The organism is Negativicoccus succinicivorans, assembly GCF_018373335.1.
Taxonomy (GTDB): Bacteria; Bacillota; Negativicutes; order Veillonellales; family Negativicoccaceae; genus Negativicoccus; species Negativicoccus succinicivorans_A.
This window is the reverse complement of record NZ_JAHAHH010000002.1, coordinates 1-54,677: the sequence shown is the minus strand read 5'-3', so window position 1 is coordinate 54,677 and position 54,677 is coordinate 1. Positions and strand designations below refer to the sequence as shown.

Annotated in this window: 53 protein-coding genes, 1 tRNA gene and 2 pseudogenes; 3 read left to right on the top strand and 53 right to left on the bottom strand. The window is 46.5% G+C overall.

Annotated features, from left to right (window positions below):
• Positions 1-165, bottom strand: a pseudogene (locus KH813_RS00570) (cobyric acid synthase CobQ); the annotation flags it as partial.
• 9 nt (positions 166-174) lie between these two features.
• Positions 175-750, bottom strand: a complete 576-nt coding sequence (gene cobU / locus KH813_RS00565; RefSeq protein ID WP_303991883.1) for a bifunctional adenosylcobinamide kinase/adenosylcobinamide-phosphate guanylyltransferase — start codon at positions 748-750, stop codon at positions 175-177.
• A 74-nt stretch (positions 751-824) separates the two neighbouring features.
• On the opposite strand from cobU, the gene KH813_RS00560 reads away from it, so the two are divergent.
• Positions 825-1,202 carry a hypothetical protein gene (locus tag KH813_RS00560; RefSeq protein ID WP_303991882.1) on the top strand — a complete coding sequence of 126 codons (378 nt, stop codon included), beginning with the start codon at positions 825-827 and terminating at the stop codon, positions 1,200-1,202.
• A gap of 33 nt (positions 1,203-1,235) precedes the next feature.
• Here the strand turns inward: KH813_RS00560 and KH813_RS00555 are convergent, their stop codons facing one another.
• From KH813_RS00555 to mnmA, 26 genes are all read right to left on the bottom strand, one after another.
• On the bottom strand, positions 1,236-1,748 hold the full coding sequence (locus tag KH813_RS00555) for a cob(I)yrinic acid a,c-diamide adenosyltransferase (protein ID WP_303991894.1): 513 nt from the start codon (positions 1,746-1,748) through the stop codon (positions 1,236-1,238).
• Between the two features lie 7 nt (positions 1,749-1,755).
• Complete coding sequence (ndk, locus tag KH813_RS00550) at positions 1,756-2,160, bottom strand: nucleoside-diphosphate kinase (protein WP_303991881.1); 405 nt, start codon at positions 2,158-2,160, stop codon at positions 1,756-1,758.
• Positions 2,161-2,271: 111 nt separating this feature from the next.
• Positions 2,272-2,348, bottom strand: a tRNA-Pro gene (locus KH813_RS00545).
• 18 nt (positions 2,349-2,366) lie between these two features.
• Positions 2,367-3,290 (bottom strand): homoserine kinase, encoded by a 924-nt coding sequence (thrB, locus tag KH813_RS00540; protein ID WP_303991879.1) that lies wholly within the window; start codon positions 3,288-3,290, stop codon positions 2,367-2,369.
• Complete coding sequence (locus KH813_RS00535; protein ID WP_303991878.1) at positions 3,277-4,587, bottom strand: homoserine dehydrogenase; 1,311 nt, start codon at positions 4,585-4,587, stop codon at positions 3,277-3,279. The genes thrB and KH813_RS00535 overlap by 14 nt, the downstream gene beginning before the upstream one ends.
• Positions 4,588-4,597: 10 nt before the next feature.
• A complete protein-coding gene (locus KH813_RS00530) occupies positions 4,598-5,047 on the bottom strand; it encodes an ACT domain-containing protein (protein ID WP_303991876.1) in 450 nt (149 codons plus the stop codon).
• Positions 5,048-5,051: 4 nt separating this feature from the next.
• Positions 5,052-6,074 carry a lysylphosphatidylglycerol synthase transmembrane domain-containing protein gene (locus tag KH813_RS00525; RefSeq protein ID WP_303991875.1) on the bottom strand — a complete coding sequence of 341 codons (1,023 nt, stop codon included), beginning with the start codon at positions 6,072-6,074 and terminating at the stop codon, positions 5,052-5,054.
• Positions 6,071-6,922 (bottom strand): ChbG/HpnK family deacetylase, encoded by an 852-nt coding sequence (locus KH813_RS00520; RefSeq protein WP_303991873.1) that lies wholly within the window; start codon positions 6,920-6,922, stop codon positions 6,071-6,073. Before KH813_RS00520 ends, KH813_RS00525 begins: the two co-directional genes overlap by 4 nt.
• 9 nt (positions 6,923-6,931) lie before the next feature.
• The gene (locus KH813_RS00515; RefSeq protein WP_303991872.1) at positions 6,932-7,870 is read right to left on the bottom strand and encodes a ribonuclease HIII; all 939 of its coding nucleotides are present in this window, start codon (positions 7,868-7,870) and stop codon (positions 6,932-6,934) included.
• The gene (larC, locus tag KH813_RS00510; protein WP_303991871.1) at positions 7,860-8,294 is read right to left on the bottom strand and encodes a nickel insertion protein; all 435 of its coding nucleotides are present in this window, start codon (positions 8,292-8,294) and stop codon (positions 7,860-7,862) included. Before larC ends, KH813_RS00515 begins: the two co-directional genes overlap by 11 nt.
• Entirely contained in the window at positions 8,291-9,049 is a 759-nt protein-coding gene (gene larB, locus KH813_RS00505; RefSeq protein ID WP_303991870.1) for a nickel pincer cofactor biosynthesis protein LarB, read from the bottom strand. The genes larC and larB overlap by 4 nt, the downstream gene beginning before the upstream one ends.
• Positions 9,006-9,833, bottom strand: coding sequence for an RNA methyltransferase (locus KH813_RS00500; protein ID WP_303991867.1), 828 nt, complete (start codon positions 9,831-9,833; stop codon positions 9,006-9,008). Before KH813_RS00500 ends, larB begins: the two co-directional genes overlap by 44 nt.
• A complete protein-coding gene (locus KH813_RS00495; protein WP_303991865.1) occupies positions 9,830-11,566 on the bottom strand; it encodes an ABC transporter ATP-binding protein in 1,737 nt (578 codons plus the stop codon). Before KH813_RS00495 ends, KH813_RS00500 begins: the two co-directional genes overlap by 4 nt.
• 3 nt (positions 11,567-11,569) lie before the next feature.
• On the bottom strand, positions 11,570-13,300 hold the full coding sequence (locus tag KH813_RS00490) for an ABC transporter ATP-binding protein (protein ID WP_303991862.1): 1,731 nt from the start codon (positions 13,298-13,300) through the stop codon (positions 11,570-11,572).
• Positions 13,301-13,389: 89 nt separating this feature from the next.
• The gene (locus tag KH813_RS00485) at positions 13,390-15,288 is read right to left on the bottom strand and encodes a glutamine synthetase (RefSeq protein WP_303991892.1); all 1,899 of its coding nucleotides are present in this window, start codon (positions 15,286-15,288) and stop codon (positions 13,390-13,392) included.
• A gap of 72 nt (positions 15,289-15,360) precedes the next feature.
• On the bottom strand, positions 15,361-15,816 hold the full coding sequence (locus tag KH813_RS00480; RefSeq protein WP_303991859.1) for a GatB/YqeY domain-containing protein: 456 nt from the start codon (positions 15,814-15,816) through the stop codon (positions 15,361-15,363).
• Between the two features lie 17 nt (positions 15,817-15,833).
• Positions 15,834-16,010 carry a 30S ribosomal protein S21 gene (gene rpsU / locus KH813_RS00475; RefSeq protein WP_024048955.1) on the bottom strand — a complete coding sequence of 59 codons (177 nt, stop codon included), beginning with the start codon at positions 16,008-16,010 and terminating at the stop codon, positions 15,834-15,836.
• Between the two features lie 76 nt (positions 16,011-16,086).
• On the bottom strand, positions 16,087-16,440 hold the full coding sequence (locus tag KH813_RS00470; protein ID WP_303991856.1) for a histidine triad nucleotide-binding protein: 354 nt from the start codon (positions 16,438-16,440) through the stop codon (positions 16,087-16,089).
• Positions 16,441-16,442: 2 nt separating this feature from the next.
• Positions 16,443-17,753 carry a tRNA (N(6)-L-threonylcarbamoyladenosine(37)-C(2))-methylthiotransferase MtaB gene (gene mtaB, locus KH813_RS00465; protein ID WP_303991853.1) on the bottom strand — a complete coding sequence of 437 codons (1,311 nt, stop codon included), beginning with the start codon at positions 17,751-17,753 and terminating at the stop codon, positions 16,443-16,445.
• Positions 17,754-17,853: 100 nt separating this feature from the next.
• On the bottom strand, positions 17,854-19,008 hold the full coding sequence (dnaJ, locus tag KH813_RS00460; RefSeq protein ID WP_303991850.1) for a molecular chaperone DnaJ: 1,155 nt from the start codon (positions 19,006-19,008) through the stop codon (positions 17,854-17,856).
• Positions 19,009-19,026: 18 nt separating this feature from the next.
• Positions 19,027-20,877: a molecular chaperone DnaK gene (gene dnaK, locus KH813_RS00455; protein WP_303991847.1), complete on the bottom strand. Its 1,851-nt coding sequence runs from the start codon at positions 20,875-20,877 to the stop codon at positions 19,027-19,029.
• A gap of 14 nt (positions 20,878-20,891) precedes the next feature.
• Positions 20,892-21,449 carry a nucleotide exchange factor GrpE gene (gene grpE, locus KH813_RS00450; RefSeq protein WP_303991843.1) on the bottom strand — a complete coding sequence of 186 codons (558 nt, stop codon included), beginning with the start codon at positions 21,447-21,449 and terminating at the stop codon, positions 20,892-20,894.
• Positions 21,450-22,487, bottom strand: coding sequence for a heat-inducible transcriptional repressor HrcA (gene hrcA, locus KH813_RS00445; protein ID WP_303991841.1), 1,038 nt, complete (start codon positions 22,485-22,487; stop codon positions 21,450-21,452). It lies immediately after the preceding gene.
• Between the two features lie 98 nt (positions 22,488-22,585).
• Complete coding sequence (hemW, locus tag KH813_RS00440; protein WP_303991838.1) at positions 22,586-23,725, bottom strand: radical SAM family heme chaperone HemW; 1,140 nt, start codon at positions 23,723-23,725, stop codon at positions 22,586-22,588.
• Position 23,726: 1 nt separating this feature from the next.
• Positions 23,727-25,523: a translation elongation factor 4 gene (gene lepA / locus KH813_RS00435; protein WP_303991836.1), complete on the bottom strand. Its 1,797-nt coding sequence runs from the start codon at positions 25,521-25,523 to the stop codon at positions 23,727-23,729.
• Positions 25,513-26,607 (bottom strand): tRNA 2-thiouridine(34) synthase MnmA, encoded by a 1,095-nt coding sequence (gene mnmA / locus KH813_RS00430; RefSeq protein WP_303991833.1) that lies wholly within the window; start codon positions 26,605-26,607, stop codon positions 25,513-25,515. The genes lepA and mnmA overlap by 11 nt, the downstream gene beginning before the upstream one ends.
• A 144-nt stretch (positions 26,608-26,751) precedes the next feature.
• Here mnmA and lgt point away from each other — a divergent pair, with 144 nt between their 5' ends.
• Positions 26,752-27,567, top strand: coding sequence for a prolipoprotein diacylglyceryl transferase (gene lgt, locus KH813_RS00425; RefSeq protein WP_303991830.1), 816 nt, complete (start codon positions 26,752-26,754; stop codon positions 27,565-27,567).
• 25 nt (positions 27,568-27,592) lie between these two features.
• Here lgt and trmFO read toward each other — a convergent pair whose 3' ends face one another.
• The 16 genes from trmFO to KH813_RS00345 all read right to left on the bottom strand — a co-directional run bounded on the left by trmFO (position 27,593) and on the right by KH813_RS00345 (position 44,109).
• Entirely contained in the window at positions 27,593-28,918 is a 1,326-nt protein-coding gene (trmFO, locus tag KH813_RS00420; protein ID WP_303991827.1) for a methylenetetrahydrofolate--tRNA-(uracil(54)-C(5))-methyltransferase (FADH(2)-oxidizing) TrmFO, read from the bottom strand.
• Positions 28,896-31,067: a type I DNA topoisomerase gene (topA, locus tag KH813_RS00415; RefSeq protein ID WP_303991824.1), complete on the bottom strand. Its 2,172-nt coding sequence runs from the start codon at positions 31,065-31,067 to the stop codon at positions 28,896-28,898. The genes trmFO and topA overlap by 23 nt, the downstream gene beginning before the upstream one ends.
• Before the next feature lie 9 nt (positions 31,068-31,076).
• Positions 31,077-32,174, bottom strand: coding sequence for a DNA-processing protein DprA (gene dprA, locus KH813_RS00410; protein WP_303991822.1), 1,098 nt, complete (start codon positions 32,172-32,174; stop codon positions 31,077-31,079).
• Positions 32,175-32,234: 60 nt separating this feature from the next.
• Positions 32,235-33,755: a YifB family Mg chelatase-like AAA ATPase gene (locus tag KH813_RS00405; protein WP_303991819.1), complete on the bottom strand. Its 1,521-nt coding sequence runs from the start codon at positions 33,753-33,755 to the stop codon at positions 32,235-32,237.
• 10 nt (positions 33,756-33,765) lie between these two features.
• On the bottom strand, positions 33,766-34,119 hold the full coding sequence (locus tag KH813_RS00400; RefSeq protein WP_303991816.1) for a YraN family protein: 354 nt from the start codon (positions 34,117-34,119) through the stop codon (positions 33,766-33,768).
• A 33-nt stretch (positions 34,120-34,152) separates the two neighbouring features.
• The gene (locus tag KH813_RS00395; RefSeq protein ID WP_303991813.1) at positions 34,153-34,932 is read right to left on the bottom strand and encodes a ribonuclease HII; all 780 of its coding nucleotides are present in this window, start codon (positions 34,930-34,932) and stop codon (positions 34,153-34,155) included.
• The gene (ylqF, locus tag KH813_RS00390; protein ID WP_303991810.1) at positions 34,925-35,791 is read right to left on the bottom strand and encodes a ribosome biogenesis GTPase YlqF; all 867 of its coding nucleotides are present in this window, start codon (positions 35,789-35,791) and stop codon (positions 34,925-34,927) included. Before ylqF ends, KH813_RS00395 begins: the two co-directional genes overlap by 8 nt.
• A 107-nt stretch (positions 35,792-35,898) precedes the next feature.
• The gene (rplS, locus tag KH813_RS00385) at positions 35,899-36,240 is read right to left on the bottom strand and encodes a 50S ribosomal protein L19 (protein WP_303988286.1); all 342 of its coding nucleotides are present in this window, start codon (positions 36,238-36,240) and stop codon (positions 35,899-35,901) included.
• 101 nt (positions 36,241-36,341) lie between these two features.
• Positions 36,342-38,387 (bottom strand): glycine--tRNA ligase subunit beta, encoded by a 2,046-nt coding sequence (gene glyS, locus KH813_RS00380; RefSeq protein ID WP_303991808.1) that lies wholly within the window; start codon positions 38,385-38,387, stop codon positions 36,342-36,344.
• Positions 38,380-39,264 carry a glycine--tRNA ligase subunit alpha gene (gene glyQ / locus KH813_RS00375; protein WP_303991889.1) on the bottom strand — a complete coding sequence of 295 codons (885 nt, stop codon included), beginning with the start codon at positions 39,262-39,264 and terminating at the stop codon, positions 38,380-38,382. The genes glyS and glyQ overlap by 8 nt, the downstream gene beginning before the upstream one ends.
• Positions 39,265-39,511: 247 nt before the next feature.
• Complete coding sequence (locus tag KH813_RS00370; protein WP_369694421.1) at positions 39,512-40,195, bottom strand: DNA repair protein RecO; 684 nt, start codon at positions 40,193-40,195, stop codon at positions 39,512-39,514.
• Complete coding sequence (locus KH813_RS00365) at positions 40,176-41,462, bottom strand: hemolysin family protein (protein ID WP_303991805.1); 1,287 nt, start codon at positions 41,460-41,462, stop codon at positions 40,176-40,178. Before KH813_RS00365 ends, KH813_RS00370 begins: the two co-directional genes overlap by 20 nt.
• Before the next feature lie 52 nt (positions 41,463-41,514).
• On the bottom strand, positions 41,515-42,405 hold the full coding sequence (gene era, locus KH813_RS00360) for a GTPase Era (protein WP_303991802.1): 891 nt from the start codon (positions 42,403-42,405) through the stop codon (positions 41,515-41,517).
• Positions 42,402-42,791, bottom strand: a complete 390-nt coding sequence (locus tag KH813_RS00355; RefSeq protein ID WP_303991799.1) for a cytidine deaminase — start codon at positions 42,789-42,791, stop codon at positions 42,402-42,404. Before KH813_RS00355 ends, era begins: the two co-directional genes overlap by 4 nt.
• Positions 42,781-43,257 carry an rRNA maturation RNase YbeY gene (ybeY, locus tag KH813_RS00350; protein ID WP_303991796.1) on the bottom strand — a complete coding sequence of 159 codons (477 nt, stop codon included), beginning with the start codon at positions 43,255-43,257 and terminating at the stop codon, positions 42,781-42,783. The genes KH813_RS00355 and ybeY overlap by 11 nt, the downstream gene beginning before the upstream one ends.
• On the bottom strand, positions 43,258-44,109 hold the full coding sequence (locus tag KH813_RS00345; RefSeq protein WP_303991794.1) for a PhoH family protein: 852 nt from the start codon (positions 44,107-44,109) through the stop codon (positions 43,258-43,260).
• 251 nt (positions 44,110-44,360) lie between these two features.
• Here KH813_RS00345 and nadE point away from each other — a divergent pair, with 251 nt between their 5' ends.
• Positions 44,361-45,953 carry an NAD(+) synthase gene (gene nadE / locus KH813_RS00340; protein ID WP_303991791.1) on the top strand — a complete coding sequence of 531 codons (1,593 nt, stop codon included), beginning with the start codon at positions 44,361-44,363 and terminating at the stop codon, positions 45,951-45,953.
• A 22-nt stretch (positions 45,954-45,975) separates the two neighbouring features.
• On the opposite strand, the gene sufU is transcribed toward nadE, so the two are convergent.
• The 9 genes and pseudogenes from sufU to KH813_RS00295 all read right to left on the bottom strand — a co-directional run.
• Positions 45,976-46,410: a Fe-S cluster assembly sulfur transfer protein SufU gene (sufU, locus tag KH813_RS00335; protein WP_303991788.1), complete on the bottom strand. Its 435-nt coding sequence runs from the start codon at positions 46,408-46,410 to the stop codon at positions 45,976-45,978.
• A gap of 12 nt (positions 46,411-46,422) precedes the next feature.
• The gene (locus KH813_RS00330) at positions 46,423-47,649 is read right to left on the bottom strand and encodes a cysteine desulfurase (protein ID WP_303991785.1); all 1,227 of its coding nucleotides are present in this window, start codon (positions 47,647-47,649) and stop codon (positions 46,423-46,425) included.
• Entirely contained in the window at positions 47,646-48,722 is a 1,077-nt protein-coding gene (locus KH813_RS00325; protein WP_303991782.1) for a SufD family Fe-S cluster assembly protein, read from the bottom strand. The genes KH813_RS00330 and KH813_RS00325 overlap by 4 nt, the downstream gene beginning before the upstream one ends.
• Before the next feature lie 8 nt (positions 48,723-48,730).
• A complete protein-coding gene (gene sufB / locus KH813_RS00320; RefSeq protein ID WP_303991779.1) occupies positions 48,731-50,146 on the bottom strand; it encodes a Fe-S cluster assembly protein SufB in 1,416 nt (471 codons plus the stop codon).
• Positions 50,147-50,150: 4 nt separating this feature from the next.
• Complete coding sequence (sufC, locus tag KH813_RS00315; protein WP_303991777.1) at positions 50,151-50,891, bottom strand: Fe-S cluster assembly ATPase SufC; 741 nt, start codon at positions 50,889-50,891, stop codon at positions 50,151-50,153.
• Between the two features lie 131 nt (positions 50,892-51,022).
• Positions 51,023-52,276: a diaminopimelate decarboxylase gene (lysA, locus tag KH813_RS00310; protein ID WP_303991775.1), complete on the bottom strand. Its 1,254-nt coding sequence runs from the start codon at positions 52,274-52,276 to the stop codon at positions 51,023-51,025.
• Positions 52,273-53,508, bottom strand: a complete 1,236-nt coding sequence (locus KH813_RS00305) for an aspartate kinase (protein WP_303991773.1) — start codon at positions 53,506-53,508, stop codon at positions 52,273-52,275. The genes lysA and KH813_RS00305 overlap by 4 nt, the downstream gene beginning before the upstream one ends.
• Before the next feature lie 136 nt (positions 53,509-53,644).
• Positions 53,645-54,184 carry a cob(I)yrinic acid a,c-diamide adenosyltransferase gene (gene cobO, locus KH813_RS00300; protein ID WP_303991771.1) on the bottom strand — a complete coding sequence of 180 codons (540 nt, stop codon included), beginning with the start codon at positions 54,182-54,184 and terminating at the stop codon, positions 53,645-53,647.
• Positions 54,177-54,677 (bottom strand): annotated as a pseudogene (locus KH813_RS00295) (cobyrinate a,c-diamide synthase); the annotation flags it as partial. The pseudogene KH813_RS00295 and the gene cobO, both read right to left, overlap by 8 nt.

Sequence of the window (54,677 nt, the reverse complement as noted above, 5' to 3'; positions counted from 1 at the left end):
GATCTCATCACCGGCTTTCGTGACGTAAGAATTTAAGGCCATATTCTGTGCTTTAAATGGTGTCACACGATATCCGTCCTGCAACAAAATACGGCACAACGCTGTCGTTAAAATGCTTTTGCCCACATGCGAACTGGTACCTTGAAACATAATTGTTTTTGCCATGCGTCCTCCTTATTTGATCCGTTTCGGAATCCCGCAAAGCACAAATTCAACCCGTTGTGCTTGCGCAGCCAAGCGCTGATTGGCCAAACCGACTAAATCGCGATAGATTCGACTTAACGGATTATCCGGCACGATTCCCAGGCCTAATTCATCGGAAACAAAAATAAAGTCCTTGTCACTGGAAACAATCGTGTCGATAAGTTTTTGAATCTCCATTTCAACTGCTTCCGTAACGATCTGTAGGCGTTCTTTTGAGATGCTGTTTCCCGGAATCAGCTCCTCTTCCGTTAAACGGTCCATTAATAAATTATTTACATACATTGTAACACAGTCAAACAGATAGACCTCGCAAACTTCTATGATCTCTTTCAAAGATTTCGACTCAGGCGGATCATACATAAACGTTTGCCACGCATCGGGTCGACGTTCCTGGTGCCAACGTACCCGCAACGCCATTTCTTCATCCCAAACGCGGGCGGTTGCTATGTAGCCCTTGCTCACCGCCGAATGTTGCTCTAAAATCATTTCGGCATAAGCACTTTTACCGCTACGGGCACCGCCTAATATCATCGTAATGGATCCCACTCCTCTTCCTCCTTAATGGCGATCTTAAGTAAAATCAGCTATAATAATAGAAATAAATCAATGAGGTGAAATAAATGGCAGACAACAAGACTTACCGCGTAGATTTAATGCGCACGCTATGGCAACATACGTATCGCGCTACTATTTTTGATGCGAGCGATGCGTATGCCGCAACTATCCGAATCATTCTGGGCATCCCTTTGGATCGTGCAGAAGTTCCCGAAAACGCTCCGGAAGTCAAAGATTATATCACAGTATTGGTAGAAGATACTGTGATAAAACCGCAAGATATTATAGCGTTTGAAGAACAAATTACGCGTCTCATTATGGAAAAATCGGCAAGTGAAGAGTTTCAACCGACACACTGCCTGTTCTTCTATCCGAGTCCGGCCGAAACTTTACTTAAAGAACAGGAAGAACAGGAAAACGGTAAACCGGCAAATGACAAATAAAATAAAAAACAACTCCCTGTGGGAGTTGTTTTTTTATTTCAATTCTGACTCTGCACGTCCTAAAATATAGCATACATCGGAAAGACGATTTAAATAGCGAATATCGACTTCGTTAACCTCTTCGCCTTCTTCTGCATGCAATTTCCAGTAAGAGCGCTCCGCACGACGCACTACTGTTCTGGCAACATTTAGAAATGCTTCAGCCGCGGTTTCACCGGGAACTAAAAATTTAGTAAGCGGCTCCAGACGTGCATCGTACTTATCAATCATTTGTTCTAATTCTTCGACCCGTTCATCAGTAATGTCCGGATCTTTACCAAGGCTGGCCGTATCTGCCATCAGTATCCACAGATCTTTTTGCAGTGCGTAAATATCATCTTTGACTTCTTGTAGGTGGGCCGCTGCGCGAGCCATGCCTAAAACAGCCTGTGCTTCATCGATAATCCCGTACGTTTCGACACGAGTGCTGTATTTGGGAAGGCGTTGTCCTGTATATAACGCCGTCGTCCCTTTATCACCCGTTTTTGTGTATACCTTAGACATAATAGCCTCCTTACAGTTCCGGGAACCAGAGTGCGATTTCCTGTGCTGCCGTTTCCGGAGCGTCCGATGCATGCACAATGTTTTCATCAATCGATGTCGCAAAATCGCCACGAATCGAGCCCGGTACCGCTTCAATCGGATTCGTTGCACCATTGATTTGACGAACGGCTGCAATGGCATTTTCACCGCTGATTACCATTGCCAGCAACGGCCCCGACGTAATGAATTGAATCAAACCGTCAAAAAACGGTTTGCCCTCGTGTACAGCGTAATGCTTCTTCGCTAATTCCGACGAGATCTGTTCCATGCGAATGGCATCGATCGAAAGCCCTTTGCGTTCAAAACGCGAGATAACTTCGCCGCAGATTTTTTTCTGAACTCCGTCCGGCTTAACTAATACTAATGTTTTTTCCATTTACATCGCTCTCCTTTTGTTAAAAATAAAAGCCAAAGAGACCTTAGCCCGTCCTCTTTGGCTGATGTATCCTTGACACGGTACCTCTGACAAGGAGGGGACCAGTTAAGGTGGTCGGAACGACATGATTTGAACATGCGACCTCTACCACCCCAAGGTAGCGCTCTACCAAACTGAGCTACGTCCCGACATCTCATTATAGAATATTAATTTTGCGTCTCTTTGTCAAGGGGAATCAGCGCTACACCGTCGGCACAAACCGTGACAATATGCACTTGCGCCGCTTCCTCTTCACCAAATTTCATTTTCATGGCTTTCCCCACAGCAGTGGCATGATTCTCATCACTAACTGCCAATAAGGTGCTGCCTGAGCCGCTGATAGTCGATGCGTATGCGCCTGCCTGCAAAGCGGCTTTCAGTACTTCTTTGCCATGCGGAATGAGCGTCAGGCGGTACGGCACGTGCAAACGATCGGCAAATGCCGTTTGTAAAAGTTGAGGGCGTCGGTTCACTAATGCACCGATCAACGCGGCCGCTCCGGAAATGGTTTGAATCGCATCTTGCAACGAAACCGTCTGTGGCATAATCGCCCGCGCCTTTTGCGTCGATACTTCCGAGCGGGGCGATACGACTACAAAACGCCAGTCGGACGGCACAGAGAATTGGGAAATCTGCCAATCATCATCAATATGATGTGCTGAACAAAAGCCGCCCAAGAGACAAGGCGTAACATTATCAGGATGGCCTTCCAATGCCACCACCAGAGGCAAAAGTTCTTCTTTCGAACGCTGCAGGCCGGTAATTTGATTGGCTAAAAACACTCCGCCTACTACCGCCGCCGAAGAACTCCCCAAGCCTCTTGCCATGGGAATACGATGTTCCATAACCAGATGTCCGTGGGGTAAATCAACTCCGTAATGGGTAGCGAAAAACTTCATGCTCTTATAGAAAAGGTTCTGCTCGTTAAATACGAGCGTATCCGCTCCTTCCCCATGTATTTCACCGGTAAGAGCCCCCCTGCCAGGAATAAAGGTGACTTCATTATATAAGTCCAACGCCATTCCGAAGACATCGAAACCACACCCGAGATTTGCCGTCGTCGCCGGTACACGAATCTTAACGGTCGCCATTGCCGCTTTCCTCAAGCACTCGTAAAACATTGGCGATTTCACGTACGCAGTTCAAATTTTGCAACCTTGCCCTCACGTTTTGAACCGCCGTATCTCCTGCCGGGTAAACAACCATTACAATTTCCGCCGTCTCTTCCAAATTTCCTCGTTGCCACATTGTTTTTATGCTCACGCCGTCTTGTGCAAAGCATTGTGAAATCTCCGACAGAACGCCGGGTGCATTGTCAACAATAAGACGAAAATAGTACGACGACCGCAAAAAGTTGGGATCCATAAAATGTGCCGGATTATTCTCTTTCAGCCACGCATTTTTCCCAGTTGTATGATGGTGCAAGTGATCCGCAATTTCCAGCACATCGCCCAATACGGCACTGGCCGTCGGGTATGAACCGGCGCCTTTACCGTAAAACATGATATCATCAACCGCATTACCTACAATGTAGACAGCATTATACGCACCACGTACCGCGGCCAGCGGATGATCTTGTGGTACAAATGCAGGATATACCGCTGCCGCAACTCCCTCTGATTGTTGTCGGGCTACAGCCAATAATTTGATGACATAACCGAATTCTTTGGCAAACTGAATATCTTTACTGTCAATTGCTTCAATTCCCTCAACAGAAACGTCGTCGCTGGTCACATTGGCTCGGAAACCGATGGAGCTTAAAATAGCAATTTTGCGGGCGGCATCAAAACCGCCGACATCTGCAGTCGGATCCGCTTCAGCAAATCCCAGCTTTTGCGCATTCTCTAATGCATCCTGATACGACATGTTTTTTTCGGTCATTTCCGTAAGGATATAATTCGTAGTTCCGTTAATGATTCCGACAATTTCTGCAATTTGATTTGCCTTCAGCGATTTTTGCAAGGGTAATAAAATCGGAATACCGCCGCCGACACTGGCTTCGCACATAAAATCGGCAGCATTTTCAACGGCCGCAGAGACAATTTCAGGACCGTGCATCGAAACCAGATCTTTATTGGCGCTAACTACGCTTTTACCCCGCCGAAGAGCTTCCAAAATAAATTCTTTGGCCGGATGAATGCCGCCCATAACTTCAACCATAATCGAAATATCCGGATCATCCAAAATGTCATTGATATCATCCGTAATAGTCAGATCAGAGGGGATATTCAAATGACCGTATCCATCAACGTCTTTGACAAGAACGCGTTTAATTCGAATCGGGCTACCCAAATCTTCTTCGATAATCGCACGATTTTTTTCTAAGGTGTTTAAAACGCCGGATCCAACCGTCCCCAGTCCCAACAGACCAATATATATTGATTCCATCGCTGCCTCCTTATTCATGTCCAATTAAAGTTATTTCCTTAACGCCCTTAATCCGGCCGATGCGTTTGATAATATCCTCGACGCTTATCTTCATATGTCGAGTTTCAAATGACATCGTTACATTGGCGATATCCTGCAATGGAATTCCTTGATTAATGGTGATAATGCTTCCGTTTTCCCGTGCGATCAATTGTAATACGCGAGACAAGACTCCAGCCTCATGCGAAATCATGATGGAAACGCTAAACACCTTTCCTTGAATCGCCTCATAAAACGGTTCCACGCGATCTTTATACTTATAGTACGCACTGCGACTTAAATCCGCCATTTGCACAGCTTGATGAATCGTTTTCGCTTCGCCGTTGCTGAGAAGGTTTTTTACTTGAATCGTTTTTTTGATTGCTTCGGGCAATATACGTTCATCGACCAAATAAAACTGGGTATCTTTTGAGTTATCCACTGCGTTACTCCTCCAACCGCTGGGGTAAGTGTCCCGGATCTTGAGTCTTCCCCAATAAATATTTTTTCCCGAACAGAGTTAACATAAAATACATGCCTAAAAAGAATGGGATATACTCCGCTATAAAACGCCACATGACGGCAAGTAAACCTACCGTACCCCGAGGCACATATCCTTTAAACAAAAGTACAAAAAATCCTTCCGCAATACCGGTACCTCCCGGTGTCGGCGCAAAGTAAAGCATAAAATTCAAGACGATCATGCGCCCCAACAAGAATAAGTTGCTGACTGCGGTGTTACTATTCCAAAGCAAAGCCGGTAAGATTCCGTAAATACAACACAAGCTAAGTCCAGAGTAAAGAAAGACAAGGAACGTATCCCATGGACTATCTTTCATAATCTGTAAAGTAACGGTTAAATCATCCAGAAAACGCAAAAGTTTCCGAATACGTTGCTTGGAAAAACCGCAAGTGTGCAGCATAACAAATGTCCATTTTTTGCCAGAAGATCCGGAAAATAACCAAAACCCAAACAAACAAGCCAATAAAAAAGCTATCGCAATATAAAATAAAGTGCTGTTTCCTATATACGGAATATCCAAATGATCAAAGAAAAAGACAAACGGTAACGCAAACACCAAAAACAAAATCGAAAAAATGGTGCGAATGATAACGATCATACTGCTTTTAGCCACCGGTACGCCGATACTTCGCAAAATCAGTACTTGTGCAATGGCACCACCGGCAGCGCCGGGGGTCAGCAATCCCATAAAGTAGTTACCGAAAATCACCTGCATAATGCCGATCAGACGCACTTTATAACCGTTCATTGCCACAAGACGTTGCAAACGCAGACCGTCGAAATACATACCGACACTCCAAATTCCAAGCGCCAGTAAAATATTGGAAAAGGAAAAATACGTAAGTGCGTGCCAGGTAGTAAAGTCGATAGTAAAGTACACCGTGCAAAAGGTCACAATTGCAATCAGTGCAAACAATAAAATACCGTTACGGACGGTATGATTCATGCGCCGATCACTCCAAAATTGATTCTGTGAATGCCTTCATGCATCAATAATTCATAAACATCTGGCGAAGTTAACGCCTGGTACTCTTTTTCCCAATTATATTCCCAGCCATATTGAGCCCCCAACCGAATGTTGCTGCTCCCCGGATGGCACATCAGTTCGTGGAAGCCGCCTTGCAATTGCGGTAAAAGTTGTAACAATTTTCGTTCCGTCAAATGACCGCCGTCCATCATCCCCCAAAAATGATCCGTCGTCACCATCCCGGTAGCACGGATTTTACGTCGTGCCCGATTTGCTAACACGGTAAGACCCGTTTTTCCAAACAAACGACGCCAATCCGCAAGATGTTTACCGTAGCGAATATTTTCGGCCGGAATGCGCATCGCACGAATATGATATTTCTCACATAAGGTCAACACAATCGGTAAAACACGCGGCCAAACATGTAAGTGTTGATGTCCGTCAACATGCGTAATCGTTAAGCCTGTCTCGGAAATCTTAGCAAATTGGGCCGAAAGTTCCCTGTATACGTCGCTATAATCAATCTCGCCAGCCAAATCACGGCGAACAAATTCACCGTAATCAGGCAACAATTTGCCGTTTTTATCAAGCAAACTTTTTACTTCCGCCGGATCCGCCACCGGGTCTATCCCACCGACTAACGCAGTATGAATGCCCACTCCGAGTCGCGGTAATGTTTCTGCTACGGCGATTGCGTCTTCAAAAGCGGCGCCACCCGCCAATAGGGTAGTACTGGTAATAATTCCGTTTTGAAAACCGCGCGCTATCGCTTCATTTACAGACGGATGTAAACCAAAATCATCCGCGTTCACAATTAAAAATTTCATATTGGCTCCTTATCGATAACGATCAAACGTTGAGAAGTGCCATTTGCCGATCATTTGTAAGTCTTTTTGTGCATGTTTTTGTGCAAAACTTGCCAAGAACTGGCGCACCATAAACGATGCTCCTTTGGGAAGTTGCGTATGATACTTTTCTCCTAACGATGCCAGCGTATTTACAAATGCAGCACGGGCTAAGATAGATGCCATTGCCACGGCCGGATATCGTTCGCCACGCGGTGTCTGTAAAAGAGGCACGGTAATTTGCGCCGTCGCCCATTTTTTTTGCATTAGTTCTTCGCGAGCGAAACGATCCAAAATAATTTGCTCGGCAGGAAAACGCTGTAACAGTTTTTCGACATTAGAAAAATGCAAATCGGTCAAAAGATCATTCAAATTTTTGCCGTTTTTTTGATAAGCGGCATATTTTTCATTATATAATTGCGGAACAAGTATTGTGATTTCAGCTTGATCCTCATATTGATCCAGAAAACGTTGCGCTAATTTCGTAATTTGGAGATCGGTCAGTTCTTTACTGTCACGAACGCCCCATGATACTACTTCTCGAGCCTGATCCTTGGTAAGATACACGGCTGCGACAACAAGCGGTCCCAGTACATCCCCCTTACCGGATTCATCACAACCGATCACATGCGTGTCAATTACTTTTCTATCTTCCGTTGACGCTTTGGTTTTCTTCGCTTCCGCGCCAGACGAATTAAGATTGGTTGCCAGGGCTTCCAGTTCTTCTTTCCATTCAGGATCCTTGGTTTGGATCACCAGTCGGAAGCCTTTCTTACCGTGATAAGTGTTTAAAATTGCCGTCTTTTCAGCGCGCACAACTTTCCACTGGATACCGTACGGGATCGTTTTTGTATTAGTTATTATTATATCATATTGCTTCAGACGCTGAGCCAATTTCTGACGCAGAGCATCCGGCGACTCATTTGGCAAGCCTATCTTCCCCTTTCATTTTCGCTTCCGCTTGCACTTGTCGTAATGGTATGTTTTGCGCTCGTGCAATACGGGCACAATCTTCATACTCCGGCTTACATTTATACTCGTTTCCCACGCGAGCGTACTTCACGCGCACCGATTCACCGTACAAGAAAATCTCTGTTTCTTGCATCGGTAAAACCGTTCGCTCACACGTAAATTCGCGTACTCCCCAACTGGTTGTTTCCTGCAAGATGAAGTCAACCAGCGCTTGCGATTGTTTTTCATCACAAAGCACACACAAGGTAACTGCCGGACGACTTTTTTTCATAACAATCGGGATATACCAAACGTCCAACGCACCTGCCGCCAAAAGTCGTTCCTGCACATAGGCAAGCGTTTCCGGCGTCATGTCATCCAGATTAGTCTCCAATTGTTTCATAACGGATCCTTTTCTCGGCAAATTGCTGCAGCCACTCGGGCAGCACCATAACCGTTATCAATATTCACCACTGCGACTTTATCTGCACAGCTGGTAAGCATCCCGAAAAGAGCCGTCATGCCGTTTTGCGCAACGCCATATCCTGCCGAAGTCGGCACGCCAATCACCGGAGCCGAAATTAGTCCGCTTATCACCGTAGGGAGCGCGCCCTCCATACCGGCAATCGCAATGCACACTTGCGCATCCTTCAGTTCTTTACAAACTGCCAGCAAGCGATGTATGCCCGCCACACCGCGGTCGTAATATGCTTTCGCGGGAATGCCTAAAAACTCAAGTGTTGCCACCGCTTCACGAGCTACACTTTCATCAGCGGCACCGGCGGTTACTACCGCCACAAAAGAACGTATAGTTTGATGGGAGCAGTGGCCGTACGCAAATACACGTCCAATCTCGTCCCATTTGGCTTGCGGTGCGAGTGTATGTAAATATTCGCCCATTTCCTTACTCAATCGAGTCAAAAGCAAGGGCTTGCTTTGATTTATTGCATATGAAAGTAACTCTGTAAGCTGTTCTTGCGTTTTTCCGCTGGCCAATACCACCTCGGGAAAGCCCTGTCGCTGAACGCGATTGTCATCCCAGCAAAGGCGATTAATATCCGTAAAACCATAATACTCCCGAATATTTTTTTCCAATTCAGTCAGATCAAGGGCATTATTTTTCCATGCTTTTAGCCAATTTCCGAGAGGTTCCGTCATAGCCTGTCCCTTTCCTCACCAAGCGATGATGAAATAAAATAATCGCTGCCGCCATGGCTACATTAAGTGATTCTACAGTAGGCGATATCGGAATGTGGAAACGCGCATCGGCCTGCTGTAAAATTTCTTCAGGAATGCCTTTACCTTCGTTACCGAAAAGCCAAAAAACATTACGCTGTGAAGGCATCGTTTCATACGATACACTTTCACCAAGTGTGGTAGCCCAAAGCGGCATCTGCCGTTTGCGGGCCGCATCATATAAATCTTTCGGAACAATCTGCTGCACCACAGGAATTTGTAAAATAGTCCCCATGGAACTGCGCACGACTTTATCGTTAAATAAATCGACAGTGCCTTTCGTTGTCCAAACGGCAGCACACTCCGCCGCTGCCGCAAGGCGGACTATTGTCCCCGCATTTCCGGGATCCTGCACACCGCACAATACTGCAATGGGACCTGATTTTGTGTCTGTTTCCTTCGGTAAGCTTGCTATTTTTACAACTGCTGCAATTTCCTGACTGGATTCCGTTTGCGCGAGTACTTTGAACATCTTCGAAGACACTATAAAAAGAGGCGTCTTTTCCGCTATGGTAAGCCCACTCATCTGCAGACCCGTCTCGGTAGCCCAGATCTCATATTGCAAATCGGCCGATTGCAATATGACCTCCACAGCACGTGCACCTTCCACCAGAAAAGCGCCGTACTGCTCACGATATTTACGTTGTGATAGCGCACATACCCGTTTCCAATGCGGATTTTGTAAGCTGGAAATTTCTTTTTTCACGATTCCAACAACTCCCGAAAGTATCCTGATGTATTGGCCAATTCCTGATAGGTGCCGGTCTGAATAATCCGACCTTCCCGAAATACATAAATACGGTCCGCATTCCGAATCGTCGACAAGCGGTGTGCAATCAAAAGAATCGTACGTTCACCGCGAATACCGGCTAGGGATTTTTGAATTCTTTCTTCCGTAGCGCTATCCATATTCGCAGTTGCTTCATCCAAAACCAGCACCGGATACCGTCGCGCCATCACACGAGCTAACGATAACAACTGTCGCTCTCCCGCCGAAAAAAAGCTCCCCAGATATCCCGCCTGGGTATAAATACCTTGCGGTAATTGTTGAATTTCGTCCCAAAGATTTACTTTTTGCAAAGCATGAATAATCCGTTCCGGTGTTAACGTCGGGTTATGTAAACTGATATTGTCCGCCACCGTGCCTTTAAACAAATGCTGATTTTGAAAAACGTAACCCAAGAGTGTACGTGTGGAGGTGATTGAATAATCTTCAATCGGTTTGCCGTTTAAAAGAATACGTCCCCGTTGCGGAATATACATACGCAATGCAAGCGACATCACTGTCGTTTTACCTGCCCCTGAAGTGCCGGCAATACCCACCAACTCTCCATTATCGACATAGAAGGAAACATCTTTCAGCACCCATTTTTCCTCGTCACCATAATGGAACCAGACATTCTCAAACTCCAAAGACCTGAACGGCTCTTCAAAATCCGGGCGATCGTCAATTTCCGTCACGCTCGTTTGCTCCCAAAGTTCGCCCACGCGATCGACGCCTGCCAAAGCAGACTGCAAGGTATTGTAGCGTTCTGCCATACCGCGAACCGGAGCAAAAAACTTCTCAATATACTGAATGAAAACAAACACGAGTGCCGCATCCGTAATATCGACGGCAAAATTGGTATAACCTAAAATCAGCACTACACAAATAAAATAAGTAAAATCGACAAACGGTCGAAAGACGGAAAATGTACGGACCTCCTGAATTCCTGCCGTGACATAGGCCTGATTAATCGTATCATACTCTTTAATGACTGCTTTTTCCGCATTGTATGATTTGACAATCATGACACCGCTCATCGCTTCCTGAATAAAACTGTTGGAAACTGAAATACAGGAACGCACTTTGCGATACGCGCGACGGCTGTATTGGCGGAAAATATATACCGCAATTCCCAGTAAAATCATTACTGTCAAAGATGCCAAGGCGAGGCGCATATGCATTTGCAGCAAAATTACAATGATGCCGACCATCATTAAAAAGTCACCGCAAAAAGGAATTAAAACCTCAATAAAAAGAGCGCGAATCGCATCTGTGTCATTCGTTACCTTGGTGACTAAATTACCGGTTTTGTAGCGTTTCAGCGAACTTTCCGACTGCACTAAAATGCGTTCGAAAACGTTTTGACGAATACGATAAATAATATTTTGCCCCACATATTGCAAAGAAAAATTCAACGCATATAAAAGTCCGACGCTTAGAAATACTGTTGTCAAATACAACCAACCGACCCTGTATAAAGCATTAAGATCTTTCACGGGAAATATATCGCTAATCGCGTATTTTAATAAGTACGGACGCAACAGATCGAGTCCCACTGTCACCGCTACCAGTATTCCGGTCAATACCCACCAACCATAATACGGTTTTGCATAATTAAACAAGAGCCGGAGTTGCTTCAAATCTCGGCGATTTTTTCGTTGTTTATTCGCCATCGCTTATGCCTCCTGCTGATGATATAAAACGTAATACTCGCCGTGCCGATTCCACAGTTCCTCATGAGTGCCCTGTTCAACGATGTGTCCATCTTTAAAAACGAAGATAATATCAGCATCACGCAAGGCATCAATGCGCTGGGAAATAAAAAGGATCGTATATTTTCGACGCAGTTTTAAAATACTTTCCTCAATCATCGCAGCCGTTTGAAAATCGAGTGCCGAAAAAACATCATCCAAAAGCAACAAGGGGGCCCGTTTATATAAAGCACGAGCAATTCCGATACGCTGTCGTTGTCCTCCGGAGAGATCCGTACCTGCCTCCTGCAATTTGCTGCTTGGCCCCTGTAAACGATCCTGCAAAGAAAGTGAAATCGCCGTATCATCCATTAACTGTTGGACATAATCCATATCCTGCTCCTGCGCGGGTGCGGGAAAAGTGATATTGTCAGCCACTGTTTTTGAAAAAAGAATTTGCTCCTGCGGAACAAACCCGCTCAGCGCGCGCAAGTCTTCTAAACAGTACGAACGCACATCTTTGTCATTAATAAACAACGTACCTGCCGGCGGATTGTACAAGCGAAGCAACAATTTGAAAAATGTAGTCTTGCCGCTGCCCGGTGCGCCAACGAGCCCAACAAATGCCCCTTCGGGAATAGTTAGATTCACATCGCAAAGCGCCGGTATGTCCGCTTCGGGATAGGTAAAGGTAAGATGTTCTGCGCGAACCTTTGCTTGTGCAGGCACACTGTCTCGATGGCCCGTGCAGTCATCCGTTGCCTGTTCTTCCGGCCATTCAAAATACTCGCGCAAACGATCATATGAGCCCAAAGCCCGATTCATAACTGCAATCAAGCCACCGACTCCCATCGTGGCCATAATCAACATACCGATATACCCGTTAATAGCTACAAAATCACCGACGGAAATTTCATCGTTGATAACCAGTCTGCCACAAATAAAAAGTGAAACTGCATAGCAAATCATCGGTAAAATACGCATCATCGGTATAAATATCGCTTGCACGCGGGCAAGTGATAAGTTGCCCTGCATATTTTCTTCATTTAATGTTGCAAAATATCGTGCCACGGATGCTTCTTCGACAAGACTTTTAATGATAGGCAAGCCGAGAAACAGTTCTTGCGTATATTCGGTCAGATTACTGAATAGGTCCTGCACATGACGAAACCGTTTACGTACCACACGTCCGAGCAAAACTGCAGCCAGCAAAATCAACGGCATCGGCAATAAAACACGCGCCGCCAACTCTAATGTAATTTGACTTGCCATCATCCAAAGCGCCAAACCGTTTAGAAAGATCGCATCAACCAAAAGCAGCATCCCTAAACCGAATGCAATTCGGATCGACGTTACGTCATTGATAAGTAAAGCCATGATTTTGCCGGGACCATGTTTTTCGTAAAATTGCACCGGTAATCGGATGGATTTTTTGACAATTGCATCTCGCATCAAATATTCACTTTTGCGCATTTGACCGAGAATACAAAGGCGGTAGCCAAATTTGCACACTAAAATTGCCAGCCCCAACAGCAAAATATTGCCCACATAGCTGGCAAGATGTGTCTTCCCTAAACTGATATCATCTATCGCGGCCCCCAGTAATTTGGGCACCCATAATTGCAATGCATCTACTGCAATTAAAAGTAGAATACCCAAAAAGTAGACCGGAAAATGCGGCCATAAAAACCGTTTGAAAAATTGTCGATAATTCATTATTCACTCCTTACGTACAGTTATTGTAACATATTCCTTATGCATCTATTAAAAAGAAGCCGAGACGCTGTCTCGGCTTCTTTTTAATGCTAAAAAATATTTTCTTTATAAGTATGGTAAAGATCATCCAGCTCCTGCAACTTTTTATCCATTTCAATCTGCATTGCAGAGGCCTGATCATAATCGCCCTCCACCAGCAACGAGCGAATTTGTGTAAAAATACTCTTTTTTCCAATATCGTCTTTCGCAAGTTCATTACGACGGGAAACAATTTCTTCCCAACGCTTACGATCTAACTCGTTATCCGCCGGTAATTCTCTATATGAGCACAAACGGTGCATTGCTTCATTAATAATTCGATTGTGCAATTCCAGTTTCCAACGGTTGACGACCCCTGTCAAAAACGATTCCATCAGTCGCTTCGAGAACGCATCTCCTGCCGCTAAAGCCTCCTGCTTACCAGGATTCTCGCGCAACATTTTGATATTTTCCCAAACGGTTGCCGGCGGACGCGAGAAATGATGCTGACGTTCCTCTTCGGTGAACATTTCAAAGACATCTTCTTCACTGCGATACGCCCGATCTTTTTCCAAATAATCGGCGTTATCTCCCGGGGCTTTCGACAATTCTGCCAACAACTCCTCCGTTGTTTTACCGCTCGTCACCGCATATTTAATGCCGTCCAGTGCGGCAAGGTAGCACAGGGCAATGCAAGTATATGTATTCGTGTACGGATTCGGTGCACGCAACTCAAAGCGAGTAGCCAGCGGATTTTTAAGATCACGAATCAAACCAATCAAAATAGTACGATTTCGCGACGGAATCGCCGGTGCCTGACCAAGGGATGTAACAATACAAACCGGCGCTTCAAATCCCGGCTGTAACCGATTTAACGCATCCGTTGTGGAGCTGATAAACGGATTCATTGCTTCGTAGTTTTTCAAAATTCCCATGATCGCACCGTAACCGAGTACGCTAACAAAGTCTTCATTCATATCTTTCGGCGCAAACAGGTTGACCACCTTACCCGATTTCATTTTCGCAGACAGACCGATATGCGTATGTTTACCGCTACCGGCGACACCGTGAATCGGTTTCGCTTTAAAAGTGACTTCCAAACCGTGTTTACGAAATGTTTCGCGAATAATAATACGCGCTTCCAATTCGTTATCCGCAGTCTGCAGCGGACTGGACGAGAATTTCCAGTCAATTTCCAATTGCTCTAGAATGTTTATAAGACGCCCGTTGTCATCAATGCGCGGTTTTACACCACCCACTTCTTTATGACCCATTTCAGGCTGTAAGCCTAATTTTTTCAACAGCTCAATGGATTCTTCCATCGCGGTGCGAACCGCTCCGTGGGTTCGTTGCCAGTATTGTTCTTTCATTCGTTGCGAAACCGATAATGCACGGCTGTCGATCGGCTGACTCGGCGTTTTGACCCAAAATTCGAGTTCGGTCGCCGTTGTAAACAAAAGCTCGTCAATCTCTTTAACATTAATATGTTCCATCCCCGGAACCGCATGCGTCGAAAGTAAATTCAAAATTTCTTCTTCAACATACGCAATACTTCGTTTCAAAATCGAACGGGCATCCACCATTTCTTCATTATGAATTAAAAAGGCCGGGATTCGGAGTGTCCCGATCGGCTTTCCCGTTTGCGGATCCAGATGATCGTAATTGTAATCGACCACCCAATTTACATCCGGGTCGGCGATCATATCGATTCGAGCATTATTCAGTGTAGCAATCGTGGGGAGAACCACCGATGAGCCATCGGTTTGTACTGCATCGCCGGAGAAAAAGTCATTATAATTTTTAAAAAACAATTCAATTGGAATACGTTCATCGGTATCGTTGCCGGCCATATCAATCCCGACAATGGAAACGTATTGAATCTCGGGATACTGTGCTAATAGCGACAATACGCCTTCTTTACCGTATTTACCTGCGGGAATGACATAAAGCAGTTCTTCATCGCGTAACATGTTCATTTGCTTCCTCCTCAATAAAAAGACCTCAACACGATATCGAGTTGAGGTCCCCATTGACCGAATATTCTATTTATTGCCGGCCAACCATTCACGTACAGCCTGGTTGACGACTTTGCCCTCTGCCCGACCTTTCAGTCGAGGCATAACTGCTTTCATCAAAGCTCCCATATTACGTTCTTCAGGCGCTAATCGAGAAGCAGTTTCGGCAACAATATTACTCACTTCTTCTACACTGACAGGCTGCGGCAAATAGCGACTCAATACTTCAATCTCTGCTTTAGTTTGCGTGATCAGATCACGGCGATCCGACTTTTCAAACTCCGCCAAAGAGTCTTTCCGGAGTTTCATTTCTTTCGCTAAAATACCGATGACATCTTCTTCTGCTAAAGGCTCAGAGCTGTCAATCTCAGCATTTTTAATTGCGGCGCGTGCCATGCGAATGACCGAAAGTGCAAGCTTGCCATCTTCTTTGGCCTTCATGGCCTCTTTCATGTCATGCTGCAGAGTTTCTTGAATGGTCATCAGCTTTCACCTTCTCATTATTTAAATTTACGTTTTCTGGCCGCTTCCGATTTCTTTTTACGACGAACACTCGGTTTTTCATAATGTTCGCGTTTTCTCACTTCAGAAAGAACCCCGGCTTTTTGGCAGGAACGTTTAAATCTGCGAAGAGCACTATCGAAAGACTCGCCCTTTTTTACTCTGATTTCAGACATTGATATCCCTCCCTCCAAATAGTCTTATGGGGTGCAATTGCACTAATTAAAATTATAAGCCCCGACGCTGCATTTGTCAATCTGCAAACGGAGGCCAACCTAACGCTTTGCCACCGATTATATGCGCATGAAAATGGGGTACCGTCTGACCACCGTCAGCACCTGTATTGATGACGACGCGATAGCCGTTTTCGGTAAGGCCGAGTTGGCTTGCCACCGTTTGTACGGTACTGAAAAAATGTGCGAATTGGCCTTCTGCTTCGGCATCCGTAATTTGATTGATGCTTTGAACATGTTGTTTAGGTACCACCAAAACATGTACCGGCGCCGTTGGCGCAAGGTCATTGAAAGCCACAAAATCATCATTTTCAAAAACTTTCGAACTGGGAATCGTACCGTTTGCAATTTGACAAAAAATACAGTCTTTCATGGTTACCCCTCCTCGATTCTTTCTCCGATCAACACAGCTCCGTCGTCAGAGACGACTCGTGTCGAACAAATCATACCTGCTTTCAGCCCCTCGCCTTTGATTTTTAGCTGGCAATAATGAGGTGTAAATCCTTTCCATTCACCATCTTCCGTTTGTTGTTCCAATAAAACATTCGTAGTTTTCCCGATAAAAGAGCGCCGGTAATCGGTAGCCGTTTGCTCTGCCACTTTTTCTGCGGCATGCACTCGCTCCTTTTTGACTGATTCAGGAACTTGATCCGGAAATGTCGCTGCTGCAGTGCCGTTGCGCTTGGAATAAGGAAAGACATGTACGCCTGCAAAACGCAATTTTTTCAATGTTGCAATCGTTTCCGTAAAAAGTTCTTCCGTTTCGCCGGGAAAGCCTACGATCAAGTCAGTAGTAACTGCCAAATCAGGAATTCTTGCACGTAATGATGAAATAAGATCTACATATTCTTGCAAATGATAATGCCGGCGCATTTTCCGCAAAATTTCTTCCGATCCCGATTGTAAAGGCAAGTGCAGGTGTGGACATACGCGTTCATTCGTAGCAATCAGATTCACTAATTCTTCAGAAATCTCGACCGATTCAATGGAGCCGAACCGAATTCTTGAAATATGTGTGCGCTCGAGCAGCATCTTGACAACGTCAGCCAAGTCCACTTGTCGTCCCAGATCCACACCGTAATTTCCCAAATGAATACCGGTTAAAACGACTTCTTTAAATCCTTGCTCATCTAATTTTCGAGCTTCATGATAAATATCTTCTACTCGTCTGGACTTCAATTTACCGCGAGTATAAGGAATAATGCAAAAGGCGCAATAATTGTTGCAACCTTCTTGAATTTTTAAGTATGAACGGGCACGATTGGAAGCCGGATGCGCCCAATGCAATTCTTCGAATTGACTCGTTTCAAAAATATCATGCACCGCATTATGCGCTTGTGAGGAAGATCCGTACGCCTCAATCAAATCGACCACATTGGCTCGATCCTGCGTACCGATAATCAGATTAACCCCGTCAATTTGTTGAATTGTCTTCGGATCCAGTTGTGCATAGCAACCTGTCACAATAATTTTTGTCTGCGGATTCAAGCGTTTGGCACGACGAATCATTTGACGCGATTTGCGTTCACCGATATGCGTTACCGAACAGGTATTAATGACACAAATATCCGCTTTGTCTTTCGCAGATACCTCTTCATATCCGCGCGCCAAAAAAAGGCTGCGCATCGCATCGGTATCATACTGATTTACTTTACACCCCAGGGTTAAAAATGAAACTGTCTTCAAATTGATTTCCTCTCCGTCGCAATTTAGTAATCTGATTTATTGTAATGTTTTTTTACTTGTCATGCAAGAAAAACGAGGCGCGGCCGCGTCTCGTTTTTTACTAATTATTCAATTTATCCTTCAGTTTATCGAAAAAAGATGGCTCTTCTTTATTGACTGTGCTGTCGCCCGTGCACTCGCTGTATTTCAGCAAAGCCGCTCGCTGCTCGGAGGATAGACTGCGCGGTACACCAATCGTGACCCGTACATTTAAATCGCCTTTTCGATCGCTTCGCAACGATGGCAGTCCTTGCCCGGAAAGGCGAAATGTTTTTCCTCCGGGAGTGCCATGTGGAATTTTTAACTCCACTTTGCCGAACAGCGTGTCGAGCTGAATCGTCCCACCCATAGCGGCTGTCGGAAACGAGATTTCCGCTTCACAGAAAAGATCCGCACCACGACGTTGGAAACGCGCATGTGGCTGAACATAAATATACACATACAAATCGCCCGTTTCCCCGCCGCGTTCGCCTAAACCGCCTTCACCGGCCAAACGAATCCGCGAATCGGTGTCTACACCGGCCGGAATTTTCACGCGAAGCTTACGTTTTTTCTGGACTTTACCGCTACCGCGACACTCATGACATGGAGATTCAACAACTTTTCCTCGACCTTGGCAACGCGAACAGGTATGCACACTCATCATTTGACCTAAGGGCGTATTCCGTACGACTTGCTCCTGCCCGGTACCGTGACATTGCGGACAGGTTTGCACGCTGGTTCCCGGTTCGGCACCATCGCCGTGACAATGGGGACAAACTTCGTCTTTGACAATACTAAATTCTTTTTCTACGCCCACAGCGGCTTCTTCCAAAGTAATTTCCAAATCGTAGCGCAAATCTGCGCCGCGTATCGGCCCCGTTTGCCGAGCTGTACCACCGCCGAAAAAGCTACCAAAAATATCGCCCAGGTCGCTAAATCCGCCAAATCCGCCTTGTGCTCCACCGAACCCACCGAAACCGCCAAAGCCGCCCGTTTGGCCGGCCTGTTGATACGCAGTATGACCAAATTGGTCATACTGCGCACGCTTGGATTCATCCGAAAGCGTTTCATAGGCTTCATTGACTTCTTTAAATTTGGCTTCCGCTGTTTTCGGATCATCCTTATTTAAATCAGGATGATATTTCCGAGCCATTTTACGGTAAGCTTTTTTTATCTCATCAGCACTGGCATCCTTATTGACACCCAGTACGTCATAATAATTCTGATCGCTCATGCCAAACTTCCTCTGTCATTATTTTTTATCTTCATCATCCATGACTTTGTAATCGCCATCGACGGTGCCGTCATTCGTCTCCTGTTGCGTTGTTTGTTGCTGACCGTTATTTGCCTGCGACTGTTGCTGTGCATTAGCCTGTTCGTACAACTTGCTTGCCAACTCATGCAGCGGTGTACTTAATGCTTCCGCCTTCGCCTTAATGGCTTCTACATCAGTACCTGCCAGCGCTTCTTTCAGTTCGGAAATCGCCGTTTCTACTTTTTGTTTTTGTGCCGCATCAACTTTATCACCAAGGTCTTTCAGCGTTTTTTCTCCTTGGTAAACTAAAGAGTCGGCATTATTGCGAACTTCCACTTCTTCTTTTTTCTTTTCGTCTTCTGCTTCGTGCAATTTCGCCTCTTTTACCATGCGCTCAATTTCATCATCGGAAAGACCGCTCGAAGACGTAATAGTAATTGTCTGTTCTTTACCGGTCCCCAAGTCTTTAGCGGATACATGTACAATACCATTCGCATCAATATCAAAAGTAACCTGAATTTGTGGTACTCCACGAGGTGCCGCAGGAATGCCGCTCAGTTCAAAGCGACCCAGCGTCTTGTTATCCGCTGCCATGTTACGTTCACCCTGCAAGACGTGGATGTCTACGGCCGGCTGATTATCCGCCGCGGTCGAGAATACTTGACTCTTCGAGGTCGGGATAGTCGTATTGCGATCAATAATTTTCGTAAATACTCCGCCCAATGTTTCAATCCCCAAGGAAAGCGGGGTAACATCCAGCAGCAGCACGTCTTTGACTTCACCGACTAATACGCCCGCCTGAACCGCTGCACCTATCGCTACCGATTCATCAGGGTTAATACCTTTGCTGGGTTCTTTGCCCAAGATTTTTTGAATCGCTTCCTGAACAGCCGGAACACGACTGGATCCGCCAACCAAAAGAATCTTGTCAATGTCACTTACCGACAGTCCCGAATCTGCAATCGCTTTACGGGTCGGCTCCATAGTTGCCTGTACCAAATCTTCGGTTAATTCATTGAATTTAGCACGGGAAAGATTCAAGTCCAAGTGCATCGGCTGACCGTTGGAATCGGCCGAAATAAATGGCAAGTTGATATTTGTAGAGAGCACGCCGGACAATTCGATTTTTGCTTTTTCCGCCGCTTCTTTTAAACGCTGCAACGCCATTTTGTCCTGGCTCAAATCGACACCATTGGTCTTTTTGAATTCGCTGATAATCCAGTCCATAACCTTTTTATCGAAGTCATCACCGCCGAGATGGTTGTTCCCTTGTGTAGCTTTAACTTCAAAAACGCCTTCGGCCAGATCCAGAATGGAAACGTCGAACGTACCGCCACCCAAGTCGAACACAAGAATGGTATGCGCTTCATCTTTATCAAGTCCATACGCCAATGCGGCTGCCGTCGGTTCATTGATGATACGCAATACTTCCAGACCGGCAATCGCGCCGGCATCTTTTGTAGCTTGGCGCTGGCTGTCTGTAAAATACGCCGGCACTGTGATGACGGCTTTTTCTACTTTTTCACCCAAGTATGCTTCCGCATCCTGTTTGAGCTTTTGCAGAACCATCGCGGAAATTTCCTGCGGCGTATACGCTTTGTCATCGATGTTTACTTTATAATTGGTGCCCATGTGACGTTTAATGGAACTGATTGTACGATCCGGATTGGATACCGCTTGACGTTTCGCAAGTTGTCCCACTAAACGTTCACCGGTCTTCGAAAAACCTACGACCGATGGTGTTAAGCGCGAGCCTTCCGCATTTGTAATAACTACCGGTTCGCCGCCTTCCATGACCGCGACTACCGAGTTGGTTGTACCTAAGTCAATACCTATTACTTTTCCCATTCTGAATTTCCCCCTTAGTCTTCTTGATGCGCTACTTGTACTTGTGCTGCGCGTAACACTTTATCATTCATGCGGTAACCTTTTTTGAATACCGCGGTAATTTCCCCTTCCGGTTTATCGTCGGTCGCCAGACGCATGACGGCTTCATGATAATTCGGATCCATCTGTTCACCTAAAGCAACAATTTCTTCCACTTTATAAGCCTTCAACAAATTCACCAACTTACGATAAATCAGTTGAAATCCTTCTAAAAATTTTTCATCAGCACCTTCTACAGGATGTGACAAGGCTCTTTCAAACTCATCTAAAATCGGCAATAAACTTGTAATCACTTCCGCTTGCGCGCTGTCGTTTAGTTCTGAACGCTCTTGACGATAACGTCTCCGGGCATTATCAAAGTCCGCTTGCAAACGCAAGCGCAAGCGTTCACTGTCTTCCCACTTTTGTGTCAACTCAGCGATCTCTGCCGCGCAAGCAGCATCTTCCTGTTCACCGACAATTTTCGATTCGTCAACCGTATCTCCATCCCCTTCGGTTGCTTTGTTTTGTTCTTCCTTGTATTCCGGATTCAATTAATGCACCTCATCTCCATCGGTTTTTCCTGTTCGTAAGACGGAATTCACTTTTTGCTGCATCATATGCAACAACGAAACAATTTTATCATATTCCATGCGCGTCGGCCCGATGACCGCTACGCTACCTACTAGTTTTTGTTGATCAAAAAATTGTGCTTGTACCACACTATAGTTATGCAATGCGGCAATCCCCGTTTCCGGACCGATGCGTACCGTAAGTGCAGTAGACGGCGAATGACTGATAAGATCAGCGAGTTGCTTACTCTCTTCTAAAAGTTGCATCAACTCTTGCAGCTTACCTAAGTCTTTAAACTCGGGCTGGCGAATCAACTCACTGACACCGTCGGTAAAAATTTCGCGATTTTTGCCGACCGTGCTCTGAATCGTATCCAGCGTATCGAACATCACTTGTGGTTCGACCCAAAAGTCTCGCTGCAGTTCCTGCATGAGCTCTGTGGTAATTTCCCGCAATTCACGCCCATGCAACGCGCGATTCAGCTGCACCGCAAAATCCTGCAATTTCAACAGCGTTACGCCTTCGGGCATTGGAAACGTGGAATGATCTACGCTGCCGTCGGTTGTTACCAAAAGTAAAATGGCGCGATTCGCGTCCAACGGCAAAAATTGAATGTAATTGAAAACAGCATGTTGCGATTCATCTGTCACGGCCAATGAAAGGTTATGGGTCAACCCCGACAAAATGCGCGCCGCCTCATTAAAAATTTCTTGTGTTTGCCTGTTTTCTAAAGTAAACCAATCCTTAATCGCAGTCGCTTCTTCCCGACTGACGTTGCCCGGTTGCATTAAGCTGTCCACATAGAACCGATATCCTTTTAACGAAGGAATACGGCCGGCAGAAGTATGCGGTTGCTCTAGATACCCCATCCATTCCAAATCCTGCATTTCATTACGAATCGTTGCCGGACTGATACCCAGATCATAAATCCGTGCAATCGTACGTGAGCCGACCGGCTCGGCAGTGGCAATATAGCTTTGAACGATCGCACGCAAAATAATTTGTTTACGTTCTTTCATCGTCATCACCCCTGTCTTATTAGCACTCATCTATATCGAGTGCTAAATCTATTACATAATTTATCACGAAAAGGTGAAAAAGTCAAATTATCTTGTCTTTATGTGCGAATGAAGTGAGTGAATACTTGGTTGGCCACTGCTGCACCACGACGTGTAAGTGCTATCGTATCAGCAGTAGCGTGATGTAAAAGCCCTGCTTCTAATAACATTTCTAATTCTTTTCCATAAACGTCCTGAAGCGCAATACCAAATTCAGTGGCAAACGCGGACATAGAAATGCCATGACGCCGGCGCAGGTTCATGAAACAATATTCTTCCATTGCAGTTTGACGATCAATGGCTTCAACGTCTTGCGGCATCCATCGCGCACTGTCGATTTGTTTTATATAGGCCTGCCAATCCGCAACATGGCTGTAACGAAAATTCCCATCAAAAGAAACCGCGGCCGCACCGAATCCGATATACGGTTCATAGCGCCAATATTTTTGGTTATGTACGGCTTCGTACCCCGACTTTGCAAAATTGGCAATTTCATAGCGGGCAAAACCGTATTGCGGCAACATACGCACCATAGTTTGATACATTTCCCATTCCGTCTCTTCCGACGGCAAGACCAAGCGCCCTCGCTCTGCCAACCGAGCAAATAAGGTCCCCGGTTCAATAATCAATCCGTAAATGGAAATATGCGTGATCGGTAAATGCACCGCTTTCACGAGTGAGGTTTTAAAATCGGTGACGGATTGCTCAGGAAGTCCGTACATTAAATCAAGAGTGATATTTTTAAAACCGATGTGTGCCGCGTCTTTGATAGTACGCCAAGCATCCTGTGCACGATGGGTACGTCCGATCCGTTGCAATAAATCATCACGAAAGGTTTGTACCCCCACGCTTAAACGATTAACCCCCACCGCATGGTAAGCCTCTAAATCACTGCGAGTAATCCCGTCGGGATTCATTTCCAGAGTTACTTCCGCGGTGTCCCACACAGCAAAGCGTTCACGGAGTGCCAGTAACACGTCATGAATTCGTTGCACGCCAAAAAGGGACGGTGTCCCGCCCCCAAAATAAATGCTGTCTACATGATTGGAAAAGGAGCTCAGCGGCCGATTGGTAATTTCTTTCAACAATGCCGCTAAGTAACAATCATACATCTCTTCGCGAACCACGGCAGAGTAAAAATGGCAATAATGACAGTGGCTTGTGCAAAAAGGAATATGAATATAAATTCCTGTGCTCATCTTAATCGTCTTTCAAAATCGCCATAAACGCCTCTTGCGGAATCTCAACACTGCCGACCTGCTTCATACGCTTCTTACCTTCTTTTTGTTTTTCGAGCAGCTTGCGTTTACGTGTAATATCGCCGCCATAACATTTTGAAAGTACATCTTTACGCATCGCTTTAACGGTTTCACGGGCAATAATTTTATTGCCTATTGCCGCTTGAATCGGAATTTCGAACATTTGGCGCGGAATAATATCTTTCAACTTCAATGCCAGTGCCCGACCGCGTGACGGTGCCGAGCTACGGTGAACGATAGTACTCAACGCGTCCACTAAGTCTCCATTCAACAGAATATCAAGTTTGACCATGTCCGCCGGTCGATACCCAAAAAGCTCATAATCCAAAGACGCATAGCCCCGTGTTCCGGATTTTAGCTTGTCAAAGAAGTCGTAAATAATTTCATTCAACGGTAAATAGTACTCGAGTGCGACCCGAGTCTCGTCAATGTATGTCATTGTATGATACTCACCGCGACGTTCCTGCGCGAGTTCCATGACAGCTCCGACAAGATCGGACGGCAGCATGATGGTAGCTTTTACAAACGGTTCCTCGATATGATCAATTACCGTCGGATCAGGCAAGTGAGCGGGGTTGTCTACCGCGATCATGTTTCCGTCCGTGGTACAAACATGATAAATGACCGAAGGTGCTGTCGTGATCAAATTCAACTGATATTCGCGTTCCAGCCGCTCTTGAATTACATCCATATGCAATAAGCCGAGAAAACCGCAGCGAAATCCGAAACCTAACGCAAGCGAAGTTTCCGCTTCATACACCAGCGCCGCATCATTTAAATTCAGTTTGTCCAATGCATCGCGTAAATTGCCGTAGTCTTTGCTGTCCACCGGATACAACCCACAATACACCATCGGTGTCGCCTTACGATAACCGGGCAGCGGTTCGGCAGCACCGTTTTCCACTGTCGTAATCGTGTCACCCACTCGACAGTCGTGAACATTTTTAATACTTGCTGCTAAATATCCTACCGTACCGCAACTCAATTCCCGAGTAGGCGTCATTTGCGGCGCAAAAAAGCCGACTTCCGTCACCTCAAATGTTTTACCGGTCGCCATCATCCGGATTTGGTCGCCCACTTTGACGGAGCCTTCATGGATTCGCACATAAGCAATAATACCTTTGTAAGGATCAAAATGAGAGTCATATACCAACGCCTTCAACGGTCGATCACTATAATCCGGCGGCGAAGGAATCCGTTGAACAATTTGCTCCAGCACATCCGGTACGCCCAACCCGGTCTTGGCCGAAATCATCGCGGCATCGTGCGCGTCAAGACCGATAACATTTTCGATCTCGGCTTTTACCAAGTCGGTATTTGCACTTGGCAAATCCACTTTATTAATGACCGGAATAATCTCCAAATCGTGATCCACTGCTAAATAGACATTGGCTAATGTTTGCGCCTGTACCCCCTGTGTGGCATCTACAACCAAAAGCACTCCTTCACACGCAGAAAGGCTGCGGGAAACTTCATAATTGAAGTCGACATGCCCGGGAGTATCGATTAAGTGCAGCATATAATCTTTGCCATCTTTCGCATGGTAATGCAAACGAACGGATTGCGATTTGATCGTAATTCCTCGCTCCTTTTCCAACTCCATGTTATCCAAGACCTGCGACTGCATCTCCCGCTGGGATAACGCGCCGGTTATTTCAATCAAGCGATCGGCCAACGTCGACTTACCATGATCAATATGCGCGATGATCGAAAAATTACGAATACGTTCAGTGGACACGAATATTCTCTCCTTGCCAATTATTAGATGCTATAATAGCGCCGCCAAGTACTCGATCGTCTTCATAGAAGACAATGGATTGCCCCGGCGTTACCGCGCGCTGCGGCTCTTTGAAAACTATATGCAGACTATCTTTTCCCGGATATACTGTGCAATCTGCTGCCGGTGCCGCGTAGCGGATTTTAGCTTGTGCGGTAAACGGCTCTGTACAAGCTTCCCATTCCGTAAACGACGGATCCAATGCCCATACTTCCCGTTGGAAAATGGCCGCATTCGGCCCGACAATGACACGGTTATGTTCCGCATCGATAGCAACCACGTATAAAGGATGTTTTGCCGCCACACCAAGACCTTTACGTTGGCCGATGGTATATGCCGGCAACCCTTGATGCGTTCCTAATATATTTCCTTCAAGATCGACAATATCTCCCGGTACAAATTGTTCGGGAATACGCTCTTTTAAAAAACGAATATGATCATTATCAGGGATAAAACAGATATCTTGACTCTCCGGTTTATTGTATACGGGTAAGTTCAATTCTTTTGCCAAAGCCCGCGTATTGTCCTTATGTATTTCCCCTAACGGGAACATAATGTGGGGCAACGTCTTTTGGTTTAAATGATACAACACATATGACTGATCCTTTTTCAGATCTGCACCGCGACGCAGCTCATAAAGATTACGTTTTTTATTGTAGAGGACTCGTGCATAGTGTCCTGTCGCCAAAAAATCGGCGCCAAGCTCACGACTAAACTCATACAAACTCCCAAATTTAATCCAATCGTTGCACATTACACATGGATTGGGAGTAATCCCGCGAGCATACGATTGTGTAAAATATTGCATAATTTTTTCTTCAAAAGATTGGCGTAAATCCAACACATAATGCGGCACTTCCAATTGATCCGCTACCCGTTTGGCATCCGTAATCGTGGCGGATTCTACCACTTTATTGTTTTCTACGGTATCAAAAAGCAACATGGTGACACCGATAACATCATAACCTTGCGCTTGCAAACGTGCCGTTACTAATGAGCTGTCAACACCACCGCTCATAGCGACCGCTACGCGTTTTCTGTTCATACTATTCCTCCTCCACATATTATTTTATTATAGCATATAGAAAATCTTCCAAGCGATTTTTATACTGATTGTATCGGCATCTGCTGTATGCCTTCATCATTGATGCTGTATAATAAAATCATTGAAACCGTTTAAGGAGAATTTATGCATCAATATCTGTTTTTTATCGGCTCATTTCCCATTCGCAGCTACGGATTGTTTTTTGCTTTGGGAATTATTACCGGTGGCCTGCTTGCCTATTATTTCACACGCAAAGCGGGACGTTATTCGGAATATATTTGGGATCTTACCGTTTACTGCGGACTTTGGGGCATTATTGGCGGTCGTCTTTGGGATGTTTTCTTTTTTGACTGGGACTACTACCAAGATCACCTTTTAGAGATTCCGTTTGTATGGCAAGGCGGTATGGCCATTCAAGGTGGTTTGTTGTTCGGTATTTTGGCAGCACTGTACTATTTACGTAAACGCCACGTCGATATTTTGGATTTTGCCGACCTGGTTGCACCTGCCATCGTCATGGGGCAGAGTGTCGGACGCATGGCGAATCTCATGAACGGCGATGCCTTCGGTCATCCGACCGGCGGTTCGTTTGGAATCTTATATCCCGAAACTACACTTGCATACCGCACCTATGGAGCGCAACCCCTATGGCCGGCAGAAATTTGGGAAGGCCAGATTGATGTTCTGATCTTTGTCGTTCTGCTCGCTTATTCATTGCGTTCGCATGCCAAAGGACAGGTATTCGCACTTTACATCATGTTGTATTCGCTAGCGCGCTTCGGTTTGGAGTTTTTGCGCGGCGATTACGGAACGCTGCTATGGGGTTTAAAATCGGCGCAGCTGACTGCTCTCATTGCTTTTTTCGCTGCCTTGAGTGCATTTGTATATTTCGCGTATCGCAAACCGCAAAACGCCGTTCCACCTGCTCTTACAAGGAGAAGTAAACGTAATAAAAAATGACGTCGATCGACGTCATTTTTTTATTTCAGATTTCGTCATTGGCAATCGCTGCCTGCAATGCTTCCAAGGCCCGATTAGCCAGTACCGTGTTCTTTTCTTTTTTGGGAACGCGCTTAGCCAACGGAGCGATTAAGCCGAAATTCACATTCATTGGTTGGAAGTTATCTTTGTTATCGGTCGAGATATATTGCATCAAACTACCGATCGCCGTTGTTGCCGGCGGCCCCCAAAGCATTTTACCATGCAGCAAACGCGCCGCGTTACGACCGGCGAGCAAACCGGCGGCGGCCGATTCCACATATCCCTCCACGCCGGTAATTTGTCCCGCAAAAAACAAGGTGGGACGTTTTTTAGTTTGCAATGTCGCTTGAAGAAGCTTAGGAGAATTGATATAGCTGTTACGATGCATTACACCAAAACGCGCGAATTCCGCATTTTCCATGCCGGGAATCATGCGAAAAATCCGCTTTTGTTCCCCCCATTTCAGATGGGTCTGAAAACCGACAAGATTGTATAACGTACCTTCTGCATTATCCTGGCGCAATTGAACCACCGCATACGGTTCTTCGCCCGTACGCGGATCCGGCAAACCTACCGGCTTCAACGGTCCGAATCGCATGGTATCTTCCCCGCGATTACCGAGCACTTCAATGGGCATGCAGCCTTCAAATATTTCGCCTTTTTCAAAATGATGTTGGCCTGCTACCTCCGCTGCGATAAGTTCTTCGCGAAAGCGCAGATATTCTTCTTTATTAAATGGACAGTTGAGATATGCTGCCGGACCTTTATTGTAACGCGAAGCGCGATACACTACATCTTTGTTCAATGACTCTAAATACACAATCGGCGCAGCAGCATCAAAAAAATGGAAATAGTCTTCCCCGCTGAATGCTGCGATCGATTCCGCTAACTTACCATCCGTAAGCGGACCGGTAGCAATGATTACAATACCGTCTTCCGGGATCGACATGACCTCTTCCGTAACCACTTCGATCAACGGATGGTTTTTGATCGCATCGGTCACTGTCTGCGCATAGCCTTCCCGATCAACGGCAAGTGCACCGCCGGCCGGCACTTGATGCGTATCAGCCGCTTGCATGATAAGCGAATTTAATTGCCGCATTTCTTCCTTCAAAAGTCCTACCGCATTCGTAATTGCTGCCGCACGCAACGAATTACTGCAAACGAGTTCAGCAAAATGCGGCAACGCGTGTGCCGGTGTATACCGCTTCGGCTTCATTTCCAGTAAGCGAACACGTACACCTGCTTGCGCTGCCTGCCAGGCGGCTTCACATCCCGCCAGTCCGGCACCGATGACGGTAATCACTTCATTTTTTCTTATGGCTGCCATGCGTCGGGCACTCCTTGTTGCTGCAAATAATTTCTTCGCCTCGTTGACGTGTCTTCTTTTTCACCATAATGGATCCGCATTCTTTGCAAAATTGATCCACCGGTTCATTCCACAATGCCAAATCGCATTCCGGATACCGATCGCAACCATAAAAAACACGGCCACGTTTGGATTTACGGCGCACTATGTGTCCTTTTTTACATTTCGGACAGGCAATGCCGACCGGATCGGTAATCGGCTTAGTGTTTTTACATTTCGGAAAATTCGGACAGGCTAAGAATTTTCCGTACCGGCCGAATTTATAAATCATTTTAGCGCCGCATTTATCACAGATAACATCGGATTCCTGCTCAATGACTTTCACTTTATCGATTTTTCCTTCAGCGTCGGAAAGCTCCTGTGCAAATACTTTGTAAAAACTTTCCAGCAGTTGTTCATAGCTTAATTCACCATCGGCAATTTTATCCAATTCCTCTTCCATACGCGAGGTGAATTTAACATCAACGACCTTGCTGAAAAAGCGTTTCAGAAGATCTACCACAACAAAACCCAGTTCCGTAGGAATAAATGCTTTATCACGCTTTTCAACATAGTTGCGTTTTTGAATGGTATCCAAAATCGGTGCATATGTACTCGGGCGACCGATTCCTTTTTCTTCCAAAAGTTTAATTAAACTTGCTTCCGTATACCTTGCCGGCGGTTGCGTGAAGTGCTGTTTCGGCTCAATTTTTTTGACCGTCAACGCATCTTCTTTGTGCAACTCCGGTAAAATCGTTTCTTCTTTTTTATCTTTCGTCCCGTAAACTGCGGTGAAACCGTCAAAAATAATATGACGACCTACGGCTCGCAGTTCAAATTTTCCGGCGCGAATGGTCACGGTTAAACGTTGCGCAATTTGCGGCGTCATTTGGCTGGCCAGAAAACGATTCCAGATTAACGTATATAATTTCAGCTGATCCCGATTTAAAAAGGGCGCGACTTCCGCGGGAGAATATGCTAATGACGTCGGACGAATCGCCTCGTGCGCATCCTGACTCTGCTGTTGCTTCGAGTATTTATTCGGTGACTCAGGTACGTACTCTTTACCATAAGTTTCGGTAATGTACTGCTTTGCTTCTTCCTGCATCTCTTCCGCGATTCGTACGGAGTCGGTACGCATGTAAGTAATCAAACCGACATGAGTACCACGGATATCCAGACCCTCATATAATTGCTGCGCAATCATCATGGTCTTGCGCGCGCCGAAATTCAGCCGATTGACACTGTCCTGTTGCATCGTACTGGTAGTGAACGGCGCTTGCGGTCGACGGCGTTGCTGACCGCGCGTCAATTTTTCGACATGCGCGTCCGCCGCTTTCAATTCTTCGACTAAGTCGTTGGCGACGCTTTCTTGCGCAACTGCCAACTCTTTGTCGTCGTACCGAACAACCTTGGCGGTAAATGATTTACCTTTGCCGACGTGATAATCGGCTTCAATAGACCAGTATTCCTCCGGTACAAACGCCTTAATTTCTTCTTCTCGCTCACAAATCAAACGTACTGCCACGGACTGCACGCGTCCCGCGCTTAGACCGCGAAATACTTTTTTCCAAAGAAAGGGGCTTAATTTATACCCGACAAGTCGGTCCAATACTCGCCGTGCCTGTTGCGCATCCACCTTCTGCTCATCAATCGGACGCGGTTGGGCAATCGCTTCTTTGATCGCATGCGGCGTAATTTCATTAAATGTAATTCGCACATTCTCATCCGCCGGAACATCCAAAAGAACCGACAAATGATGAGAAATAGCTTCTCCCTCGCGGTCAGGGTCAGTGGCGAGGATAACATCGCACGATTTATTCGCTTCCGCGCGTAAATGAGAAATTACATCATGGCGATCGGAAACATTCGTATACCGCGGTATGAATCCGTTTTCCACATCGACACCGAGCGAGTTTTTCGGTAAATCTCGCAAATGCCCCATGCTGGCCATAACTTTATAATTTTTACCGAGAATTTTTTCAATCGTTTTCGCCTTGGCGGGAGACTCCACAATCACGAGATGTTTCCCGTTCGGATTCGGTGTGCGCTCCCATTTCGGCGCTTTGACAACAGCCGGCTTACCGGCACTGTTTTTGCGTCCGATTGAAATTGTGCGTTTGATGGACAATGCTGCCTCCTATCTGGAAATCATTGCCATATATTTTTGATTTCCACATTGTTGTATAAGTCCTTTTAATTCTAATTGTAACAATATATAGTTGGCTTCGGTCGGGTGTAAAGCGGAACGAAGGATAATCGTATCCATGTCGACTGTTTTCTCCAACTGGCAACAACGGTACACTAATTCCTCGGTCGGTGTCAAATCCGGACCGGTTACCGAGCCCATTTCATGCTCCGTATCTAACCAATTATATTCGCGCAAAATATCGTTCGGCTCCGCAGCCAGCGCCGCACCTTGTCGTAATAAATGATGCGTGCCCACGGACATTGGTGAGAAAATGCTGCCGGGGACGGCAAATACATCACGCCCCGCCTCCAAAGCAAAATCTGCCGTAATCAATGTGCCGCTGCGTTTCGCCGCTTCAATGACCAACACCCCGTCACTCAATCCGCTGATGATGCGATTGCGTGCTGGAAATTGCCGCCCCAACGGTTTAGTTCCCAACGCATATTCCGACATCACTACACCGTGTTGCATGATTTCCTCAAATAATGACTTGTTTTCCGGCGGATAGGGAATATCCAAACCACAAGCCAGCACGCAAATCGTATACCCGTCAGGAAGTGTAGCCCGATGACTTGTAGAATCTATACCGCGTGCACCGCCGCTAATGATAGCGACGCCTGCCTTACTCAATTCTCCGGCAAATAAACGCGCGGCATTAATCCCATACGGTGTCGGCTTGCGTGAACCGACGATGGCAATCGCTTTTTCCGGTTCTCGCCACGTCCCTCGATATGCAAGTATGGCCGGCGCATGAGGATCATTCTGTAAACGTTTTGGGAAATCGGCATCTTGAAAGGTCAGTAAGCTGACGTCCCATTTTTGATTGGCCTCCCAAATCTTTTCGGGTTCAATCATTTTTCGTTGCGCCAAAAATCCCGCGAGTGATTTTGGTCCCAATGTATGGGATGCCAGTAATGCCTTTTCGGAAGCTTGCCAAATCGCTTCAAAGCTACCGAAAAAGCGAACCAATTGACGTAATTTGACCGCACCTACATACGCTGTCTTTTGTAGCGCCGCCGCGTATATTTCTTCCCTTTTCATATCCATTTTATTCACCGACTTAAATAAAATAGTTTATTCATTCGAGTAGAAAAACATAATGATTCTCTACTCCTTGTCTTGTGCACGGTAACTTACTGCTTCCGCAATTTGCTCCGCGTCGATGATGTCTTTGCCCTGCAGATCGGCAATTGTACGTGCCACTTTTATGATTCGGTCGTAAGCGCGTGCGCTTAAGTGCAAACGATTAAATACATCCGCCAGGATTTGTTGCGCACGTGGTGTCATTTCACACGTTTCTTTGATCTGGCGGTGCTGCATTTGGGAATTTGTGCGCATCCCGTAAATAGCCAAGCGTTTTGCCTGTCGCTCACGGGCCAATTTAACGCGAGCGCGAATAACCTCTGACGATTCTTCCGCACGGGTCGCGGTAAGTTCCGTGTACTTCGGTCGCTGTACACTTACATGCAAATCGATACGATCCAGTAACGGTCCCGAAATTTTTCGCAAGTACCGGCGAATATCACCGCTCGAACAAGTGCATTCTTTATCCGGATCACCGTTAAATCCGCAGGGACACGGGTTCATCGCACTGATTAAAATAAAATCGGCAGGATACGTCAGGCTGGCATTCACGCGTGATATGTGGACGACTCGATCTTCCAACGGCTGACGCAGCACTTCCAAAACGGAGCGCGGAAATTCCGGTAATTCATCAAGAAATAGTACGCCTTTGTGACTGAGCGTGACTTCGCCCGGTTTGGGAATACTGCCGCCGCCGATTAGGGCCGCCGTCGATACGGTATGATGCGGACTGCGAAACGGTCGGGCGTGCAATGCGGCTGTCCGTGACACATCAAACAAACCCGCCACACTGTAAATTTTAGTCACTTCCAGTGCTTCTTCATGCGAAAGCGGAGGCAAAATAGAATTGATTCGGCGCGCCAACATCGTTTTACCTGACCCCGGCGGTCCGATCATCAATACATTATGCCCGCCGGCCGCAGCGATTTCCAATGCGCGTTTCGCCATAATTTGCCCCTGTACTTCCGCGAAGTCTTCATTCACTTCCGGAATCTCTTCCTGCTCGGCTTCAGGCACTGCCGCGTTCCAAACGATTTCACCTTGCAAATAGCGAACCAAGTCGCGCAAGGAAGTGACTGCATAAACTTCAATACCGTTACATAAAAGAGCTTCTTGCACATTTTGCGGTGCGACAAAAAAACGTTTCTTGCCCGCTTCTTTGGCAGCAATGACCATCGGCAAGACCCCGTTAACGGGACGCACCTTGCCATCCAGTGCCAGTTCGCCGATACTGACCGCATCTGCCAAACTTTCTCGTTGCAACGTTCCGCCGGCCGCGAGTATGCCTATCGCGATCGCCAAGTCCAGCCCTGCGCCTTCTTTTTTCAAATCGGCTGGGGCCAAATTTACTGTAATCTTACGCAACGGAAACTCCAGTCCGGAGTTCTTCAGAGCAGGACGCACTCTTTCTTTGGATTCCCTGACGGCCTGCGTCGGTAAGCCGACAATATCATACGCAGGCAGGCCATTAGCTAAATCCACTTCGACTAAAATCAAATGACCGCTTAATCCGAACGTAGTGGCTCCAAATACTCGTGCAAACATATTTCTCCTCCTAAAACGCATTTTTCAGCTGATTTAGTTGATAGGTTCCGTTGGCGTGTATTTGAATTTCCACAACGTCAAAGCGGCACGGTATCTCTTTTGACAGTTGAACTAAATAGGCCATCGCAGTTTTGCGTAACATGTTTTGTTTAAAAGGCGTGACTGCTTCACGCGGCAAACCAAAACGTGCGGTAGAGCGGGTTTTCACTTCGACAAACACAAGTGTGTTACCGTCGCTTGCGATGATATCGATTTCACCTTTGCCGCTGCGAAAATTGCGCGCACATATACGATATCCCTGCGTTTCCAAATACGCGGCGGCAAGCGCTTCCCCGTCTGCCCCTAAATCATTATGTCGACTCACGCAAATCTCTTCCTTCGATGTATTGCGTATCCATTAGAATGCATTGATCATGCTTTTAATCGGTTCAAAACTTTTGCGATGAACCGGTGACGGTCCATATTTTTTTAACATACTTAAATGATGTTCCGTAAGATAGCCTTTATGAGTAGCAAAGCCGTATTGTGGATATTGTATATCCAATTCTTCCATTAAATGGTCACGACTGACTTTCGCCAAAATAGAGGCTGCCGCAATGGAAGCACTTTGCGAATCGCCCCGAATAATCGCTTGCACAGGAATCGGTAAGGTAACCGGCATGGCATCCGCCAACAGCGCTTCCGCCGCCGGTCGTAATGACATAGTCGCGGCCTGCATGCCGTCAAGCACCGCCTGATAAATGTTGACGGAATCAATGACTTCGACGGGAATATGCAAAATCTTATAGGCAATAGCAGTTTCAATAATTTCTTTGAACAATTTTTCCCGCGTCACTGCCGAAAGCTTTTTCGAATCGTTCAGTCCGTCCAGCATAGCATGCGGCGGCAAAATAACTGCAGCCACCGTCACCGGACCGGCTACCGGTCCGCGTCCCGCTTCATCGGTGCCGGCAATATTCAGTTTGCCCTGTGCATACCAATGCTCCTCATATCGATAGAGAGCTCGTAAACGCTCGTGTTCCTTCCGCACTTTGTCCTGACGCCGCGCGTATTGCCGCAAAGCCTGCCGAACACCCAGGCGACCATCCAAGCTCCAGCGCAATAACTCTTCAGGGGTGGGTATTTCTGCCAAACGTGAACGGATCATGGCAATCGTTTCTTTTTTCTCTTCAGCCATTTTGACTTGCCTCGGTAGGCGGGGTCTCTAAACTGATTTTACCCAGCCGCATTTGACGGAAATCGCCCAGAACGAATTGGCGTGCCTTATGGTAGTCATACTCACCTTTGGGTAGCAATGCGCCTCGTTTTTTCGCGATTTCCGTTAACCATTCATCAGGTGTCCCCGATGCCGTTTGAATTCCATAGCGTTCCGTAAGCGCCCCCGGATAATTTTCATTGATATAAGCCAGCAGATTTCTGACTACATCTTCCGCATCAAACACTTCATCGGTGATGGCACCGGTGGCGGCCAGTTTTTGGCCAACCACAGGATCTTCAAACTTCGGCCATAACACACCTGGTGTATCCATCAATTCAACGCCATCCGCCAACTTTACCCATTGTTGGCCGCGCGTTTTACCGGGACGATTGGCCGTATGTGCAATATAACTTTTCGCCAGCGTATTAATAAGCGTCGATTTACCGACGTTGGGAATGCCTAAAATCATCGTACGCACGGAACGCGCTCGAATACCTCGACGCTTCCAGCGCTCAAGTAATGGTGCCGCCGCTTGCCGAATTTCCTGAATCAGTCGCTTACGACTGGACTTAGACGTGCTGTCTATGAGTAACGTCGTAATCCCCCGGTTGGCAAAATATTGTTGCCATTGTGCAGAAATTTTTGGATCTGCCAAATCGGCTTTGTTTAATAACAAAATCCGCGGTTTTGCTTGAATCAGTTCACGCAGCAACGGATTTTCACTCGAAGCGGGCACACGTGCATCTCTCAGTTCCACGACTACATCGATGGCTTTTAGCTGCTCTTTAATCAGACGTTGCGCTTTGGCCATGTGCCCGGGAAACCATTGGATAAGCATAATGCACCTCCTTTATTCGTACTCTGTAATAAATAAATAATCAACAATACCTCTTCCATTTTATTATATAAAAAAAGGACTGTATATACAGTCCTTTTTACTTACTCTTAGCGACGTTCACGAATACGAGCCGCTTTACCGGTCAAGCGACGCAGGTAGTACAGTTTTGCACGACGTACGATACCGCGGTTTTTGACTTCAATTTTGGCCACGCGCGGGGAATGTACAAGGAATGTACGTTCTACACCGACGCCGGACGCAATACGACGCACTGTGAAAGTTTCACGGACACCGCCATTTTTGCGTGCCAAGACAACGCCTTCAAAAATCTGAATACGTTCACGATTACCTTCGACGACTTTGGCGTGGACGCGAACCGTATCACCGGCACGGAAATCCGGAATGTCCGAGCGCAACTGTTCTTGTTCCAATTGTTGAATGATGTTCATATCGTTCTCCTCCTACCGGACATTCTTGCCCACCACCTAGTGAACAGAGGACTATCCAAAATAACAGTGGTATTGTATCATATCAACCTTAATAAAGCAAGCTATTCTACCAGTTTTTTAATATCGACCCATGTCGTAAGCAAATCGGCAATATCTTGCAAGATCAGCAAGCGGTTTTGGCGAACTTTTTCATTATCCGCCATGACAATGACATGATCAAAAAATTCATTGATCGGTGCGACTAACGATTGTAACTCCCGATGCACGGAAGCATAATCCTGTTTCGCATAAGCAGCTTCAATTTTGGGAGCTACCGCTTCATACGCAGCATACAAATTTCGCTCTTCATCACTTTCAAAAAGTTCCGATTGAGTTTCTCCCTGCTGCGGTTCTTTTGCCAAATTTACGACACGGCGAAACGCTTGGCGAAGTTCCATATCTTTGACAAATCCGGTGTCTGCCAACGCGTGCGCTTTGCCATAGACACTGTAAATATCAGTATCATCCCCTGCAAGAACGGCATCGATTTGATCGTACGACAAGCCCTCATCGCTCAAAATGGTTTGCAATCGTTGCATAATAAAAGCAACCACTTGTTCCTGCACATCTGCCGGCACGTCACCGAGTGTTTGGGCAACGGCAGCAACCATTTTACGTAAACACCAGTGAGTTTTACTTTGGACGGCGATTTGCACAATCCCGATCGCCTGACGGCGCAACGCAAACGGATCTTGTGAGCCGGTCGGTGCATGTCCTTGGCTGAATGTCGCGACGATATTATCCAATTTATCGGCAAGGCTCAATACTTCACCCAGCTTGGTAGAGGGCAAAATGTCGCCTGCAAATCGAGGTAAGTATTGTTCAAAGATTGCTTGCGCCGCTTCTTCCTGCTCACCGTCCAGCAGAGCGTATTCTTTGCCGATTTCCCCTTGCAATTCCGTGAACTCCGTAACAAGTGCTGTCGCCAAATCGGTTTTGGCGAGATGTGTCGCACGTTGTAACAATTCCTTTTCTTCCTGTGTCAGCGCATACGCTTCACTGAGCACTTGCGTAATTTTTTGCAAACGCTCTGTCTTATCTTGCATGGTCCCGAGATTTTCCTGATAAACGATGCGTTGCAATGCATCATATCTATCGGCCAAACTCTTTTTACGATCCTCATTAAAGAAGAACTCCGCATCCGCCAAACGGGCTCGCAAAACCCTTTCATTACCCGCCTGTACAGTAGCTAAATATTCATCGGAGCCGTTGCGTACCGTCAAAAACAGCGGTAAGAGTCGGCCTTCCCGATCACGCAGCGGGAAATAGCGTTGATGATCTTTCATCGGCGTAACCACTGCCGCTTCCGGAAGCTCTAAATAGCGCTCTTCAAAATGACCGCAAAGCGGTGTCGGATATTCGACGAGGAAGACGATTTCCGTTAACAGATCTTCATCTTCCACCACAGTCGCATGCTGTTCTTCAGCAAGCTTTTGCAAACCTTGAGTAATCATCTGGCGACGTTCGGCGGGATCGACGATAACATATTGTTCGCGCAATATCTGATCATAATCGCTTGCTTGGGGAACTACGACATTTTCCTCCCCCAGAAAACGATGCCCGCGAGTGGTATTTCCGGAGGCAACGCCCGCGAGTGTAAATGGAATCACCTCCGCATTAAAAAGTGCCACAAGCCAACGAATCGGACGTACAAAACGGAAGCTTTCGCTACCCCACTTCATGCTTTTAGGAAATTGTAGCGATTGAATCAATTCCGGTAACAAGTTCGCCAAAATGATCTGCGCCGTTTGACCTTCTTTTTTGATATGCACATACACGTAGTTGTCTCTTTCGATCAGTTCAGAAGGATCGATGCCTTGGCCTCGCGCGAATCCCTGTGCAGCTTTGGTCGGGTTGTGATTTTCATCAAACGCGATGGCTACCGACGGCCCACGATTTTCTTCGACCATGTCCGGCTGACGATCTGCTAAACCCTCAACAATGAGTGCCAGACGTCGCGGCGTTCCGGCCGTTTTTAACGAGGCAAACGATAAGCGAGCATCGGCAAGCATTGTTTCTGCCCGCGTACATAATTCATCAAGAATACGCGGCATAAATTTCGCCGGAATTTCTTCCGTACCGATTTCGAACAATAAAGTATTATTCATGCCGAGACGCTCCTTTCAACAACGGATATCCCAGTTCTTCACGCTGTACCAGGTAGGCATTCGCACAGAGTCTGGCCAGTTTACGCACGCGTCCGATAAACGCAGTACGTTCACTGATACTGATAGCGCCACGCGCATCCAAAAGGTTGAAAACATGCGAACATTTCAATACGTAATCATACGCCGGCAAAACTTTGCCGGCTTCAATAATACGTACCGCTTCCGCTTCATATTTATTGAATAAATCAAACAAAAGGTTAATATCTGCCAACTCAAAATTGTAGACAGACTGCTCATATTCATTTTGATGGAAAATATCGCCGTAAGTAACATCGCCGGACCAGACGATATCATACACATTCTCCTTGCCTTGGATATACATGGCAAGACGTTCCAAGCCGTAAGTAATTTCGACGGCAACAGGGTTCATATCAACGCTGCCCACTTGTTGGAAATAAGTGAACTGAGTGATTTCCATACCGTCAAGCCATACTTCCCAACCTAATCCCCAGGCGCCTAATGTCGGCGATTCCCAATTATCTTCGACAAAGCGAATGTCGTGTTCGATTGTGCGAATGCCGAGTTTTTCCAAACTTTCCAAGTACATTTCCTGGATCCGATCCGGGGACGGCTTCATAATTACCTGAAATTGGTGATGTTGATACAGTCGATTGGGATTATCGCCATAGCGACCATCCGCCGGACGTCGTGACGGTTCAACATACGCCACACACCAAGGTTCCGGACCCAATGTCCGCAAAAATGTCGCCGGATTCATCGTACCGGCGCCTTTTTCCACATCGTACGGCTGCTGAATCAAACAACCTGCTTCCGACCAATAGCGTTGTAAGGTCAAAATCATTTCTTGGAAGGTCATCATTTCCTCCTCTGCTTTGCAAATAAAAAAAGTCCCCGTAACAATTGTTACAGGGACGAGTATACCCGCGGTTCCACCCTCATTGGTCATTGACCCACTTAATAATATAGCGGCCTTTACTATCTTTCGATTTCCTGCCGCAGCTCCAAAGCGCCTTCCTTTGTGTGACAAGCTTCCACTGTCCTTGTCTCGCTAGCGTCAAAGTACTACTCTTTATCATCGCTTAATTACTAAAAATATAGCAAACTCAAATTTTATTGTCAATGCTCTTTTGTGCAAATATGAAAACATTCGTAAATTGGGTGGCGATCTCCACGTAATTCGTCAAATAATACAACAGTGCATCCGCCGCTTCCATTAATCCCTGCCGAGAAAAGAGCTGCGGTCTATCCTGCCACGTAGCATGTAAAATAGCGAGCAGCGTTTGACGACCTGTATCGGAAAGCGGCAGAAATTGCTTTTCCTGCAACACCGTCTGCGGATCATAACCGGCAATACCCAAAAGTTGCCAGGCAGCGATTAAGGTTGCTATTGCCAAGTCTTTACGGGAAAGCGCCGTCAAGTACTGCTCCCATAAATGATATACCTGTGCATCCGCTTGTTCCGATATGAAAAGCTCATCAGTCATATGCACCAGAAAATAATAAATTTGCCACATAGGATACGTCCATTGCCACGTATCCGTCAGTGCTCGTCCGTCAGCTTGCAACAACCGATAGCCTTCAGTATCAGCTGCTACGGTACAACGCAAAAAAGCAGCCGGCACCAAGTAGCCGATATAATTGGTCTTGCGCCTTGCTTGTGGTGCGAATATAAAAATTCTGCCCGCTTCTTTGGTCCAAAGAGTAAGTTTTTTACCGGCATTACCGGCATCCCGCGCAGCCAACACAAAGCCTTCATAGTTTTGCCAATTATTCGTGTTCGTCATCAACAGCAGGCTCCTCATTGGGCACGCGAGTCACCAAAAGTCGCACAATACGGAAACCGTTAACTTTAGTGACGCAAAAATCCCAACCGTCAATAACGATATGATCACCGTTGCGCGGAATACGTTCCAACAAGGCAAATACATACCCGCCGATCGTGTCCGCTTCCACTTCCGCAAAATCAACGTCTAATAATTTTTCTACATCTTCCAAAATGACATTACCGTCAAATTCAAAACGATCTTCATCCAGCTCGAGAATCGCGGCCAACGATTCGGGTTCGTGTTCGTCCTGAATATCACCGACCAGTTCTTCGATGATATCCTCCAAACCAACCAATCCGACTGTCCCGCCAAATTCATCTACCACCGCCGCAAGATAAATACGTCGGGTGCGCATCAATTGCAAGAGATCAAAGATCGGCATAACTTCCGGGATGATGAGAATTTCACTGATGATTTGCTTTAACTGCGGCTTGCCGGTAATATACAACTCCATAAAGTTTTTGACATGAATAAGGCCGATAATATGATCTTTATCACCATCACACAAAGGATATCGCGTGTGGCGTGAAGTACGAATCGCTTCCCGCATCGTCTCCAGACTGTCTTCGTAATAAAGTACCGACATATCAGGACGAGGAATCATTACCTCGCGTGCTAAACGGTCCACAAAAGTGAACGCATTTTTGATCAGTTCTCCCTCACGCGCATCCAATTGGCCGCCCAAATGTCCCTCGTTAAAAAGCAGCCGAATTTCCGCTTCCGTTCGCGGCATTTCCACTTCGTTTGCCAGCGTCAGACCATGTGCACGCAAATACATCGTGGCCAAGCGCTCACCCAGCCATACAATCGGAGCGCAGACCGGGTGTAAAGCACGCACGATTCCTGCCGTACGGGGCAACCATTTTAATGCCTTCTGCAAAGCAACTGCCTTAGGAATCAACTCTGCAACAATCCAAAACAGAGTGACGGTCACCAAAAGTACAACAATAGAAAGCAACCACTCGCCCCAGCCCCACTGGATTAACGGTGGCATGAGCAGTGTCCAACACTGATAAATGCTATAGTAATAAAACAGTGTCACTACCAGCAAAACCCATTGAATGGTCCCTAAATACCGATTCGGTGAAGCATAGAAGCTCGATATGCGTGACCAGTTCGGTTCTTCTTCCTCCGCTGCAAGCTCTTGTACGTATTCACGCCGCAAACGGATAAAAGAATATTTTGCAATCACCAAAATGATCGCTGTCATTAAAAAAAGAACCGCCATTATCGACCAAAGTGCTCCCCAAGGTGTGAGGAGATGAGCAATGAGCATATTGTTATTCATACCCCAATTCTTTTAGCATTCGGTCTTTATTACGCCAATCCGGCGCTACTTTTACCCATAAATCCAAGTAAACCGACCCATTCATCAATGTTTCAATATCGGCTCGGCTTTCCGCCCCGATAGTTCGCAAAAGCGTGCCGTTTTTACCGATGATGATTCGTTTTTGCGAATCGCGTTCTACGTAAATGACTGCACGCACATACCACTTACCGTTTTCTCTTTGCGTAATTTCTTCCATTTCCACACCGACCGCATGAGGCACTTCATCCCGCGTCACATGCAGAATCTTTTCCCGAATCAATTCCGCCATAATATTGCGTTCCGGTCGATCGGTAACCATCTCTTCCGGATAGTATTGCGGTCCTTCAGGTAAATGATCGCGAAGCACTTCTAGCAATGTATCAATTTGATAACCGTCGCGGGCCGAGATCGGCACAATTTCAGTAAAGTTAAATTTTTGCCGATAGCTGTCAATTAAAGGTAATGATTTTTCCGGCGTAATCTGATCCATTTTGTTAATCGCTAAATACACAGGAATCGTAAGCGTTTCTAACCGATCTAAAATATACTGAGTTCCCGGGCCGAAGCGCTCATCAGCCGCCACCATAAAGAGGACCGCATCCACCTCATTCAGTGCATCCAATGCCTCTTTACGCATTTTTTCACCTAATTTATGACGCGGTTTATGAATACCCGGCGTATCGACAAATACCATTTGAAAATCGGGTTGGGTATAAACTCCCATAATTTTATCGCGCGTAGTCTGCGCTTTATCCGAAACGATAGAAATTTTTTGCTGCAAGATACGGTTGAGCAAAGTGGATTTCCCAACATTTGGCCGTCCGATTAAAGCTATAAAACCGGAGCGAAATACATCATTCATTCCAATTGTTCCTTTCCGAAAGCATACGGCAACAAATCTTCTAAAGTAAACTCTTTAAACGCCTGTGATGTTCCCGTAATGAGACGCGGGATGCCGAATTCCGCCATTACCTGCCGACAGGCACCGCACGGCATTAGATCATGTTTTCGCGGACTAAAAAGCGCCAGCGTAACGAATGTCCGCTCGCCCTGCGAAACGGCAGCCATAATCGCATTACGCTCGGCGCATTGCGTCAATCCGTAAGAACTGTTTTCGACATTACAGCCGATAAAAACCGTACCGGTTTTCGTCAGCAGTGCAGCGCCGACGGGGAAGTGCGAATACGGCGCATAAGCGTTTTCTGCCGCCGCTTTTGCCGCCTGCAAAAGGTCCTGATCACACGTCATGAATATCCTCCCGTGTAATACCGAGCGCATGCAAAACTTCCTCTTCTGCTGCCCGCATTTCTTTTTTATCTTCCAGCTCCTCGTGGTCATAACCCATAATATGCATCAGACCGTGAATCGCCAAGTACGCCAATTCTCTGGTTTCGCTGTGCCCATATTCCTGTGCCTGTGATAAAACCCGATCGACGGAAATGACAATGTCGCCCAATAACATTTCTTCGTCAGACGAATTTTCTTCTCCTTCGTTCAAGGCAAACGAAAGCACATCGGTAGGACGATCAATGCTTCGATATTCACGATTTAACATATGCAGATATTCATCATCACCCAATGTCACGCCGAGTTCTGCTTCCTGTGGGATCTCTTGACATTCGGCTCCTTTACTCAATGTGGTTTCGATAATCTTCGGCCATTCCGAATACTTTCGTGCCAATTCTTTGTTTAAAAAATCAATGATGACTTTCAATTACTTGACATCCCCCTGTTTGGCATACGCATCAATAATTCGTGCCACCAAATCGTTGCGAACAACATCGGCGGCAGTAAACTCCACACGCGCAATCCCGCGCAAATTCTCGACGATTGACACTGCCTGCTCCAGACCGCTTTTTTGTCGAGACGGTAAATCGATCTGTGTCACGTCACCATTAATGACCATTTTGGAATGATTGCCCAAACGTGTTAAAAACATTTTCATTTGTTCCGGTGTCGTGTTTTGTGCTTCATCTAAGATCACGAAGCAATCTTCCAGCGTACGACCGCGCATGTATGCCAAGGGAGCCACCTCAATCGCTCCTTTGGTTTGCAACTGCATATATACATCTCCGCCGAATAAATCCCCCAAGGCATCATATAGAGGACGCAGATAGGGGTCCACTTTTTCATTCATGTCCCCCGGCAAAAAGCCGAGACTTTCACCCGCTTCTACTGCCGGACGCGTTAAAATGATTCGATTGACATTATGGTTGCGAAAATAAAATACCGCTAAGGCAACGGCAAGATAGGTTTTGCCGGTACCCGCCGGACCGATGCCGAATGTAATCGTGTTGTTGCGAATAGCATCCACATACGCTTTTTGTCCGGCCGTACGCGGGCGAATGATTTTGCCGCCGCGTGTCACCATTACAGTATCATCATGCAAGTCGCGCAGTTTATGCTCTTCCCCTTGATCAATCATCTGCAGTACTGTGTCCAATTGCCTTTCCGAAATCGTATTTCCCGATGACAACGTTGTCAAAACATCTTCGATAACGCGTTGTGCGGATGCCAACGACTCCGGCTCACCGATCAATCGGATAATGCCGCCGCGATCTACCAACTGCGCATCGTAATGTGCCGCAATTTTGGGTAAAATCCACGCGTTTCTTGCGACCAGAAGCTGTTTCTCATGGTCTGCCGTCAGAGTATATGCCGTAGAGCGAATAGGATATCATTCCTTTCCTGTCTGAATGATTACGAATTATGATGACGTTCTTATCTTTATTTATTATATATTAGTCCTTCGACAGCGTCCAGCATTGCGCCTTTGACGATCAACAACAGTTGGGTATAATAAAGCAGGAGGAAATTATGAATATTGTCGCTTGTACCTTACCCTTGCAAACCGGAAGAATCGATAACAATCTGCAATGGTTTCGATCGCATTATGATGAAATTATGTCACGGGAGCCGGATCTGATTGTAATGGCGCAAAACAGCCTCACAGGATTTGTCTCGGACACCTTATTGCGTGACACGGATTTTCAATCGAAACTTGACGCGGCACTTTGCGAGCTTGCCACATTTTTTTCGGTGCCATTAATCGGTAGTCAGAATCAATGGACACACGGTCGACGCAAACACCGGCCGCTGTATTTTGAAAACGGCAAGGCAACAGAACACGACTCCGCAACCCTCTCGTGCGAACGCCAGACGGTGTATATTCGTGCTGATGAAAATGACCCGTTTCCAAACGATTTACCGGTAATCGATCTTTTTAGCCGGCCTGCAACACTATCCGCGCCTGTTTATCATAACAACATACGTATAGACGCATTGACGGTTGCGGATTGCGGCGGATATTTCGAACCTCATACAGGCTTTTTACATTGCGGCGAAACATGCCACGGTGGCTGGCAGCAAGGAATCTATACAATTACTTTGACGGCGAATGGTTGGCGCACGAGTGCACCGACCACATATGCATGGAAACAAATGGATCTCCTGCGCTGGCAGTTGCAAACCATTTTACAGACACTCTCTTTGCGTGATGTGGTCATCGGCCTTTCCGGCGGCATTGACTCCACGGTCAATGCCCTCCTCTATCAAAGTGTCGTAGGGAAAGAGCATATATTGGGCGTTACTATGCCCTCCTCCTACACTTCTTCTGTGACCCGCTCGATTGCGAAACAACTTGCAACAAATGCCGGCATTCCGTTGCTTATCGTACCGATTAAAGAATCGGTTGAAGCGACACGCACACAGCTGGAAAAAACTGCAAAAGCGACAGGAGTTTCGCTTTCACTCGACGGCTTGCCGTATGAAAATTTGCAAGCGCGCGATCGCACTTCTCGTGTATTAGCTACGATTGCCTCCGCTCGTGGGGCCATCTTCACATGCAATGCCAATAAAACGGAAACCACCGTCGGTTACGGTACAATGTACGGTGATATAGCCGGTGCGTTAGCGGCTACCGCCGACCTTTGGAAACATGAAATATATGAATTGGCCAAAGATTTGGATGACTTTATGGGCGGCGGTATCATTCCGCGAGAAGTCTTTACGGTTCCCCCTAGTGCAGAGCTTTCTTCTGCGCAGGATGTCACAAAAGGATTTGGCGATCCGCTGATTTATCCTTACCACGACTATCTCTTTGCCAGTTGGGTGCAAGATACGCCGCTTTCGCTTGCAGAAATTCTTGAACGCTACGAAGAAGGCATATTAACAGAACGTCTGGGCGCCACTGTAAAGGTCGAAAAGCTTTTTGCTGACGCGGACGCGTTCGTCGCCGACTTGGAGCGTTGGTGGTCACTCTACCGCGGTTTAAGTATTGCCAAACGTGTGCAGGCGCCGCCGATCCTTGCCGCCGGTCCGTATCCGTTCGGAAAGTATCGTGAAGTTCAAGGAGAACCGCGATATTCTGACCGGTATCTGGCAAAACGAAAAAAACTTTTGAAAAAATAAAAAGAGCCGGTCGGCTCTTTTTTTATGCTTCGATTTTTTTCATTGCTTCATCCAACGTATGCCAAGCGAGCACCGCACATTTTACACGCGCCGGCAACTGCGAAACATTTTCCAACACAATTGCCTCTTCCAGCGACTCCCGCTCTTCTTCATTCAACTCTTCCCGTTGGATCAAACGAATGAACCGTTCAATGCATGCTTTTGCTTCCTCAATCGATTTTCCACGCACCACATCGCAAAGCATGGAGGCAGATGCCTGACTGATCGCGCACCCCTGGCCCTCATACGCAATATCTTCGACAATTCCGTCGGTAATGATCGCGTTCATGGTTAAGTCATCACCGCAGTTCGGATTATGACCATGCTCCGTTACCGTTGCATTCGTTAACGGGCGATGATTACGCGGGTCCTGGTTATGTTCCAGAATTAAGTCTGTGTACAATTGCTGGAGATTCATGGTTCCTTCTTCCTATTTAAATCCCATTTGTTTACGCACCAATGGCAATACTTCTAAAAATCGTGCCACTTCCGCTTCCGTATTATAAATATAAAAGCTTGCTCGATTCGTCGCCGGTGCATGCAAATATGCGCCTAGCGGCTGCGCACAATGATGCCCTGAACGAACCGCGATCCCGTAATGATCCAAAATTGTCGCCACATCATGTGGATGCACACCGTCAACTAAAAATGTAATTACGCCGTGCTTTTCCGCGGGATTTGTCGTGCCGATAATCTTTACAAACGGCATCTCGCAAAGACCTGCGAGCGCCATTTCCGTCAACTTTTTCTCATGCGCAACAATCGCGTCCCAGCCGATCGCTTCCAAATACTTTATGGCAGCGGCCAGGGATACCGCACCTTCCACATTTTGTGTGCCGGCTTCAAATTTAAAGGGCAAAGTATTGAATGTAGTGGTCTGTTCTTGCACGTATTCAATCATATCGCCGCCCAAATTAAATGGTTCCATATCATCAAGCAGCGCTCGTTTTCCGTACAATACACCGATCCCCTGCGAAGCGAGCATCTTGTGGCCGGAAAATACATAGAAATCACAGTCCAGAGCCTGCACATCGACAGCAAAATGAGGTGCCGCCTGTGCCCCGTCTAAAACCACAACCGCTCCTACGGCATGCGCGCGCTGAATCATCTCTTGCACCGGCACATGCATGCCCAAAACATTGCTGGCATGACCGAACGCAACAATTTTTGTCGTTTTATCAATTTTTGTAAAGTCGGACGGATCAAAATGTCCGTCTTCCGTTAAATAAATATATTCCAGTGTCGCTCCGGTCACACGTGCAACTCGTTGCCATATAACCAAGTTAGCATGGTGTTCAGCGATCGTGATGACGATTTTATCGCCATCCTTGAGATGTGTCTCACCATAACTGCGGGCGATAAGATTTAGGCTTTCCGTCGCATTACGCGTAAAAATAATCTCATCCGAACTCGCTGCATTGATGAAACGAGCCACCACTTCCCGCGCACCGTCATATGCGAGAGATGCGGTTTGCGCTAAACGATGTGCACCGCGATGTGGATTACCATGCTGCGAGAATACGTACTCCTCTACCGCCTCCATGACTTGCCGGGGCCGGTGGGTTGTCGCCGCATTATCAAAATAAATCAGCGGCTCCTCTCCCACTTTTGTTTGTAAAATAGGAAAATCCTTACGTATGCTTTCCAGATCCATCATATCGTTTCCATCTTTGTCTCTACTGCGGTAAGTACCGCTTCACGCAAATCATCGGCAATAATTTTATCAATGACAGGGCGCAACATCGCTTCTACTACTAAACGCTTCGCGTCTTCCTGTGAAAAGCCGCGGCTCATTAAGTAGTATAACCGTTCTTTATCCATTTGGCCGGCACTGGAAGCATGATTTCCCTGCACATCATCTTCCGTACATAAAAGCAAGGGCAAAGAAATATTTTTCGCCTGCGGACTCAAAAGCACGACATAATCTTCCTCGTTACCAATCGATCCCGAAGCGCCATGCTTGAAGTCAATACAGCCGCGGAAAACTTTTTTTGCCGCGTCCCGTAAAGCGCCGTATGTCGCTAAATGGGATTCGGTTTTCTTACCGAAATGGTTGCGATCATAATACAGGTCAAGATGCTGCTTTTCGTTGGCTACATAAACGCCTTCTTCAGAAAGTGTTGATGCCTCGCCGATCAGATCCGCATCACTGTGATAGATAATGCGCTCCGCACCGAATTCGGCACTGATAAATGTCGCTTGCGATGCCATGTTGAGTCGAGTGTAACGATGCTCAATCGCAGTCGTCAGAGGCACGCCTGTATGAACTTTAGTAATATTTAATACGGCATTGTCACCGACAGAACTTAAAAGAGCATAGTTCAATCGTCCGTCGTTTTTGCTTTCATTGTCAATGACAATCTCCAACGCTAATTCGGCATTCTCTCGCACATCGATGACAACTGCACCCAACCAGTGATTTTGTGTTTCCGTAAATCGTAGGCTCAAGCGCAGTTGCTGCTTGGCGCCTTCCGGCACGACAATTTTGAATTGCTGCGCCGCGTCGCTCATCGTTTCCGCAAAGGTTTCCGGATCCGCACCGCGAAACTGCGGCCGTAAAAACGCAAGAGATGCCGTCGTTATTCCTGTAACGCATTCGACTTGTTCCGGCTGCGACCACACTGCCGTAAGTTGTGAGGCGTCTGCATGATCCGCCACATCCAACTCCGTGTAATTGGCTTTCGTCCAACGATAGGTTGTCATCGGCAGTAAGTTAAATTGTTTTTTCATTTTTCCTCCTACCCGATGGAACCTTCGAATTCCAAACGTATCAAATTATTCATTTCCACCGCATATTCCAACGGCAATTCTTTAGAAATCGGTTCGGCAAAACCGCGTACCAGCATGGCTTTCGCCTCGCCCTCCGAAAGGCCCCGACTCATCAGATAATAAATAGCTTCATCGCTGATGCGTCCAATCTTAGCCTCATGCCCCAAATCGACGTCATCGTTCTCAATAGAGATATCCGGTACCGTATCGGAGCGCGATTGATCATCCAACATCAACGACTCACAGCTGACAGTAGATTTGGCCCCTTTGGCATTGGGTCCGATCCGCAAAAGGCCGCGATAAATCGCTGCACCGCCACTCTTAGATATCGATTTGCTATTGATGTTTGAAGTTGTATTTTTACCTAAATGAACGACTTTCGAACCTGTATCCAATGTCTGTCCTTCACCCGCAAATGTAATGCCGGTAAATTCGCAGACGGAGTTGTCGCCTTTCAAAATCGTCATCGGATACAACATGGAAACATGCGAACCAAACGAGCCGCTGACCCATTCCATGCGTGCGTCCTTACCGATCAACGCACGTTTTGTATTGAGGTTGTACATATTCTTCGACCAATTTTCAATCGTCGAATAGCGTAATTCCGCACCATCAGCGACAAATAATTCGACACACCCTGCATGCAAATTCGCCACATTGTAGCGAGGCGCTGAACAACCCTCAATAAAATGGCATTTCGCCCCCGGTTCCAAAATAATCAGCGTATGTTCAAACTGTCCGGCTCCCGGAGCATTCAAACGGAAATAACTCTGCAATGGAATCTTGACATCAACGCCAGCCGGCACAAAAACATATGATCCGCCTGACCATACTGCGCCGTGCAAGGCGGCAAATTTATGATCGTTCGGCGGCACCAGCGTCATAAAGTGACGGCGTACAATATCTTCATGTTCCTTGAGTGCCGTCTCAAAATCCGTATAAATGACGCCCTGTTTCACCAGATCTTCCTGGATATTGTGGTATACCACCTCAGAGTCATATTGCGCTCCAACACCGGCAAGCGAAGTTTGCTCCGCACGTGGAATGCCCAAGCGATCAAACGTTTCTTTAATATCCTGCGGCACGTCATCCCAGCTTGCCTTCATATCGGTACGCGGCCGCACATAGGTCACAATTTCTTCCATGTTTAAGCCGGAAATGTCCGGCGCCCACGGAGGTACATCCATCTGCTGATAAATCGCAAGCGAACGCAAACGAAAATCAAGCATCCATTGCGGCTCTTCTTTTTTTGCGGAAATTTCACGTACTATATCCGGTGTTAATCCCGAATCCGTCTTATAGTCATACGAAAAACTGTCGCGCACGTCGTAAACGCCGCGTTCCATGTCGGCAACATATGTTTTTTTGCGTTTTTCTTCAGCCATCATGTCACCTGTTTCGCAAATAATCAAACCCCTGCGCTTCAATCGTATCGATGAGAGACGCATCGCCTTCGGTTACGAAATTTCCGTTCATCATTACATGTACTTTATCGGGGGTGATGTATTTTAACAATTGATTGTGATGTGTGATGATGATAAATGCGTGTTCAGGACTATGGTAGTCGGCAATTGCCTGCGAGACAATACGGACAGCATCCACATCGAGTCCCGAGTCCGTTTCATCTAAAATAGCCAATTTCGGTTCCAGCATTTTCATCTGTAAGATTTCACTTTTCTTGCGTTCCCCGCCTGAAAATCCGTCATTTACGTAACGATCGGCATAGGCGATATCCATATCCAGAGAACGCATTTCCTGGTGGAGCTTACGCTTGAACGGAAATAATCGTTGCGGTTCACCGGAGACTGTTACTTTTGCCGTACGCAAAAAATTTTCTACCGTAATTCCGGGTACCGCAAGCGGCGACTGGAAAGAAAGAAAAATTCCCGCTTTAGCGCGTTCATCTACGCTATAGTCAGTAATATCTTTTCCCTCAAAATAAATTTTCCCTTGGGTAACTGTATAGGCGGGGTTCCCCATAATGGCGTGCATTAAAGTCGATTTACCGGCCCCGTTGGTTCCCATCACAACATGCACTTCACCGTGCTCAATGGTGAGATTGACACCATGCAAAAGTTCCTTATCTTCGACCGCTACATGCAGGTCTTCAATGCGTAATAATTCAGACATAAATCCTCCTTGGAGTCGTGCCTTACTATATATAAATTTTTCAATATTCTATATTTTAAGAGTAACGTATTTATGTAGCAAAGTCAATAAATCGGCTCTGCATGAAAAAACACCAATCGCAATTGGTGTTTTTATGGTAAATCGGGGTAATCCAGCGTAGCGAAATAGTCACGTAATGTTTCCGGTCGGCGAATTTGTTGCACTTGACCATTCGATTTCAGCAACAATTCACGAGCGCGCAACTTGCCGTTGTAATTGAACCCCATCGCATACCCGTGCGCGCCGGTATCATGAATGATAAGGATATCCCCCATCACGATTTCCGGAAGTTTCCGTTGAACTGCGAACTTATCGTTATTCTCGCATAACGATCCGACCACATCATAGATATGATCGCAGGGCGCGTCATTCTTACCGAGAACGGTGAGATGATGGTATGCACCGTACATTCCCGGACGCATCAGATCCGCCATAGAGGCATCTACTCCGATATAATTTCGATATGTATTTTTATAGTGGATAGCACTGGTGACAAGCCAACCGTACGGTCCGGTAATAGCACGACCGCATTCCAAAGCCAATGTAACATCTTGCAAACCGCAAGGTGCTAATATTGCTCCATACAGTTTCCGGACACGATTACCATAATCCTGATAGTCGAGAGGCGTTTCGTCCGGCCGATAAGCGATACCGATACCGCCGCCCAAGTCGATAAAGTCAATTCGGATTCCTTCCGCATGACAAATTTCTACCGCAAGGCTAAACATCATTTTCGCGGTCTGTACCAGCTCCTCAATGTCTAGAGTATTGGACACAATCATCGTATGCAGACCGATCCATTGAATATTTTGTTTTTTAGCCCATCGCACGGCAGCAAAAATTTGCTCTTTGGTCATACCGTACTTGGCTTCTTCCGGATGACCGATAATATCATTTCCATAACCGATTGCACCGGGATTGTATCGAAAACAAATTTTTTCCGGTAACCATTTTCGTTCTTCCAAATCCGGCAAGTGAGAAATATCATCGACATTAATGATGGTATTATCCTGATACGCTCGTTCGTATTCTACCGGCGCAGTATTATTGGAAGAAAAAACAATTTCGTCTTCCCTAAAGCCCACCGCATGCGCAAGAACCAGTTCAGGAAGTGAACTGCAATCGGCACCGCAACCTTCTTCACGCAATATTTCCATCAAGTACGGATTAGGATTTGCCTTGACCGCGTAATATTCTCGAAAATGAGGATGCCAAGAAAAAGCCGCTTGCAGCTGACGCACATTTTCCCGTATACCTTTTTCATCATAGAGATGAAAAGGTGTACCGTACTCTTGTACAAGCTCACGCAACGCCGCTTCACTGAGCGGAATCGATTTCTTCATCATTGCGCTGCGTCAGCTCTTTCCAAGAATCGAGCATGAATCAAGGCAACCGCCTTTTCGGCATCACGCTCGTCTATCAGACAGGAAATACTGATTTCCGAAGTGCTGATAATTTGAATATTGATATTCCCATCAGCAAACGCGCCGAACATATCCGCCGCAACCCCGGGCGTACCAAGCATGCCCGCGCCGACCACCGACACTTTCGCGACATCCGTAGCATATAGAATGTCCTTAATACCATGATCGTGCTTAAACGCTTCGAGAACTTCCTGTGCCTGCGGAAAATCACTTTCTGCAATCGTAAAAACAATGTCCGTTTTGGAGTCATCCGATTCGCGAATACTCTGTACAATCATGTCCACATCAATATTTGCTTTGGCCAGGTAGCTGAAAATCATATGCGCCACGCCCGGCCGATTGGCCACGCCCATAACTGTCACTTTAGCTACATTGGTATCATGTGCGACGCCACGAATAGCGGCTTGCTTTCCTTCCATCTTGTACTCCTCCTGAATCATCGTTCCATCTGTCTCCGTAAATGTTGAACGTACATGAATCGGCACACGATAACGGCTTCCCATTTCTACCGCCCGCGGCTGCATAACACCGGCGCCAAGTCGTGCCATCTCAAGCATCTCACCATACGTGATTTCCTGCATCTTGAATGCTTGTGGAACCACACGCGGATCTGCCGTATAAACGCCATCCACATCCGTAAAAATTTCACAAACATCCGCCTGCAGTGCACCGGCTAAAGCAACTGCCGTAGTATCACTGCCGCCACGCCCCAATGTCACCATATCACCGTTATCAGCAAGACCTTGGAAACCGGCAACAATCACGATATTACCTTCGTTAAGAGCCGTGAAAACACGCTCCGGATTGATGTCCAGGATGCGTCCTTTGCCGTAAGAGCGACTGGTTTGAATGCCGGCCTGTTGTCCCGTAAAAGAAATTGCAGGCTGTCCCAGCTCTATAAATGTCATCGCAAGCAAAGCGATAGAAACCTGTTCACCGGTGGTAAGCAGCATATCCAGCTCGCGGCCATATGCTTTATGCGTACATTGCTTCGCCAAGGTCATTAAATCGTCTGTCGAATCCCCCATTGCCGAGACGACAACGACGATTCTGTCTGTCGGTTGTTTCTCCGCCAAAATGCGCTCTGCAATGTGACGGATTTTTTCTGGCGTCGCTACGGAAGAACCGCCAAACTTTTTGACCTGTAACGTCATACCTTGCCTCCTCAAATATTTAAAAAATACTTATTTAACATGGTAACATTAACACCCACTTGTGTAAAGAACTTACCATATAAAAAGAGCGGCTATAGCCGCTCTTTTTATATGGATCTACGTAACCATTATTTTTTTAAAATTCAATGCCCCGACGTGCGCGAATACCTTTCTCAAATGCATGCTTGATCGGTTTCATTTCAGTTACCGTATCAGCGACAGCAATGACTTCCGGCCGCGCATTGCGCCCTGTCAAAACGAGATTCAATCGTTCCGGTCGATTTTTTATCAAATCGACAACATCTTCCACCCGCAACAGACCGAAGTCCACCGCGTAATTGACTTCATCCAAAACAATCAGATCCCATTGATCCGACATCACTTCATTTTTGACCTTCTCCCACGCGACACGTGCTTGCTCCTGATGCTGTTGAAACTCTTTCTTGCCGCCGTCTTTTTTATTGTGACGTACGAAACCGTTTCCTAAAGGATGAATTTCCACATCCGGTGACAATCGTTCCAACGCACTGAGTTCGCCATACTTCCACGCGCCTTTGATAAACTGCAATATCAGCACCTTCTGGCCGTTTCCTACAGCTCGCAAAGCAAGTCCCAATGCGGCGGTAGTTTTGCCTTTACCGTTACCGGTATTTACCAATACTAAGCCTTTATTCATTTGATCTCCCTTGCCGATAGTCATGGCAAATAGTCAAGAAGCGTCGAGCCGCTTGCGGAGAGCCATCCCAGGCCAAGTGCAGATACGATGCCAATACATTTGGGGAAACATACCCCTCCTTATGCGGTGTACTATTGCGACTACCAATCAATTCGTATGCCCATGGGTATGTTTCGTTATTTTCCGGAAGTAGAGTTGAGAAGTGAAACTCATGCCCCCGTAGAGTCGCTCCTTTTGTCGCGATAATACTATCCTGTTGCGCAGTTGCCGTCACATAGCCGACACGCTGTAACTTCTTTTCCATTTGCGTCGTTGCAGGCACGATGCCCGTCAGCGGGTATTGTGTGTCGGCAAAATCCGTCACGCTTTTGCAAAGGTACATCAAGCCTCCGCATTCCGCGTAAATCGGCATGCCATCGTCAGCCACTTGCTTCATTTCCGTAAGCATCTCCCGGTTTTTGCTCAATGTATCTAAAAACATTTCCGGGAAGCC

Coding starts and splice junctions, on each gene's coding strand:
- KH813_RS00305 (WP_303991773.1), bottom strand. CDS start 53,508: ATGACGTTACAGGTCAAAAAGTTTGGCGGTTCTTCCGTAGCGACGCCA.
- KH813_RS00470 (WP_303991856.1), bottom strand. CDS start 16,440: ATGAAAGACTGTATTTTTTGTCAAATTGCAAACGGTACGATTCCCAGT.
- KH813_RS00495 (WP_303991865.1), bottom strand. CDS start 11,566: ATGGCGAATAAACAACGAAAAAATCGCCGAGATTTGAAGCAACTCCGG.
- mnmA (WP_303991833.1), bottom strand. CDS start 26,607: ATGAACAGAAAACGCGTAGCGGTCGCTATGAGCGGTGGTGTTGACAGC.
- KH813_RS00365 (WP_303991805.1), bottom strand. CDS start 41,462: ATGGCGGTTCTTTTTTTAATGACAGCGATCATTTTGGTGATTGCAAAA.
- trmFO (WP_303991827.1), bottom strand. CDS start 28,918: ATGGCAGCCATAAGAAAAAATGAAGTGATTACCGTCATCGGTGCCGGA.
- dnaJ (WP_303991850.1), bottom strand. CDS start 19,008: ATGAGCGATCAGAATTATTATGACGTACTGGGTGTCAATAAGGATGCC.
- thrB (WP_303991879.1), bottom strand. CDS start 3,290: ATGGCGACCGTTAAGATTCGTGTACCGGCGACGACGGCAAATCTCGGG.
- sufB (WP_303991779.1), bottom strand. CDS start 50,146: ATGGCTGAAGAAAAACGCAAAAAAACATATGTTGCCGACATGGAACGC.
- larC (WP_303991871.1), bottom strand. CDS start 8,294: ATGAAACAATTGGAGACTAATCTGGATGACATGACGCCGGAAACGCTT.
- KH813_RS00325 (WP_303991782.1), bottom strand. CDS start 48,722: ATGAAAAAACAATTTAACTTACTGCCGATGACAACCTATCGTTGGACG.
- rpsU (WP_024048955.1), bottom strand. CDS start 16,010: ATGTCTGAAATCAGAGTAAAAAAGGGCGAGTCTTTCGATAGTGCTCTT.
- KH813_RS00480 (WP_303991859.1), bottom strand. CDS start 15,816: ATGACCATTCAAGAAACTCTGCAGCATGACATGAAAGAGGCCATGAAG.
- KH813_RS00525 (WP_303991875.1), bottom strand. CDS start 6,074: ATGAATCATACCGTCCGTAACGGTATTTTATTGTTTGCACTGATTGCA.
- KH813_RS00355 (WP_303991799.1), bottom strand. CDS start 42,791: ATGACGTGTGATCAGGACCTTTTGCAGGCGGCAAAAGCGGCGGCAGAA.
- era (WP_303991802.1), bottom strand. CDS start 42,405: ATGAATGATGTATTTCGCTCCGGTTTTATAGCTTTAATCGGACGGCCA.
- ndk (WP_303991881.1), bottom strand. CDS start 2,160: ATGGAAAAAACATTAGTATTAGTTAAGCCGGACGGAGTTCAGAAAAAA.
- sufC (WP_303991777.1), bottom strand. CDS start 50,891: ATGTCTGAATTATTACGCATTGAAGACCTGCATGTAGCGGTCGAAGAT.
- KH813_RS00485 (WP_303991892.1), bottom strand. CDS start 15,288: ATGTTACGCGATGAAGAACTGCTTTATGTCATTCCCGCAGGTAAATAC.
- KH813_RS00490 (WP_303991862.1), bottom strand. CDS start 13,300: ATGAATTATCGACAATTTTTCAAACGGTTTTTATGGCCGCATTTTCCG.
- rplS (WP_303988286.1), bottom strand. CDS start 36,240: ATGAACATCATTCAACAATTGGAACAAGAACAGTTGCGCTCGGACATT.
- KH813_RS00330 (WP_303991785.1), bottom strand. CDS start 47,649: ATGATGGATCTGGAAAGCATACGTAAGGATTTTCCTATTTTACAAACA.
- nadE (WP_303991791.1), top strand. CDS start 44,361: ATGAATATTGTCGCTTGTACCTTACCCTTGCAAACCGGAAGAATCGAT.
- larB (WP_303991870.1), bottom strand. CDS start 9,049: ATGACGGAACCTCTCGGAAATTGGCTAAAAGCATGGAAAAATAATGCC.
- KH813_RS00520 (WP_303991873.1), bottom strand. CDS start 6,922: ATGAAATTTTTAATTGTGAACGCGGATGATTTTGGTTTACATCCGTCT.
- ylqF (WP_303991810.1), bottom strand. CDS start 35,791: ATGCTTATCCAATGGTTTCCCGGGCACATGGCCAAAGCGCAACGTCTG.
- KH813_RS00395 (WP_303991813.1), bottom strand. CDS start 34,932: ATGGCTGAAGAGAAAAAAGAAACGATTGCCATGATCCGTTCACGTTTG.
- lgt (WP_303991830.1), top strand. CDS start 26,752: ATGCATCAATATCTGTTTTTTATCGGCTCATTTCCCATTCGCAGCTAC.
- cobO (WP_303991771.1), bottom strand. CDS start 54,184: ATGAATAAAGGCTTAGTATTGGTAAATACCGGTAACGGTAAAGGCAAA.
- KH813_RS00535 (WP_303991878.1), bottom strand. CDS start 4,587: ATGGAATCAATATATATTGGTCTGTTGGGACTGGGGACGGTTGGATCC.
- KH813_RS00560 (WP_303991882.1), top strand. CDS start 825: ATGGCAGACAACAAGACTTACCGCGTAGATTTAATGCGCACGCTATGG.
- glyQ (WP_303991889.1), bottom strand. CDS start 39,264: ATGACCTTCCAAGAAATGATTTTGACCTTACAACGCTATTGGTCGGAA.
- KH813_RS00405 (WP_303991819.1), bottom strand. CDS start 33,755: ATGTTTGCACGAGTATTTGGAGCCACTACGTTCGGATTAAGCGGTCAT.
- hrcA (WP_303991841.1), bottom strand. CDS start 22,487: ATGAAAGAACGTAAACAAATTATTTTGCGTGCGATCGTTCAAAGCTAT.
- sufU (WP_303991788.1), bottom strand. CDS start 46,410: ATGAATCTCCAGCAATTGTACACAGACTTAATTCTGGAACATAACCAG.
- lysA (WP_303991775.1), bottom strand. CDS start 52,276: ATGATGAAGAAATCGATTCCGCTCAGTGAAGCGGCGTTGCGTGAGCTT.
- dprA (WP_303991822.1), bottom strand. CDS start 32,174: ATGGATATGAAAAGGGAAGAAATATACGCGGCGGCGCTACAAAAGACA.
- glyS (WP_303991808.1), bottom strand. CDS start 38,387: ATGAATAATACTTTATTGTTCGAAATCGGTACGGAAGAAATTCCGGCG.
- hemW (WP_303991838.1), bottom strand. CDS start 23,725: ATGAGCACAGGAATTTATATTCATATTCCTTTTTGCACAAGCCACTGT.
- dnaK (WP_303991847.1), bottom strand. CDS start 20,877: ATGGGAAAAGTAATAGGTATTGACTTAGGTACAACCAACTCGGTAGTC.